The 56,887-nt window shown below is 67.2% G+C and carries 50 protein-coding genes and 1 pseudogene; 17 read left to right on the top strand and 34 right to left on the bottom strand.

Annotation, left to right across the window (positions count from 1 at the left end; genetic code table 11):
* Positions 1-184: 184 nt before the first annotated feature.
* Both V3B46_RS07465 and V3B46_RS07460 read left to right on the top strand, forming a co-directional pair.
* On the top strand, positions 185-1,309 hold the full coding sequence (locus V3B46_RS07465; RefSeq protein WP_329891549.1) for a slipin family protein: 1,125 nt from the start codon (positions 185-187) through the stop codon (positions 1,307-1,309).
* Positions 1,310-1,365: 56 nt separating this feature from the next.
* Positions 1,366-2,586, top strand: a complete 1,221-nt coding sequence (locus tag V3B46_RS07460; RefSeq protein ID WP_329891548.1) for an RtcB family protein — start codon at positions 1,366-1,368, stop codon at positions 2,584-2,586.
* A gap of 151 nt (positions 2,587-2,737) precedes the next feature.
* Here the strand turns inward: V3B46_RS07460 and V3B46_RS07455 are convergent, their stop codons facing one another.
* Positions 2,738-3,643, bottom strand: coding sequence for an NAD(P)/FAD-dependent oxidoreductase (locus V3B46_RS07455; RefSeq protein ID WP_329891547.1), 906 nt, complete (start codon positions 3,641-3,643; stop codon positions 2,738-2,740).
* Entirely contained in the window at positions 3,633-4,088 is a 456-nt protein-coding gene (locus tag V3B46_RS07450; protein WP_329891546.1) for an Rrf2 family transcriptional regulator, read from the bottom strand. The genes V3B46_RS07455 and V3B46_RS07450 overlap by 11 nt, the downstream gene beginning before the upstream one ends.
* 183 nt (positions 4,089-4,271) lie before the next feature.
* On the opposite strand from V3B46_RS07450, the gene V3B46_RS07445 reads away from it, so the two are divergent.
* Entirely contained in the window at positions 4,272-6,392 is a 2,121-nt protein-coding gene (locus tag V3B46_RS07445) for a methyl-accepting chemotaxis protein (RefSeq protein WP_329891545.1), read from the top strand.
* A gap of 134 nt (positions 6,393-6,526) precedes the next feature.
* Here the strand turns inward: V3B46_RS07445 and V3B46_RS07440 are convergent, their stop codons facing one another.
* On the bottom strand, positions 6,527-7,429 hold the full coding sequence (locus tag V3B46_RS07440) for a LysR substrate-binding domain-containing protein (protein WP_329891544.1): 903 nt from the start codon (positions 7,427-7,429) through the stop codon (positions 6,527-6,529).
* A gap of 107 nt (positions 7,430-7,536) precedes the next feature.
* Between V3B46_RS07440 and V3B46_RS07435 the strand changes: the two genes are divergently transcribed.
* Positions 7,537-8,751 carry an MFS transporter gene (locus tag V3B46_RS07435; protein WP_154264784.1) on the top strand — a complete coding sequence of 405 codons (1,215 nt, stop codon included), beginning with the start codon at positions 7,537-7,539 and terminating at the stop codon, positions 8,749-8,751.
* Between the two features lie 87 nt (positions 8,752-8,838).
* Positions 8,839-9,648 carry a 2,5-didehydrogluconate reductase DkgB gene (dkgB, locus tag V3B46_RS07430; protein ID WP_154264785.1) on the top strand — a complete coding sequence of 270 codons (810 nt, stop codon included), beginning with the start codon at positions 8,839-8,841 and terminating at the stop codon, positions 9,646-9,648.
* A 120-nt stretch (positions 9,649-9,768) separates the two neighbouring features.
* Here the strand turns inward: dkgB and V3B46_RS07425 are convergent, their stop codons facing one another.
* Complete coding sequence (locus tag V3B46_RS07425; RefSeq protein WP_329891543.1) at positions 9,769-10,470, bottom strand: alpha/beta fold hydrolase; 702 nt, start codon at positions 10,468-10,470, stop codon at positions 9,769-9,771.
* 139 nt (positions 10,471-10,609) lie between these two features.
* Between V3B46_RS07425 and V3B46_RS07420 the strand changes: the two genes are divergently transcribed.
* Positions 10,610-10,990, top strand: coding sequence for a YbjQ family protein (locus V3B46_RS07420; protein WP_329891542.1), 381 nt, complete (start codon positions 10,610-10,612; stop codon positions 10,988-10,990).
* 63 nt (positions 10,991-11,053) lie between these two features.
* Here V3B46_RS07420 and V3B46_RS07415 read toward each other — a convergent pair whose 3' ends face one another.
* The gene (locus V3B46_RS07415; RefSeq protein WP_329891541.1) at positions 11,054-13,774 is read right to left on the bottom strand and encodes a bifunctional acetate--CoA ligase family protein/GNAT family N-acetyltransferase; all 2,721 of its coding nucleotides are present in this window, start codon (positions 13,772-13,774) and stop codon (positions 11,054-11,056) included.
* Positions 13,775-13,895: 121 nt separating this feature from the next.
* Positions 13,896-15,266 (bottom strand): magnesium transporter, encoded by a 1,371-nt coding sequence (mgtE, locus tag V3B46_RS07410; protein WP_126928145.1) that lies wholly within the window; start codon positions 15,264-15,266, stop codon positions 13,896-13,898.
* Between the two features lie 341 nt (positions 15,267-15,607).
* On the opposite strand from mgtE, the gene V3B46_RS07405 reads away from it, so the two are divergent.
* Complete coding sequence (locus tag V3B46_RS07405; RefSeq protein WP_154264790.1) at positions 15,608-17,386, top strand: monovalent cation:proton antiporter-2 (CPA2) family protein; 1,779 nt, start codon at positions 15,608-15,610, stop codon at positions 17,384-17,386.
* A gap of 196 nt (positions 17,387-17,582) precedes the next feature.
* On the opposite strand, the gene V3B46_RS07400 is transcribed toward V3B46_RS07405, so the two are convergent.
* From V3B46_RS07400 to V3B46_RS07285, 24 genes and pseudogenes are all read right to left on the bottom strand, one after another.
* Positions 17,583-20,921 carry an ankyrin repeat domain-containing protein gene (locus V3B46_RS07400; RefSeq protein WP_329891540.1) on the bottom strand — a complete coding sequence of 1,113 codons (3,339 nt, stop codon included), beginning with the start codon at positions 20,919-20,921 and terminating at the stop codon, positions 17,583-17,585.
* A complete protein-coding gene (locus tag V3B46_RS07395; protein ID WP_010482302.1) occupies positions 20,914-21,174 on the bottom strand; it encodes a YcgL domain-containing protein in 261 nt (86 codons plus the stop codon). The genes V3B46_RS07400 and V3B46_RS07395 overlap by 8 nt, the downstream gene beginning before the upstream one ends.
* 161 nt (positions 21,175-21,335) lie before the next feature.
* Positions 21,336-21,776, bottom strand: a complete 441-nt coding sequence (locus V3B46_RS07390) for a hypothetical protein (protein ID WP_010482305.1) — start codon at positions 21,774-21,776, stop codon at positions 21,336-21,338.
* Positions 21,777-21,838: 62 nt separating this feature from the next.
* Positions 21,839-23,077: a beta-ketoacyl-ACP synthase gene (locus tag V3B46_RS07385; protein ID WP_154264792.1), complete on the bottom strand. Its 1,239-nt coding sequence runs from the start codon at positions 23,075-23,077 to the stop codon at positions 21,839-21,841.
* Complete coding sequence (locus V3B46_RS07380; RefSeq protein WP_329891539.1) at positions 23,077-23,808, bottom strand: 3-ketoacyl-ACP reductase FabG2; 732 nt, start codon at positions 23,806-23,808, stop codon at positions 23,077-23,079. Before V3B46_RS07380 ends, V3B46_RS07385 begins: the two co-directional genes overlap by 1 nt.
* A complete protein-coding gene (locus V3B46_RS07375; protein ID WP_032129169.1) occupies positions 23,805-24,260 on the bottom strand; it encodes a hotdog family protein in 456 nt (151 codons plus the stop codon). Before V3B46_RS07375 ends, V3B46_RS07380 begins: the two co-directional genes overlap by 4 nt.
* The gene (locus tag V3B46_RS07370; protein WP_329891538.1) at positions 24,257-25,441 is read right to left on the bottom strand and encodes a beta-ketoacyl-[acyl-carrier-protein] synthase family protein; all 1,185 of its coding nucleotides are present in this window, start codon (positions 25,439-25,441) and stop codon (positions 24,257-24,259) included. Before V3B46_RS07370 ends, V3B46_RS07375 begins: the two co-directional genes overlap by 4 nt.
* Positions 25,438-25,995, bottom strand: a complete 558-nt coding sequence (locus V3B46_RS07365) for a DUF3261 domain-containing protein (protein ID WP_329891537.1) — start codon at positions 25,993-25,995, stop codon at positions 25,438-25,440. The genes V3B46_RS07370 and V3B46_RS07365 overlap by 4 nt, the downstream gene beginning before the upstream one ends.
* Positions 25,983-27,233 (bottom strand): NAD(P)/FAD-dependent oxidoreductase, encoded by a 1,251-nt coding sequence (locus V3B46_RS07360; protein ID WP_154264796.1) that lies wholly within the window; start codon positions 27,231-27,233, stop codon positions 25,983-25,985. Before V3B46_RS07360 ends, V3B46_RS07365 begins: the two co-directional genes overlap by 13 nt.
* Before the next feature lie 53 nt (positions 27,234-27,286).
* Complete coding sequence (locus V3B46_RS07355; RefSeq protein WP_329891536.1) at positions 27,287-29,662, bottom strand: MMPL family transporter; 2,376 nt, start codon at positions 29,660-29,662, stop codon at positions 27,287-27,289.
* On the bottom strand, positions 29,634-30,263 hold the full coding sequence (locus V3B46_RS07350) for an outer membrane lipoprotein carrier protein LolA (protein WP_329891535.1): 630 nt from the start codon (positions 30,261-30,263) through the stop codon (positions 29,634-29,636). Before V3B46_RS07350 ends, V3B46_RS07355 begins: the two co-directional genes overlap by 29 nt.
* A complete protein-coding gene (locus V3B46_RS07345) occupies positions 30,260-30,691 on the bottom strand; it encodes an acyl-CoA thioesterase (protein ID WP_154264799.1) in 432 nt (143 codons plus the stop codon). Before V3B46_RS07345 ends, V3B46_RS07350 begins: the two co-directional genes overlap by 4 nt.
* Positions 30,678-32,228, bottom strand: a complete 1,551-nt coding sequence (locus V3B46_RS07340) for an HAL/PAL/TAL family ammonia-lyase (RefSeq protein ID WP_154264800.1) — start codon at positions 32,226-32,228, stop codon at positions 30,678-30,680. The genes V3B46_RS07345 and V3B46_RS07340 overlap by 14 nt, the downstream gene beginning before the upstream one ends.
* Complete coding sequence (locus V3B46_RS07335) at positions 32,218-33,159, bottom strand: lysophospholipid acyltransferase family protein (protein ID WP_154264801.1); 942 nt, start codon at positions 33,157-33,159, stop codon at positions 32,218-32,220. Before V3B46_RS07335 ends, V3B46_RS07340 begins: the two co-directional genes overlap by 11 nt.
* Position 33,160: 1 nt before the next feature.
* On the bottom strand, positions 33,161-33,931 hold the full coding sequence (locus tag V3B46_RS07330) for a glycosyltransferase family 2 protein (protein WP_154264802.1): 771 nt from the start codon (positions 33,929-33,931) through the stop codon (positions 33,161-33,163).
* A complete protein-coding gene (locus V3B46_RS07325; RefSeq protein ID WP_329891534.1) occupies positions 33,921-35,606 on the bottom strand; it encodes an ApeI family dehydratase in 1,686 nt (561 codons plus the stop codon). Before V3B46_RS07325 ends, V3B46_RS07330 begins: the two co-directional genes overlap by 11 nt.
* Positions 35,599-36,150 carry a COG4648 family protein gene (locus V3B46_RS07320; protein ID WP_012512473.1) on the bottom strand — a complete coding sequence of 184 codons (552 nt, stop codon included), beginning with the start codon at positions 36,148-36,150 and terminating at the stop codon, positions 35,599-35,601. The genes V3B46_RS07325 and V3B46_RS07320 overlap by 8 nt, the downstream gene beginning before the upstream one ends.
* Before the next feature lie 22 nt (positions 36,151-36,172).
* Positions 36,173-36,430: an acyl carrier protein gene (locus V3B46_RS07315; RefSeq protein ID WP_006402206.1), complete on the bottom strand. Its 258-nt coding sequence runs from the start codon at positions 36,428-36,430 to the stop codon at positions 36,173-36,175.
* A 17-nt stretch (positions 36,431-36,447) separates the two neighbouring features.
* A complete protein-coding gene (locus V3B46_RS07310) occupies positions 36,448-36,705 on the bottom strand; it encodes a phosphopantetheine-binding protein (RefSeq protein WP_005411610.1) in 258 nt (85 codons plus the stop codon).
* Positions 36,692-37,489: a lysophospholipid acyltransferase family protein gene (locus V3B46_RS07305; RefSeq protein ID WP_329891533.1), complete on the bottom strand. Its 798-nt coding sequence runs from the start codon at positions 37,487-37,489 to the stop codon at positions 36,692-36,694. Before V3B46_RS07305 ends, V3B46_RS07310 begins: the two co-directional genes overlap by 14 nt.
* Entirely contained in the window at positions 37,482-38,225 is a 744-nt protein-coding gene (locus V3B46_RS07300) for a beta-ketoacyl synthase chain length factor (protein ID WP_329891532.1), read from the bottom strand. Before V3B46_RS07300 ends, V3B46_RS07305 begins: the two co-directional genes overlap by 8 nt.
* A 217-nt stretch (positions 38,226-38,442) precedes the next feature.
* The gene (gene cydB, locus V3B46_RS07295) at positions 38,443-39,456 is read right to left on the bottom strand and encodes a cytochrome d ubiquinol oxidase subunit II (protein WP_154264805.1); all 1,014 of its coding nucleotides are present in this window, start codon (positions 39,454-39,456) and stop codon (positions 38,443-38,445) included.
* 1 nt (position 39,457) lies between these two features.
* Positions 39,458-40,855: a cytochrome ubiquinol oxidase subunit I gene (locus tag V3B46_RS07290; RefSeq protein WP_329891531.1), complete on the bottom strand. Its 1,398-nt coding sequence runs from the start codon at positions 40,853-40,855 to the stop codon at positions 39,458-39,460.
* A gap of 847 nt (positions 40,856-41,702) precedes the next feature.
* Positions 41,703-41,966 (bottom strand): annotated as a pseudogene (locus V3B46_RS07285) (transposase); the annotation flags it as partial.
* A 441-nt stretch (positions 41,967-42,407) separates the two neighbouring features.
* Between V3B46_RS07285 and V3B46_RS07280 the strand changes: the two are divergent.
* Both V3B46_RS07280 and V3B46_RS07275 read left to right on the top strand, forming a co-directional pair.
* Positions 42,408-43,319 (top strand): type IV toxin-antitoxin system AbiEi family antitoxin domain-containing protein, encoded by a 912-nt coding sequence (locus V3B46_RS07280; protein ID WP_329891530.1) that lies wholly within the window; start codon positions 42,408-42,410, stop codon positions 43,317-43,319.
* Positions 43,312-44,223, top strand: a complete 912-nt coding sequence (locus tag V3B46_RS07275; RefSeq protein ID WP_329891529.1) for a nucleotidyl transferase AbiEii/AbiGii toxin family protein — start codon at positions 43,312-43,314, stop codon at positions 44,221-44,223. The genes V3B46_RS07280 and V3B46_RS07275 overlap by 8 nt, the downstream gene beginning before the upstream one ends.
* Positions 44,224-44,331: 108 nt before the next feature.
* On the opposite strand, the gene V3B46_RS07270 is transcribed toward V3B46_RS07275, so the two are convergent.
* Positions 44,332-44,475 (bottom strand): hypothetical protein, encoded by a 144-nt coding sequence (locus V3B46_RS07270; protein WP_329891528.1) that lies wholly within the window; start codon positions 44,473-44,475, stop codon positions 44,332-44,334.
* Between the two features lie 195 nt (positions 44,476-44,670).
* Here V3B46_RS07270 and V3B46_RS07265 point away from each other — a divergent pair, with 195 nt between their 5' ends.
* The 6 genes from V3B46_RS07265 to hemF are packed head-to-tail and all read left to right on the top strand — an operon-like array spanning position 44,671 to position 51,806.
* Positions 44,671-47,040, top strand: coding sequence for a S9 family peptidase (locus V3B46_RS07265; protein ID WP_329891527.1), 2,370 nt, complete (start codon positions 44,671-44,673; stop codon positions 47,038-47,040).
* Positions 47,037-47,456 carry an NUDIX hydrolase gene (locus V3B46_RS07260; protein WP_154264812.1) on the top strand — a complete coding sequence of 140 codons (420 nt, stop codon included), beginning with the start codon at positions 47,037-47,039 and terminating at the stop codon, positions 47,454-47,456. The genes V3B46_RS07265 and V3B46_RS07260 overlap by 4 nt, the downstream gene beginning before the upstream one ends.
* Positions 47,457-47,486: 30 nt before the next feature.
* The gene (locus V3B46_RS07255) at positions 47,487-48,047 is read left to right on the top strand and encodes a hypothetical protein (protein ID WP_154264813.1); all 561 of its coding nucleotides are present in this window, start codon (positions 47,487-47,489) and stop codon (positions 48,045-48,047) included.
* Between the two features lie 35 nt (positions 48,048-48,082).
* On the top strand, positions 48,083-49,201 hold the full coding sequence (locus V3B46_RS07250; RefSeq protein ID WP_329891526.1) for a hypothetical protein: 1,119 nt from the start codon (positions 48,083-48,085) through the stop codon (positions 49,199-49,201).
* A gap of 37 nt (positions 49,202-49,238) precedes the next feature.
* Positions 49,239-50,855, top strand: a complete 1,617-nt coding sequence (locus tag V3B46_RS07245) for a hypothetical protein (RefSeq protein WP_329891525.1) — start codon at positions 49,239-49,241, stop codon at positions 50,853-50,855.
* A gap of 54 nt (positions 50,856-50,909) precedes the next feature.
* The gene (gene hemF, locus V3B46_RS07240; RefSeq protein WP_094002267.1) at positions 50,910-51,806 is read left to right on the top strand and encodes an oxygen-dependent coproporphyrinogen oxidase; all 897 of its coding nucleotides are present in this window, start codon (positions 50,910-50,912) and stop codon (positions 51,804-51,806) included.
* A gap of 83 nt (positions 51,807-51,889) precedes the next feature.
* On the opposite strand, the gene V3B46_RS07235 is transcribed toward hemF, so the two are convergent.
* Together V3B46_RS07235 and polA are read right to left on the bottom strand one after the other, a co-directional pair.
* Positions 51,890-52,369, bottom strand: a complete 480-nt coding sequence (locus V3B46_RS07235) for a DUF421 domain-containing protein (protein WP_100474748.1) — start codon at positions 52,367-52,369, stop codon at positions 51,890-51,892.
* Positions 52,370-52,739: 370 nt separating this feature from the next.
* Positions 52,740-55,514, bottom strand: a complete 2,775-nt coding sequence (gene polA / locus V3B46_RS07230) for a DNA polymerase I (protein WP_329891524.1) — start codon at positions 55,512-55,514, stop codon at positions 52,740-52,742.
* Between the two features lie 98 nt (positions 55,515-55,612).
* On the opposite strand from polA, the gene V3B46_RS07225 reads away from it, so the two are divergent.
* The gene (locus V3B46_RS07225) at positions 55,613-55,897 is read left to right on the top strand and encodes a DUF2782 domain-containing protein (RefSeq protein WP_005411628.1); all 285 of its coding nucleotides are present in this window, start codon (positions 55,613-55,615) and stop codon (positions 55,895-55,897) included.
* A gap of 137 nt (positions 55,898-56,034) precedes the next feature.
* Here the strand turns inward: V3B46_RS07225 and V3B46_RS07220 are convergent, their stop codons facing one another.
* Entirely contained in the window at positions 56,035-56,481 is a 447-nt protein-coding gene (locus V3B46_RS07220; protein WP_005411629.1) for a universal stress protein, read from the bottom strand.
* A 183-nt stretch (positions 56,482-56,664) separates the two neighbouring features.
* Between V3B46_RS07220 and V3B46_RS07215 the strand changes: the two genes are divergently transcribed.
* Positions 56,665-56,811 (top strand): hypothetical protein, encoded by a 147-nt coding sequence (locus tag V3B46_RS07215; protein ID WP_195763231.1) that lies wholly within the window; start codon positions 56,665-56,667, stop codon positions 56,809-56,811.
* Positions 56,812-56,887: the final 76 nt, after the last annotated feature.

Here is a 56,887-nt window from a genome sequence, read left to right as displayed (position 1 = left end):
GAACGACGATGGCAGCAGTGCCGGTGCACCGAAGGCTCCGCGCGCGGACCGTCCGCCGATGGCCGCCCTCTTCCGCTGCCTGCACGTGGTGTGCAGGCGGCCTCGCCACGACCTGATCGACCCGGGTCATGGCGATTCATCCGCAACGGGTCGAACCACCAGAGCCATACAAGGAGAGACTCCCATGTTCTGGACCATCAAGGTCGTGATCGGCGACGGCGAGCGCGGCCTGGTGTATCGCAACCGTCGTTTCCAGCAGATCCTGCTGCCGGGCGTGCACCGACTGTCGCCGTTCGGCGGCCGCCCGCATGTGGACATCCACGCCGCATCGAAGGGCGCGGCGTATACCGGCAGCGACCAGGACAGCCTGATCGAAGCGCTGGGCGCGACGCTGGACACGCACTTCGTGCTGGCCAACGTCGGCGCCAGCGAGGTCGGCCTGTTGCTGCGCAACAGCCGCATCGATGAGGTACTGCCGCCGGGCAGCCGCCGTCTGTACTGGCGCGGTTCGGTCGATACCCAGGTGCAAGTAATGGCGCTGGGTGACGAGCCGCGCATTCCGGCGGACGTGCAGCAGCGCCTGGGCCAGTTGGGGGTGCTGCCGCGTGTGGCGGTGATCAGCACCGTGCCGAGCGAGTCGGTCGGCCTGCTGTTCATCGATGGCACGCTGCGGCAGACGCTGGACGCCGGCCTGCACGCGTTCTGGAACTTCAACGGCAACGTGTCGGTGGAGCGTGTGGAGCTGCGTGCACGTTCGCTGGACGTGTCCGGCCAGGAACTGCTCAGCCGCGACAAGGTGACCCTGCGGGTGAACCTGGCCGCGACCGTGCAGGTCGTCGACCCGGTGCGTGCACACCGTACGCTCAACAATGCCGATGAGTTCGTCTACCGGCAGCTGCAGTTCGGCCTGCGCCAGGCGATTGCCGCGCGCAGCCTGGACGAGCTGCTGGGCGACAAGGCGGCACTGGACGGCGAGATCGCCGCCCATGTGCAGGCGGCGATCGAGGGCCACGGCGTGCGGTTGCTCGGCGTGGGCATCAAGGACGTGATCCTGCCGGGCGAGATGAAGGAGATCCTCAACGGCGTGGTGCTGGCCGAGAAGCAGGCCCAGGCCAGCGTGATCCGTCGTCGCGAGGAGGCCAACGCCACGCGTTCGCAGCTCAACACCGCAAAGCTGATCGAGGACAACCCGGTGCTGATGCGCTTGAAGGAGCTGGAGGCACTGGAGAAGGTCACCGAGAAGATCGACAAGCTCACCGTGTTCGGCGGCCTGGATGGCGTGCTGAAGCAGCTGGTGACGATCAGGTAGGGGGTCGCGGCGGCGCAGGGACGCGCCGCCGGCCCATCAAGGACAAACACGAAGACATGGACACTCAACACAACTATCAGTGGCTGCACGCCGAGGGCACCACGCCGATCAAGGGCTGGGTCCGCGGTGTGCCGCTGGAGGCGCAGGCGCATGAGCAGCTGCGCAACATCGCCGCGATCCCGTTCGTCGGGCCGTGGGTGGCCGTGATGCCGGACGTGCACCTGGGCAAGGGCGCGACCGTGGGCTCGGTGATCCCGACCCGCGGTGCGATCATCCCGGCCGCGGTCGGCGTCGACATCGGCTGCGGCATGGCCGCGGTGCGTACCACGCTGCGCGCCAACGACCTGCCCGATGACCTGCGGCAGCTGCGCAACAGCATCGAGCGCAGCATCCCGGTCGGCAATGGCCGTGGCGGCGAGCACCACCGCATGCCCGACAGCATCCACACCCGGCTGGTGCAATCCGGGCTGGCCGCCGGCCTGGAGAAGATCAAGGACAGGCACCGCAGGATCCGCACCGACAAGCTCGACCGCCAGCTGGGTACGCTGGGCGGCGGCAACCACTTCATCGAACTGTGCCTGGACGAGACGGACACGGTGTGGGTGATGCTGCACAGCGGTTCTCGCGGCACCGGCAACCTGATCGGCACCTACTTCATCGAGAGGGCGCGCGAGGAACTGGCCCGGCGCGTACTCGGCTTCCACCTGCCGGACAAGGACCTGGCGTTCTTCATGGAAGGCGAGCCGCTGTTCGACGACTACGTTGAAGCGGTGTCGTGGGCGCAGGACTACGCCCGGCAGAACCGCGAGGCGATGATGTCGCGGGTGCTGGCCGAGATGCGCCACCGGTTGCCGAAGTTCCAGCTGGCAGCGATGGCGGTGAACTGCCACCACAACTACGTGCAGAAGGAAACGCATCACGGCCAGGAGTTGCTGGTGACGCGCAAGGGCGCGGTCAGCGCGCGCGAGGGTGAGCTGGGCATCATTCCCGGCAGCATGGGCACGCGCAGCTACATCGTGCGTGGCAAGGGCAACGCGGACAGCTTCCACAGCTGCAGCCACGGTGCCGGCCGGGCGATGAGCCGTGGAACCGCGCGCCAGCAGATCACGCTGGCCCAGCACCGCGAAGCGACCGCGCATGTGGAATGCCGCAAGGACAGCGGCGTGCTGGACGAGTCACCGGCCGCATACAAGTCGATCGACGACGTGATGGCCGCGCAGCTCGACCTGGTGGACGTGGTGCACACCCTGCGCCAGGTGCTGTGCGTCAAGGGATGATGGACGGGTGCCGGCCAGGGCCGGCACCTGCTCGACGGGCACGGGCGAATGGATGCCCGGGATCCGTAGAGTCGAGCTTGCTCGACTGCTCTTCCACGCCATGCGTGGATGGAACGGCGCCGACCAAGGTCGGCGGCTACCTGTGCAGCGATCAGCGCGGCACGCTGTCCTCGGCCACCAGCGCATGATGCACGCCGATCCCCGCACGCACGCCCTCGGCGGTGGCCAAGGTGATGTTGCCTACCGTGGTCGCATCGCCCGCGGCATACACGTTCGGCACCGAGGTCTGCTTCATTGCATCGACCTCGATCAGCACGCCCAGCGGGCTCTCGACCAATGTGCATCCCAGCTGCTGCACCAGCGGCGTGGCCATCGTCTGGGTGGCCGGCACGAACAGCGCACGCTGTGCGATGCGGCGGCCGTCGGCCAGCTCCACTTCCAGCCAGGTCAGCTGGTCGCCCTGCACGCCCAGCACGGGTGACGTCTCGATGTGCACGCCACGCTGCTGCATGGCGGCGCGTTCCTCATCGGTGATCTCCAGGCCCATGCTGAAGAACGTGACATTGCCCCAGTCGGCGAACAACGGCGCCTTGCTGGCGGACATCGGATGGCCACCGAGCAGGCCGATGGCACCACCACCGACTTCATAGCCGTGGCAGTAGGGGCAGTGCAGCACGGTGCTGCCCCAGCGCTCGGCCAGTCCGGGCAGTTCCGGCAGCTGGTCGGCGATGCCGCTGGCCAGCAGCAGCTTGCGCGCGGCCAGCACCTGGCCATCGGCGGTACGCACTTCCACGCCTTCGGCGGTGGTGCGGGCGTGCTCCACTTCGGCATGCACCCAACGCACCGTGGGGTAGTCCAGCAATTGCTGGCGCGCGGTTTTCAGCAGCTCGGCGCCGCTGATGCCATCCAGCCCCAGCACCCCGTGCGAATGACTGGCGAAACGATTGCGCGGTGAACCGGCGTCGATGATGGTGACCGGGCGACGGGCACGGGCCAGGATCAAGCCGGCGGCAATGCCGGCATAGCTGCCGCCGACGATGAGCACATCAGGATTCATGGTGACCTTCCAGGGAACGGTGATGGGCAAGATGGCGGGCGAAGTCGGCGCCGAGCTGGTCCAGCGTGGTCGCCTGCAGGCGCTGCTCAAGCAGCCGCTGCGCCTCGCGCGCGCCTTCGAGCAGGGCGCTGTTGACCAGCTGCTGGATCGGGCAGCCACCGCCGGAATCGCGGGCGCCGACCTGCACCAGCGGTGGTGCGCCCACGGCCAGATAGATGTCATGCAGGGTGATCGTTGCGGCATCGCGGGCCAGCTGGCTGCCGCCCCCATGACCGCGGGTGCTGCGCACCAGGCCGGCCTTGTGCAGCTGCGCCAGCAGGCGTCGGATCACCACCGGGTGGGTGGGCAGGCACGATGCCAGTTGCTCGGAGGTGCGCGGCGCGGCATGGCCGACGAGGTGCGTCATCACATGCAGGGCATCGGAAAGCGGGTTTGCGGATTTCATGTAACAACAATAGTTACATTTAAATCGCCTGTCGAGGGTCCACATTCGTTCCATATGGACACATTTGTCCTATGAAATGAATTCTTCACATCGCTAAACGAAACGCGAATGTGATGTGCATCCCACTTCAGCACGTGCGTGGCGGGTCGATACCGCATTGCCCCTTCCCGAGAGTTCTTTCCCATGAATGCGTCTGTCCGTGCTCCGCGCCTGCAGTCCAAGCTGCTCGGCGCGGTTTCTGTTGGTCTGGCCGTGGTCCTGCTGTGCGCTCTGGCGGGCCTGGCCTCCGCCTGGTTGAAGTTGTCCACCGAGGTTCCGCCCGAAGTCGCGCACAGCCGCGATGCCGAACGCCTGCAGCGTGAATTCCGCGGCCAGGTGCAGGAATGGAAGAACGTGCTGCTGCGCGGCCACGACGACGCGTTGCGTCAGCGCCACCTGGAGGCCTTCGACAGCGAAGGCCGCCTGGTCGAGCAGCTGGCCAAGGACCTGGTCAGCAGCCCGGATGCGCGCACGCGTGAACTGGCGCAGGCATTCATCGGCCTGCACGCGCAGCTGCAGCGCGATTACCACGCCGCGCTGCAGGCCTTTGCCGAAGCCAGCTACGCGCCGGCCGCCGGCGACGATCTCGTGCGCGGCAAGGATCGCCCGGTGGCGAGTGCGCTGGACGCGTTGAGCACGCACGCCACGCAGGTGGCTGAAGCGGCGGTGGCGGCGCGCTCGCAGCAGGCGCGGCAGACCCTGCTGCTCTGCGCGGCGCTGACCGTGCTGGCCGCGGCGCTGCTGCTGATGGGACTGGCCTGGTGGTTGCGACGCGCCGTGGTGCAGCCGGTGCTGGCGGTGGAAGCGGCCGCCCGCGCGGTGGCCGCCGGCGACCTGAAGCACGTGGTGCAGGTGCGCAGCCGCGACGAGATCGGTCGCCTCGCACAAGCCATGCAGGCGGTGCAGTCCACGCTACGCGGCGTGCTCGATGCGCAGACCGCGATGGCGCAGGCGCACGAAGCCGGCACCATCAGCCATCGCATGGACGCCGGTGCCTTCCCCGGCGCGTTCGGCACCATGGTGGCCGACTGCAACACGCTGGTCGACGCGCATATCCAAGTCAAGATGCGCGCGATCTCGATCATGGGCCGTTACGCCATCGGTGACCTCAGCCAGGACATGGAGCGCCTGCCCGGCGAGAAGGCGGTAATCACCGAAGCGCTGGATGCGGTCAAGCACAACCTGGGCGCGATCAACGGCGAGATCCGCCGCTTGGCCGAAGCGGCGGCCGCCGGTGACTTCAGCCAGCGCGGCGACAGTGCCCGCTTCGAGCATGATTTCCGCGCAATGGTCGAAGGCCTGAACCGCCTGATGCAGACCACCGAACTGAACCTCGGCGAGGTCTCCAGCATGCTGCGTGCGATTGCCGATGGCCGCCTCGGCGCGCGCATGCATGGCGATTTCCAGGGCGTGTTCGCGCGTATCGCCGGCGATGCCAACACCACCGCCGCGCAGCTGGCGACCATCGTCACCGACATCAAGCACGCCTCCGGCAACATCCACACTGCGGCAGCGGAAATCGCCGCCGGCAACAATGATCTTTCGCGCCGTACCGAGCAGCAGGCGGCCAATCTGGAAGAAACCGCCGCGTCGATGGAAGAACTGACCTCCACGGTGCGCCAGAACGCCGAGCACGCACGCCAGGCCAATCAGCTGGCGATCGGCGCGCATACCGTTGCCTCTCACGGCGGCAGCGTGGTCGGCCAGGTGGTAGCGACGATGGGCGCGATCGAAACCTCGTCGCGGCAGATCGCCGAGATCATCAGCGTGATCGATGGCATCGCGTTCCAGACCAACATCCTGGCGTTGAACGCTGCGGTGGAAGCCGCGCGTGCCGGCGAGCAGGGCCGCGGCTTTGCGGTGGTCGCCAGTGAAGTACGCACGCTGGCGCAGCGTTCGGCCGCTGCGGCGAAGGAGATCAAGGCGTTGATCGAAGCGTCGGTGGAACAGGTCGGGCACGGTGCACAGCGCGTGCGCGAGGCCGGTGACACCATGGCCGAGATCGTGGCGTCGGTGCAGCGGGTGACCGACATCATGGCCGAGATTTCGGCGGCCTCGCAGGAACAGAGCGCGGGTATCGAGCAGGTCAGCCAGACCGTGATCCAGATGGATGGCACCACCCAGCAGAACGCCGCACTGGTGGAGGAAGCCAGTGCCGCCGCACGCAGCCTGGAACAACAGGCGAACCGGTTGATCGACGCGGTGGATGTGTTCGATCTGTCGACCACAACAGCGGCGAAGAACGCGTTGGCGCGTGCGGCCTGAGTGATCCGGTTGCCGGCCAGCGGCCGGCGCGACCCGGGGGGGGGGGGGGGGTGGGGGGCCGGGGGGGGGGCCCCGCGCCGCGCCCGCCCCCTCCCGGGCGGTGGCGGGTCCGGCCCGCCCGCGGCCCGGCAACCTCAGCGCACGTAGTCGCTCTGCGCCATCGCGTCGGCCAGGTAATCCACGAACGAGCTGATCCGCGACGATACGGCGGTGTTGCGGTAGTACACCGCATGGATCGGTTGGTACACATCCAGCGTCTGCGCCGCCAGCACCTGCACCAGAGTGCCGGCGCTGCGGTCGCGATCGGTGACGAAGTCGGACAGGCAGGTGATGCCCACACCTTCCACCGCCAGCCGGCGCAGCGTCTCGCCACTGGACACGGCGATATCCGGCCGCACCAGCAGCAGCCCATCCGATTCTCCGGGCAGCGGCCAACGGTTGAGTGATTCCGGCTCGTTGAAGCTGAGCAGCGTGTGCTGGCCCAGCGCGGCGACGCCGGCCGGTTCACCGTGCCTGGCCAGGTAGTCCGGGCTGGCCACCAGCCGCAGCTGGCAGCGGCCCAGCAGCCGCGCATGCAGGGTGGAGTCGGCCAGCGGGCCGATCCGGATCGCCAGATCGGTGCGCCGTTCGAGCAGGTCGATGTAACGGTCGGAACTGTTCAACTCCAGCTGCACTTCCGGGTAACGCGCGCGATAGCCGGCCACCAGCGGCGCGATCACGTGCAGCACGAACGGCATCGCCGCATCCACGCGCAGGCGCCCCGCCGGGCGCTCGCGGCGCGCCGCCATCTGTTCCTCGGCCGATTCCACCGCATCGATGATCGCGCGCGCATGGCGCAGGAACGCCTCGCCCTCGGCGGTCAGGTGCAGGCGGCGTGTGGTACGGGTCAGCAGGGTGATCCCCAACTTGTCCTCCAGCCGGCCCAGGGCGCGGCTCACGCCCGAGGGCGTCTGCCCCAGCTGCTCGGCGGCGGCACTGATCGAGCCGCTGTCGATCACCGAAAGGAACGCCTGCATTTCATCGAGAGTGATCTTCATGCCTCTATTATTGACTGCACGGCAATAGTGATTGGCGTGAAGACCGGTTTTTCGGCAAAGGTCGGCGGCGCAGACTGCGCAGCCTCTTCTTCCTGCTGGACCCTGTCATGACCCGTGGCATTCCCCTCGCCCTGCTGGCGTTGACCCTCGGTGCCTTTGCCATCGGCACCACCGAATTCGTCATCGTCGGCCTGATCCCGACCATCGCCGGCGACCTGCAGGTCAGCCTGCCCTCGGCCGGCCTGCTGGTCTCGCTGTACGCGCTGGGCGTGGCCGTCGGTGCGCCGGTGCTGACCGCCTTGACCGGACGCGTACCGCGCAAGCAACTGCTGGTGGCGCTGATGGTGTTGTTCACGCTCGGCAATGTCGTCGCCTGGATGGCACCCGGGTATACCTCGCTGATCATCGCCCGCATCCTCACCGGCCTGGCGCACGGCGTGTTCTTCTCGATCGGCGCGATCATCGCCACCGCCGTGGTGCCGAAGGAGAAGGCGGCCAGCGCGATCGCCATCATGTTCACTGGCCTGACCGTGGCGCTGGTGACCGGCGTGCCGCTGGGCACCTTCATCGGCCAGCATCTGGGCTGGCGGGCGACCTTCCTGGCGGTGGCCGGCCTCGGCGTGGTCGCCCTGATCGGCGCGCTGCTGTTCGTACCGCGCAACCTGCCGCAGAGTGCGCCGGCCAGCCTCCGCCAGCAGCTGGCCGTGCTCGCCCAGCCACGCCTGCTGCTGGTCTATGCGATGACCGCGCTGGGCTATGGCGGCACCTTCCTGGCCTTCACCTATCTGGCGCCGATCCTGCAGGACGTCACCGGCCTTCCGGCCAACGCCGTGAGCCTGGTGTTGCTGGTGTACGGCGTGTCGGTGGCGATCGGCAACCTGTGGGGCGGGCGCTTGGCCGACCGCTTGGGTCCGGTGCCCGCGCTGAAGCGCATCTTCGGACTGCTGGCACTGGTGCTGTTCGTGCTCACGTTCACTGCCTACAACACCTGGTTGATGCTGCTGACGGTGCTGGCGCTGGGCGCGGTGGCATTCGGCAACGTGCCGGCGCTGCAGGTGTATGTAGTCAAGCAGGCGCAGCGCTACGCGCCGCAGGCGGCCGACGTGGCCTCGGGCCTGAACATCGCCGCGTTCAACGTCGGCATCGCCATGGGCGCCTCGCTGGGCGGCCTGGTGGTGGAGCACATCGGCCTGATGCATACGCCCTGGCTGGGCGCGCTGGTGGTCGTACTGGCCTATGCGCTGACCGTGCTCAGTGGCCGCCTCGACCGCCGCGATGGCGTCGACCACCGCGCCGACGGCATTGCCGCCACCGCGCATTGATCCATGCAATGCACCGTTGCCGGCATGCATACGGTGCCTGTCCTACCCTCTTGCCTCTGCTACTCCCTTCCCCCGTTGGAGCTTCCCATGACTGTCCCCGCTTTCGGTCTCGGCACCTTCCGCCTCAAAGACCAGACCGTGATCGACTCGGTGCGCAATGCGCTGGAGGTCGGTTACCGCGCCATTGATACCGCGCAGATCTACGGCAACGAAGCCGAGGTCGGCCAGGCCATCGCCGAGTCCGGCGTGTCGCGTGATGATCTGTACCTGACCACCAAGGTGTGGATCACCGAGTTCAAGCGCGATGCGCTGCTGGCCAGCCTGCGCACCAGCCTCGAGAAGCTGCGCACCGACCGCGTCGACCTGGCGCTGATCCACTGGCCGTCACCGAATGACAAGGTCGATGTGCCGATGGAGGAATATCTGCCGGCACTGGCCGAAGCCAAGGCGCAGGGGCTGACCCGCGAGATCGGCATCTCCAATTTCACCATCGCGCAGACCCGCAAGGCGATCGAGATCCTCGGTGCCGAAGCCATCGCCACCAACCAGATCGAGATCCACCCGTACCTGCAAAACCGCCTGCTGGTGAAGTTCCTGCAGGACAACGGCATCCACATCACCGCCTACATGAGCCTGGCCTATGGCGAAGTGCTGAAGGACCCGGTGATCCAGGCCATTGCCGGCCGTCACCAGGCTACGCCGGCGCAGGTTGCACTGGCGTGGGCGCTGCAGCAGGGCTTCTCGGTGATCCCGTCGTCGACCAAGCGCGAGAACCTGGCGGCCAACCTGGAAGCGGCGGCCGTGCGCCTGACCGACGAAGACATGGCACAGATCGCCAAGCTGGATCGCGGCCATCGCCTGGCGAATCCGGAAGGGATTGCCCCGGCCTGGGATTGATCCCACAACCGCGGTTACGGATCGGAATCGTAGGTGCCGACCTTGGTCGGCACTGACCTCTGATCGATCATTGAAACACCGTGCGGACCAAGGTCCGCACCCACCAGAAGCGGCTTTGGCCTACTTCTGCAGCAACCACCCACGCATCGCCGCACTCACTTCGTCCGGTTTCTCCATTGGTGCCAGGTGCCCGCAATCAGGCACCACCACCAGCTGCGAGTGCGGCACCAGGGCGTGCATCTCCTCGCTCACCGCCAGCGGCGTGATGCGGTCGTTTGCGCCGCAGACGATCAGCAGCGGATCGCGGTACCCAGCCAGCACATCGTGGCCATCGCGGCGCTCCAGCGCGCTCTGGCGCAGGAACACTTCGGCGCCCAACCGCGCGGTCATGTCGCGCACACGCTGCACCAGCACGTAGTCGTCCAGCCGCGAGGCATCGATGTAGCTGCGCAGCAGCACGTCACCGAAGCCGAGGAATTTTCCCGGAAGGCGCACGCTGGCACGTTGGCTGCGGCGCTGCTCGGCACGTTCCGGCGAATCGGCATGGATCGAGGTATCGATCAGCGCCAGCTGCAGCACGCGCTCCGGCGCGATGCGCAGGATCTGCTGGGCGACGAAGCCGCCCAGCGAGAAACCTGCCAGCGCAAAGCGCTCCGGCGCCTGCGCCAGCACGTCCTCGGCCACGCCCTGCAGGGTTTCACCGCGGGTCTGGTCGCCCACCGTGCAATTGGCGATGTCGGCCAGGTCAGCCAACTGTGAGCGCCACAGCTCGGCGTCGTTGAGCAGGCCGGGCAGCAGCAACAGGGGAATACGGTCGGTCATGGGGCTATTGTCGCGCCATCACGGTGACGGAGCCATGCCGCAACGGGCGATTGCGTTGTAGAGTCGAGCCAAGCTCGACTGCTCCACAGCCAGTCGAGCCAAGCTCCACTCTACAGAAGGCAACGACACGGACGCGACCATGGCAGACCCCTACAACAGCGGCTCCCCTTCCCCGCCCGCGCTGCGCTTCGACGATGCGCTGGTCACCACCGCCTTCGAGCTGCCCGGCCATCGCGTCGTGCGCAACCTGGGCGTGGTCCGCGGCATCACCGTGCGCTCGCGCTCGATCGTCGGCAACTTCCTGGGCGGCATCCAGACGATCTTCGGCGGCAACATCACCATCTACACCGAACTGTGCGAGCAGGCCCGCGAGGAAACCTACCGCGACATGGTCAGGCATGCACGGCAGCTGGGCGCCAACGCCATCATCGGCATGCGCTACGACGCCACCGACGTGATGACCGGGCTGACCGAGGTGCTGTGCTTGGGCCCGGCGGTGTTGGTGGCGCCCCGCCGCTAACCTGTCGTTTGAGTCGAGCTTGCTCGACTGCTTCCCGATGGCGACAGTCGAGCAAGCTCGACTCTACAAGTCCGGTGCCGGCACCTCTACCTGCTGTACCGGCAGGGTCACCATCATCACCGTCGGATCGTCTGGATCCAGCCTGGTCTTGAAGCCCAGGCTCTGGCACATCGCCAGCATGGTGCTGTTCTCGCGCAGCACCTGGCCTTCGACCACGTCCAGGCCCAGCCACTTGGCGTACTCGATCATGATCGCCATCAGCCGCCAGCCGATGCCGTGGCCCTTCAGGTCCGAACGGATCAGGATGCCGTACTCGCCACGGTGGTAATCGGCATCGGCGTGCAGGCGCACCGCGCCCAGCATTTCGCCACTGCGTGGCTCGATCGCCACCAGTGCGATCGAACGCGCATAGTCGAGCTGGGTCAGGCGGGCGATGAACTCGTGGCTGAAGTGCTTCACCGACTGGAAGAAACGCAGGCGCAGGTCTTCGTCGCTGACCCGTGCGAAGAACGCGCGGAACAGCGCGTCGTCCTCCGGCCGCACCGGCCGCACGAAGGCACGGCCGCCGTCGGACAGTTCGATGGTGCGTTCCCATTCCTTCGGATACGGAAACACCGAGAAGCGTGGATGGCCACGTCCCTTGTGCAGGATGCGCGATGGCGCCACCGCTACGCGGGCGTCGAGGGCGAGGATGCCCTTGCCGTCGACCAGCAGCGGGTTGATGTCCAGCGTGCGCACTTCGGGAATGTCGGCGGCCAGCTGTGCCAGCTTGACGAGCGCCAGTGCCAGTGCACGCTCGTCAGCGGCGGGCACATCACCGTAGGCCTTGAGGATGCGCGAGGCTCGGGTCTGGCCGATCAGCTCGTGGGCCAGGCGCAGGTCCAGCGGCGGCAGCGCCAGTGCCTTGTCGTTGATCACTTCGACGGCAGTGCCGCCGCGACCGACCACGATCACCGGACCAAACGTCGCGTCATCGGCAATGCCGACGATCAGTTCGCGCGCCTTCGGGCGGACGATGGTCGGCTGTACCAGCAGACCATCGATGCGTGCATCCGGCCGCAGCTGGCGTGCGCGCGACAGGATCGCGTTGGCCGCGCTCTGCACCGCCGGCAGCGTGGACAGGTTCAGGCGCACGCCATCCACTTCCGACTTGTGCGGGATGTCCGGTGACAGGATCTTCAGTGCCACGGTGGCACCACGTTCCAGCAGCGGCTGCGCCAGGTCCATCGCCTCGTGCGCATCGCGCGCATGCATCACCGGCGCGGAAGGAATGCCGTAGGCCTTGAGCAGTTCGTGGGTGGCCAGCGGGTCCAGCCACTGCTGGCCGTTGGCCAGCGCCGCATCGACCAGCGCGCGTGCGGCCGCCGTGTCGACACTGAAGTCCTGCGGCAGGCTGGGCGGCGTTTCCATCAGCGCGTTCTGCGCTTCGCGGTAACGCACCAGATGCTGGAAGCCGCGCACCGCCTCGGCCTCGGTCGGATAGGTCGGCACCCGCGCCGCGTTGAGCGTGGCGGTGGCCTGGTCATCATTGCCCAGCCACACCGCGAATACCGGCTTGTCGCGGTGATGGCGCGGGCGCAGTCCGAGCGTACGGGTAAGTGCCTGTGCGGCGTCTGCAGATGAAGTGAATGCGGTCGGCACGTTGACCACCATCACCGCGTCATTCTCGTTGTCGGCCAGCAGTGCTTCGATGGCCGCAGCATAGCGGTCGCCATCGGCGTCGACCACGATGTCGACCGGATTGCTGCGCGACCAGCCCTGCGGCAGCACCGCGTCGAGTTTCTCGATGGTGCTGTCGGACAGGTTGGCCAGCGTGCCACGCAACGCGATCAACTGGTCGACCGCAAGGCGACCCACGCCACCACCGTTGCTGAGGATGGCCAGGCGCCGCCCGGGGAACGTCCCCAACCGACCCAGCGATTCGGCGGCAGTGAACAGTTCGTCCAGCGCCCCCACGCGCAGCAGGCCAGCGCGGTTGAAGGCAGCACCGTACACATCGTCGGCGCGGGCCAGGGCCTGCACATGGGTATCGCGGCTGCCCGGCTGCACGCGCTCGGCACGGCCGGACTTCACCACCACCACCGGCTTGGCACGCGCGGCGGCACGCGCGGCCGACATGAACTTGCGCGCATCCTTGATCTGCTCGACATAGAGCAGGATGGCGCGGGTGCGGTAGTCGGTGGCGAAATAGTCGAGCAGGTCGCCGAAGTCGACGTCCATCGTATCGCCCAGCGAGACCACGGCGGAGAAGCCGACCGAGCGCGCCACGCCCCACTCCACCAGCGCGGCGGCAATGGCCGAGGATTCGGAGATCAGCGCGAGGTCACCGGCCTGCGGGAAGTGCGCGGCGATGCTGGCATTGAGCCGCGCATGCGGTGCGATCACGCCCAGGCAGTGCGGGCCAAGGATGCGCAGGCCGAGCTTGCGCGCCACCGTTTCCACCTGTTCCGACAACGAGCCCGGGCCTTCGCCCAGATGCGCGGTGAGGATGATCGCGGCCTGCACGCCGCGTTCGGCGGCGGTGCGCACCACCTGCGGCACGATCGCCGCCGGTGCGGTGATGACGACCAGGTCCGGTACCCAGTCCAGATCCTTCAACCGCTTGATCGTGCGGATGCCATCGATCTCGGCATGCCGCGGGTTGATCCAGGCCACCTTGCCGGGGAAGCCAGTGCCACGCAGGTTGCGCATCACCGCGCGGCCGGCCGAACGCTCACGCGGACTGCCGCCGATCACCGCGACCGACTGCGGGCGAAACACGGACTGCAGGTGGTAGGTACTCATGCGCCTACGGTACCCAAAAAAGGGGACGGAGGGCATCAAGTCGTTTGTGCCACAAACGACTTGATGCCCTCCGTCCCCTTTTTTTGCGGTAGATCCACGCCATGCGTGGATGACGGCCCGGTTACAGCAGCGTGCCGTGCAGGATCATCGCGGCGATGCTGAAATAGATCACCAGGCCGGTCACATCCACCAGGGTGGCCACGAACGGGGCCGAGGCACTTGCGGGATCGAAGCCGAGCCGCTTGAGGATGAAGGGCAGCATGGAGCCGGACAGCGAACCGAATGTGACGATGCCGACCAGCGCGGCGCCGATGGTGATCGCCAGCAGGATCCAGTGCTCGCCGTAGTCGTGCAGGCCGCCCAACTGCCAGATCACGATGCGCACGATGGCCAGGCAGCCGAGAATCGCGCCCAGCACCATGCCGGTGGGCACTTCGCGCAGGGCCACTTTCCACCAGTCGCGCAGGCGCAGTTCACGCAGCGCCAGGCTGCGGATCAGCAGCGAGGTGGCCTGCGAGCCGGAGTTGCCGCCCGAACTCATGATCAGCGGAATGAACAGGGTCAGCACCACGGCGCGCGCCAGTTCATCCTCGTAGTGCTGCATCGCGCTCGCGGTCAGCATCTCACCCAGGAACAGCACGCTCAGCCAGCCGGCGCGCTTGCGCAGCATCTCGAAGAAGCCGATCTGCATGTACGGCTTGTCCAGCGCTTCCATGCCGCCGAACTTGTGCGCGTCTTCGGTGGACTCCTCGATCAGCGCATCGAGCACGTCGTCCACGGTGACGATGCCAAGCATCTGCTGCTGGTCGTCGACCACCGGAATCGCCAGCAGGTCGTGGCGGCGGATCAGCCGCGCCACTTCCTCCTGGTCCATCAGCGCATCCACGGTCACCGGCGGATTGACCTGGGCCACATCCAGGATCGATTCCTCGGGCAGGCCGGTGATCAGCCGACGCATGGTCACTACCTGCTGCAGCTGCTGGCTGGCCGGCTCCAGCACGTAGATCGCGTACACCGTCTCGCGGGTGCGCTCGACCTGGCGGATGTGCTGCAGGGTCTGCGCCACCGTCCAGCTGGCAGGCACCGCCACATACTCGGTGGTCATCAGTGCGCCGGCAGTATTCGGCGGATAGCTGAGCAGCTTCTGGATGGCCTGGCGGGCATCGGTGCCCAGGAGCGGGATCAGCCGCGCGCGTTCCTCTTCGTCCAGCTCGTGGACGATGTCGGTGGCACGGTCGTCGGCCATCAGGCCCAGCAGAGCCGCAGCCCGCGCCGGCGGCAGCGCGGCCACCAGCTCACCGCTGCGATGCAGCTCCGGTGCTTCCAGCATCTTCACCGCACGCGGCAACGGCAGCGCCGCCAGCGTTTCCGCGGCGCGCGTCAGTTCCAGCGTATTGAGGAATTCCACCGCGTCGGCGGTGTTGTAGTTCGCCAGCGGTGCGGCCAGTGCGGCGGCATCGGCCACCGGGCGCAACAATTGCTTCTGGTTCATCGGTTTTGCCTTGTGGGGGTGCGACCTCGCGCAACGCCGACGCAGGCAAACCGTCCCGATGTCAGGCGGTGGCCATCACTGGCGTCGAACGAGGTCGACTTCTACTGTCGCTGGACATGGGTTGGGGACTCCGGGATGCGTGTGCCGGCGGACGCGCCGCCAGCGGCGGGCAGTCTGGACCCGTGGGCCATGCAGGTCAACCCGGCAGCCCTGCGGCGCGACCCGGCCGGTTGTTCTCGTGCATACACAGGCCGGCGCGCATAATGACGCGGTGGCACTCACCACCCCTTCCCCCACCCGAATGGACGCACAGCGGGCTCCGCCGATGACCAGGTATTCCCATGCATAGCGGTGGTCTGGAACTGGCCCTGGTGCTGCTGCTGGCGGCGGTCATCGCCGTGCCGGTGTTCAAGAAGTTCGGCTTCGGCGCGGTGCTGGGCTACCTGGCGGCCGGTGTGGTGCTGGGCCCGGACGGGCTGGGCTTCGTGCAGGATGCCGACCGCATCCTCGGTGCCGCCGAGATCGGTGTGGTAATGCTGCTGTTCGTGATCGGGCTGGAGCTGTCACCGGCACGCCTGAAGGTCATGCGGCGCTCGGTGTTCGGCGCCGGTGCGGCGCAGGTGGCGCTGTCCGGGCTGGTGCTGGGCGGCCTGCTGCTGCTCGACCACTTCCAATGGAAAAGCGCGCTGGTGGTGGGCGTGGCGCTGGCGCTGTCATCCACTGCGGTGGGCCTGCAGCTGCTGTCCGAACACAAGGCGATCAACAGCGACCATGGCCGACTCGGGTTCGCCATCCTGCTGTTCCAGGACCTGATCGCGATTCCGCTGCTGGCGGCCATCCCGCTGCTGGGTGGGGTAAAGAACGAGACCCTGCGCTGGGAAGACGCCGCCGTGGCGCTCGGCGCGCTGGCGGTGGTGATCCTGTGCGGGCGACCGGTGCTGCGCAAGGTGTTCAGCATCATCGCGCGTACCCGCAGCCCGGAAGTATTCACCGCCACCGCACTGCTGGTGGTGCTGGGCACCGCTTGGTTCATGCAGGAGGCCGGCCTCAGCCCCAGCCTGGGCGCGTTCCTGGCCGGCGTGCTGCTGTCCGATTCGGAGTTCCGGCACGAACTGGAAGCGCAGATCGAGCCGTTCAAGGGGCTGCTGCTGGGCCTGTTCTTCATTGCGGTGGGCATGGGCATCGACCTCGACCGCATCGTTGCCGAGCCGTGGCTCATCGCGGCCGGGGTGACGATCCTGCTGGTGGTGAAGTTCAGCCTGCTGTACGTGATCGGTCGCATCGCAAAGCTCAGTTCGCGACAGTCGCTGCTGCTGGGCAGCGTGCTGTGGCTGGGCGGCGAGTTCGCCTTCGTGGTGTTCAACGAAGCGCAGCGCGCGCACCTGCTGGGCAACGCCAACCATGACCGTCTGGTGGCGATCGTCGGCCTGTCGATGGCGATCACGCCGCTGCTGATGATCGCGCTGCTCAAGCTGCTCGGCCAGGAGAAGGCGACGCCGCGCGAGGCAGCCGAGGCCGACAAGGTGGCGCCAGACAACCGGCCGAAGGTGCTGATTGCCGGCATGGGCCGCTTCGGCCAGGTCATCGCGCGCCTGCTGACCGCGCAGAAGGTGCCGTTCGTGGCACTGGAAGCGAACCCCGATACCGTGGCCGACCTGCGCCGCTTCGGCAACCAGCTGTACTACGGCGACCCGACCCGGCCGGAGATGCTGCGCGCAGCCGGCGGCGAGCACATCGATGTGTTCGTGATCACCGTGGACGACCCGGAGACCAACCTGCGCGCGGTGCGCATGGTGCGCCGGCTGTACCCGGACGCAAAGGTGCTGGCGCGTGCACGCAACCGCCAGCACGCGTGGCGCCTGATGGACATGTCGGCCGAGCCGTTCCGCGAAGTGTTCGGCACCAGCCTGGAAATGAGCGGGCGCGTGCTGACTGCATTGGGTGTTGAACCTGAAGTGGCCGAACGCCACGTGCAGCGCTTCCGTGAGCACGACGAGCAGCTGCTGCGCGACCAGTACCTGGTCTACGACGACGAGGCGGCGGTGATCCAGACCTCGCGCGATGCACGCAACGACCTGATGCACCTGTTCGAAGCCGACGCGGAAAGCGACGGCAAGTAGGCGTGCCGACCAACGGTCGGCACCCACCACAGATTGCGGTAGTGCCGGCCGCTGGCCGGCAGCCTCGGGATCCCGGAGGTCTCATGAGGTTGCCGGCCAGCGGCCGGGGCGCGCGGCGCGGCGGCCCCCCCCCCCCCCCCCCCGGCGCGGGGGGGGGGGGCCCCCCCCCCCCCCCGCCACTACCCATTTCCAGGGATCAGCCGTTGTCGCGCAGGAACCGCGCCATCGACGAAACGCCCGGCACGCGCGGCTCGAACTCGCCGGCCACGTCGATGAAGCCACGCATCACCGCGATCTCGCGCGGGCTGCGGTTGAGGCTGTCGCGTACTTCCGGATCGGCACCGGCGCGCAGCAGGCGCTGCACCAGCAGCGGCAGACCATGCAGCGCGGCCAGGTGCAGCGGGCCGAAACCGCGCGGATCACGCACGTCCAGGCTCACGTCCTCGTCCAGCAGGCGCTCTACCGCCGCCATCACCACCTGCTCGTCGCAGGCGGTACCCGGCTCGGCACGCGCACCCAGCAGCAGCAGCAGCGGCGTGACCGAACCGGCCGCGGCCTGGTCCGGTTCGGCACCGGCCAGCAGCAGGGTGTCGAGCAGGGCCAGCAGGCGCGAGCGGTCGCGGGCACTGAAGCCATACAGTGCGGCGCAATGCAGCGGGCCCAGCTGCTGCGCGTCACCGGCATGCACGTCGGCACCGGCAGTGAGCAGGCGCGCAACGATGTCCGGCAGGCCCAGCGCCGAGGCCAGCATCAGCACGGTCACGCCGCCCGGCAGGCGGTGTTCCAGCTTGGCGCCGGCGTCGAGCAGGGCCGAGACGATATCCACCTGGCGCATGCTGACCGCAGCCGACAGCGGCGTCGCGCCACTGGCAGCGGCGTGCTGCGGATCGGCACCGCGTGCCAGCAGCAGGTCGGTTACTGCCAGATGGCCACCACCGGCCGCACGCAGCAGCGCGGTGCAGCCCTGTGCGTCGACCGCGTCGACGGCAAATCCCAGATCGATCAGGCGGCGCACCGCATCGACGTCACCGGCCATCGCGGCGGCCGGCAGATCGGCCTCGCGCAGGGTGCGGCGCGGCAACGGCCACACCCGCCAGTCCAGCCAGTCGGCCAGATCACGGCGACCGATCGACAGTGCCACGCCCAATGGCGTCTGGCCGTCGGCCGCACGTGCTTCCGGCGAGGCACCGTGCTGCACCAGCAGCTTCAGCGCGCCTTCGCGGGCCAATGCGGTGGCCAGGTGCAATGCGGTCATGCCATGGCTGTCGCGCGCTTCGCGATCGACACCGGCCTTGAGCAGGGCCTGCTGCAGGCGCAGCCAGCCCAGGCGCACCGCCAGCGACAACGGCGGATCACCGGCCGGCGATGCGGCAAACGGATCGGCGCCACGTTCCAGCAGTTCCAGCGCCAGCTGTTCCAGACCACGGGCGGCCTGGTCGTGCTGCGCGCACGCGGCGAGGAAGCGCGCCAGGCCACCGCGACCGGCCGGCGACAAGCCACGCTGCAGCATCACCTGCAATGCAGGCACCGCGTCGATGCCTCGCGACAACAGCGCGAACATCGGCGTGTCGGAACAGGCGTCACGCACGTAGGGATCGGCGCCGTGGCCCAGCAGCCAGTCGACCGCACGCGGCTCCAGCGCCAGTTCCGGATCGAGCAGCAGGCCACCCAGCTCTTCCGGCTGGCACAGCTTGGCCAGCGCGGCCATGCCATCGGTGTTGCCAAAGCCCAGCGCTTCGCGCAGCAGGGTCAGTGGCGGCCGGTCCGGCAGCAGGCCACTGGCGCTGGCGGCGTCGCCGCGCTCGGCCAGGCCATCACTGACGGCGGCCGGCAACGGATAGGACGGGTCCAGCAGGGCCACTATCGCCCAGCGGCCGGCTTCGGCGGCGTAGTCCACCGCGCGGCGACCGACCGGGTCAGTGGCATCGGCGGCGATGCCCAGTTCGACCAGGCGCTTGATCAGCAACGGCGAGACATCCTCGGCCATCGCCGCCAGCTGCACCGCATTGCGGCCTTCGCCGTCCACTGCGACCAGGTCCGGCTTGTGCGGCAGCAGGTGTTCGATCACGGCGGCGCGACCGGCACGGGCCGCTTCCAGCCACGGCGTACGGCCCAGCGCATCGCGCGCTTCCAGATTGGCACCGGCACCCAGCAGCACGCCGACGATCTCCACGTGGCCGGCCAGCGCCGCCTCATGCAGCGCGCTGCGGCGCTGGCGATCGCGGGCGTCGGCGCGGGCCTTGTGCTTGAGCAGCAGCTGCACCCCGGCCGGATCGTCGTCTTCGGTGGCAGCGGCGGCGAGCAGCACCGGCGTGCCCTCGGCCGGTTCGCTGCGCGCACCGCGTTCGAGCAGGAAGCGGGCCAGGCGCCAGTTACCGACCTGGCAGGCTACCGCCAGCGGCGACCAGCCGTCGCTGTTCAGTGCATCCACTTCGGCAGCGGCATCGCGCAACAGCGCCGCCACGCCCGGGTCGGAACTGCGCGCGGCATGATGCAGCGGGGTATTGCCATCGCTGTCGGTGGCACGTGAATCGGCACCGTTGGCGAGCAGAGTCATCACCGCTTCGGGACGGCCGTGCCAGCTGTCGCGGGTGGCGGCCAGCAGCGGGGTCATGCCCCGGTGCGGCGCATTCACATCGACGCCGCGGGCGATCAGTTCGCGCAGCAGGCGCAGGTCCGGCAGCACTGCAGCCAGCACCGCCAGGCTGCGCTGGTCGCGCCAGTTCGGGTCCGGCAGCGCATACGGATCGGCACCGGCCTGCAGCAGCTGCAGGCTCCGGTCGATGCGGCCATGGCGGGCGGCTTCATACAGGGCCGGGGTCAGCTCCTGCGGCGCCATCGCCTCCAGCGGCGCGGTTTCGGCCGCAGCGGCGAACATCGGTTCGTGCTCGTTGCCGGCGCTGGCCAACGGGCTCGCGCGCAGCGACACCAAGGGTGCCGGCGCGACCCGCTGCAGCAGCAGGTGCAGCACGGGAGACAGCAGCACCACCGCCAGCGCGGCGGGCCAGCGCGCGCCTTCCGGCAACAGGCCCGGCCAGGCCGGCAGCACCACCAACGCGGCCAGCGCGATCACCAGCGCGGCAACACCGAGACCGCGCCAGGCGGTCAGGTCGCGTCCGGCCAGCGCGTGCCAATGCTGGGCGAGATTGCCATCCAGGCGTTCGACATCGTTCCACAGCGGCCAGGTGCGCCAGGCCGCCAGCAGGCCGGCACTGACCAGCACGCTCAGGCCCAGCACCGCGGCCAGGCTGCCGCTGTCACGCAGCGCCGCCAGCGGCCAGGCCAGCAGCAGCGCCAGCAACAGCGGCGCTGCCGTCCACAACGCCAGCAGCGCCGGCAGGTCCTGGCGCGCGACAACCTTCAGCGGCAGCAGCGCGCGGCTGCGACGCCACCACGACACACCCAGCGCGAACGCGGGCTGCGCCAGTGCAGCAAGGATGGCGCCTGGAACGCCACCCGCTGCAGCGCCCAGCGCCAGTGCGGCGCCCACGGCGAAGGCGATCGACAGGGCGCGCGGACGGGACGTGTCAGTCATAGTGGCGCGGCATCAGGCTGGCCACCGATGGCGGCACCTGCAGGTAGAACCCGCGCTCGCTCATTTCGCTGCGGACCTTTTCCGGATCGGCCTGGGCCAGGCGGCGCTGGGCATCCAGGGCCACGTCCAGGACGAAGGCGAGCGTCCCCAGCGAGGTGAGCAGCGGCGCAGGCAGCGCGCTGAAATCATCGCGTCGGGGAACGTAGACGTAGGTGTCCGGCTTGAGTTGGCTTTTATAGACGTAGGCGTGCATGTCCGCGGGACGATAACCCGGGAAGAGCCATGATTGTGTCGGAAAGCCGACACCGGGGAAAGCCGTCAGCCGACGATGGCGGCGTGATCGGCGGCGTTTCCCCTGCGGGGTTCAGCAATGTGGCGGCGGCGTTCAGCCACACGCCGCCGCCACACGGGCGCTTACTTGACCTTGGCGTAGGTGCCCTTCAGCGCGACACCGGCGAGGATCGCACCGGCATAGCATTCGTAGTTGGTGCTGCTCTTGAACTCGTTCTTCTTGTAGTAGCTGACGATGTCGACCACGGCGTTGGCGCCGCGCGACTTGGCACCGTCCTGCAGCGCGCGCAGCGCCGACAGCGCGACCCAGCGGCAGGCCTCGGCATCGCTCTTGTTGGCGGCGTTGGTCTTCTTGTTGGTCACGTCTTCGCCCAGGCGCTGCTGCACGCTGACCGGCTGGCCGGCCAGGTAGAAGCGGACGCTGCCGTCGATGCCGGCGTCCTTGGCAGCCTGCGAACTGACCAGTTCCTGCAGGGACTGCTCCACGCGGGTATCGCGGGCAGAAGCGGTGGAGGCCAGGGCCAGCAGTGCGGTGGCCGTGGCGATCATCAGGGTGCGGCGCATCGGAACATCTCCTTGTCGAGGGTGCGGGTAGGTTGCGGGAACAGCAGCGGTGGGGCGGTGGATCACTCGCGCCAGCGGCGGAACACCAGCGAGGTGTTGATGCCACCGAAGGCGAAGTTGTTGCTCATCACGTACTCGGCCTGCAGCTCACGGCCCTGCCCGGTGATGAAGTCGAGCTGGCCGCAGCGTGGATCGACCTCGGCCAGGTTCAGGGTGGGCGCGAACCAGCCGGCGCGCATCATCTCGATGCTCATCCAGGCCTCGAACGCACCACAGGCGCCCAGCATGTGGCCGACGTAGCTCTTCAGCGAGCTGATCGGCATGCGGCTGCCGAACACCTGCGCGGTGGCCTGGGTCTCGGCGATGTCACCGTGGTCGGTGGCGGTGCCGTGGGCGTTGACGTAGTCGATCTGCGCCGCGTCCAGCCCGGCATCCTCCAGCGCCAGGCGCATGGCCTGGGCCATGGTGTCGGTACTGGGCTGGGTGACGTGCTGGCCATCGCTGTTGGTGCCGTAGCCCACCACCTCGGCAAGGATGGTGGCGCCGCGCGCCTGCGCGTGCTCCAGGTCTTCCAGGATCAGCGTGCAGGCACCCTCGCCCAGCACCAGGCCATCGCGGCCGGCATCGAACGGGCGCGGCGTGGTCTGCGGCGCATCATTGCGCACGCTGGTGGCAAACAGGGTATCGAACACCGCAGCAGCGGTGGCATCGAGCTGCTCGGCACCGCCGGCCACCATCACCGTCTGCTTGCCGCTGCGGATGGCCTCATAGGCCGCGCCCACGCCCTGGCTGCCCGAGGTGCAGGCGCTGGAGGTGGTGTAGACGCGCCCGGACAAACCAAAGAACACACCGATGTTGACCGGCGCGGTGTGGCTCATCATCTTCAGGTAGGTGGTGGCACTGATGCCGTCGGTGGTGAACTCGTTGAGCATGCGGCCGAATTCACCAGTGGCCTCGTGGCTGCCCGAGGACGAACCGTAGGCCACGCCGGTACGGCCACTGCGCAGCACCGGGTGCTCGTGCAGGCCAGCCTCGCGCAGTGCCACCTCGGTGGCGCGCACCGACATGATCGCGACCTTGCCCATCGAGCGGGTGGTCTTGCGGTTGTAGTTCGGCGGCAGCTCGAAGTCCTGCGCCGGCGCGGCCAGCTTGGTGTTCAGGCCGGCATAGACATCCCATTCGGGCATCGTGCGCACGGCATTGCGGCAGCTGCGCAGGTGCGCTTCGATGGTGGGCCAGTCATGCCCGAGCGGACTGATGGCAGCGGCACCGGTGACCACCACGCGACGATCGGCAGCCATCAGAGCATGCCTCCGTTCACCGAGATCACCTGGCGGGTGATGTAGCCGGCCGGTTCGGACAGCAGGAACGCCACCGCGGCCGCCACTTCGTCGGGACGACCGACGCGGCCGGCGGGAATCAGCTTCAGCGCGTGTTCGATCACTTCATCGTTGAGCATTTCGGTCTCGATCAGGCCCGGGGCCACGCAGTTGACGGTGATCTGGCGGCTGGCCAGTTCCAGCGCCAGCGCCTTGGTGGCACCGATGATGCCGGCCTTGGCGGCACTGTAGTTGACCTGGCCGCGGTTGCCGGCCAGCCCCGACACCGACGACAAGGTGACGATGCGGCCCGGCTTGCGCCGCCGCACCATCGGCATGATCAGCGGATGCAGCACGTTGTAGAAGCCATCCAGGTTGGTGTGGATGACCTGGTCCCAATCCTCCGCCGACAGCGCCGGGAAGGCGCCATCACGGGCGATGCCGGCATTGCAGACCACGCCGTAGTACGCGCCGTGCGCTTCAACATCAGCCTCCAGCGCGGCGCGTGCGGCCTCGCGGTCGGCTACGTCGAACGCCAGCACGCGGGCCTGCTGGCCCAAGCCCTGGATCTCGGCCACCACGGCTTGTGCTTCTTCCAGGCGGCTGCGGCAATGCACCACCACGTCGAAGCCATCGCGCGCGATGCGCAGCGCGATGGCCCGGCCGATGCCCCGGCTGGCGCCGGTCACCAGCACGCTTCGATTCCCTGTCATGCCTGTCCACTCTCCAGATAGGCCATCGCGTCGGCCGGTTCGAACACCGACACATTGGCTGTCGCCCATTCGTCCTCACCTGCCAGGATGCGGCAGGCGAACATCCCCAATCCATTGTCACCCAACAGCTCGCAGCGCGCCTGTACGCGCAGCCGCGAACCGCTGGGAAAGCTGCTGCGCGCGCTGCTGTAGCGGCGGCTGCCGAGCAGGAAGCCCAGCTGCGGCGGCTTGCCGGCCGCTCGCGCGCGGCAGCCGGCCCAGGCCGCGATGGCCTGCGCCATGTATTCGATGCCGACCCACGCCGGCACTTCGCCGTTCTCCACGAACAGGCCGGATTCGGGCACCACCAGTTCGGCCTCGAGGGTGTCCTGGTCCCACTGCGTGATGCGCTCCAGCAGGCACATGTCCTGGCGGTGCGGCACCACGTCCTCGATCGCGTACAGCGTGTTCATCGACGCTCCAGTGCCAGCACAGCATTGCTGCCGCCGAAGGCGAACGAATTGCTCAGCACCCGCCGCGGCGCCTGCGCCAGGCGGGAGCCCGGCGCGACCAGCGGCAGCACCGGCAGTGCGGGGTCGGCCACGCCGTCCCACCAGTGCGGTGGCAATTGCTGCTGCGGGTTCTCGGCCAGCAGGATCCAGCACAGCGCCGCCTCGATCGCGCCCGAGGCACCCAGCGTATGGCCGGTCAGCGGCTTGGTCGAACTGGCCGGCACGCCATTGCCCAGCACCTGCGAGACCGCCAGGCTTTCCATCGCGTCGTTGTGCCCGGTGGCGGTGCCATGCAGGTTCACGTAATCCACTTGGTCGGCGCCCCAGCCGGCGCGCAGCAGCGCCTGCTGCAGGGCGTCAATGGCCCCCATCCCCTGTGGATCGGGGGCGGACATGTGATGCGCATCGGCCGATTCGCCCCACCCGGCCAGGCACACCGGACCCGGCTCGCGGGTAAGCAGGAACAGCGCGGCGCCCTCGCCGATGTTGATGCCGGAGCGGTGCTGTGAGAACGGATTGCAGCGCAGGGCCGACACCGATTCCAACGCGCTGAAGCCGGCCACGGTGAAGCGGCACAGCGAATCGGCACCACCGGCAATCACCGCATCGACGATGCCGGCGCGCAGCATCCGGGCGGCCGACATCAGCGCCTTGGCGCTGGACGAGCAGGCGGTGGACAGGGTCCATGCCGGCCCCTGCGCACCACTGCGCTGGCGCACGAACTGCGCGGCGGTGCCCATTTCCTGCTGGGCGTAATCGAAGCCCGGCGGCCACTGGCCCTGTTCGGCGTGGGTGCGCAGGGCCTGCTCGGATTCACCGATGCCCGAGGTGCTGGTGCCCAGCACCACCGCCACGCGCTCGGCACCATGGCGGGCAATGGCCGCGGCCACCGCCGGTGCGATCTGCGCCAGTGCCACGTCCAGCAGGGCGTTGTTGCGCCCGCGCAGGGCCACCGGCAGGTCCTCCAGCGCCGGCAGCGGCGTGCGCACCTCTCCCAGCGCCAGGGTGCGCCCCGGCAGCAGGCTGTCGTTGTCGCTGAGCCCACCCGGCACATCGGCGAACATCGCCGACGCGACTGCGGCGCGGCCATCGCCGAGCGCACAGACCACGCCCAGGTCGTTCAGGTAGATCGGTGCGCTCATCGGTCCTGCCCGGCCATGTCGATCGATTCGATGCGCAGGGCGTAGCCTTCGGCGCGGTTGTCCAACTGTACGCTGCCATCGTCCAGGCGCTGCAGCTGCAGCCACACCGTGCCGTCGCGCGACAGGCTGCGCTGGCGGCCGTCATCGCTGACCTGCCAACCTGCCGGCAGCGCGGCGGCAATGGCCGCGGTCGGCCACAGCGCGAACTGCAGGTCATCCAGCACGCGCTCGGCACGCACCTGCGGCGGCAGCCACGGTGCGCGCTGCTGGGTCAGCTGCTGGCCGTCCCACTGCAGGCGCACGCCGGTCTGGCCCATCGCCTGCACCGCCAGCTGCACCTGCTGCGCATCGGCTTCCAGCAAGGCGTCGAGATCGCGCTCATGGCTGCCGAAACGGAAATGCAGCTGCTGCTGCAATGCAAGCGGCGCCGGCAGGCTGGCCGGTGACAGGCGCAGCGGCGGCAGCTCCACCAATCGCTTGGGCATACGGCCGGCACAGGCGGCCAGCAGCAGGCACAGCAGCACGGCCGCAGTACGGGCGATCAGGCGCTGCACAGCTGCTCCAGCACGCGCATGCGGCGGCCGCTTTCGTCGGCCACATACGGGTTGTTGGTGTCCCAGGCGTAGCCGGCCAGGATGGAACTGATCATGTCGCGCACTTCGGGCTGCTGCTGCGGGTGGTAAATAATCTTCTGGAAGCCGCCCTCGTACCAGCTTTCAACGAAGCGGCGGAAGGTCTTCACGCCGGCGCGCAGCGGGATCGAGAAGTCGGCTTCCCAGTCGACGGTTTCGCCGGCATAGCGGCGCGCCAGGCATTCACTGGCCAGCTGCGCGGACTTGAAGGCGATGGTGACGCCGGAGGAGAACACCGGGTCGAGGAATTCGCCGGCATTGCCCAGCAGGGCGTAGCCCGGGCCCCACAGCGAGCTGACATTGGCCGAGTAACCGGTGATGCGGCGCACCGGCAGCACCGCCCATTCGGCATTGGCCAGCAGCGAGGTCAGGTTCGGATCCTCGCCGACGATGGCCTGCAGCTTCTGCAGATCATCGCCTTCGTAGCGTTCGAAGAACGACGGCTCGGCGACCACGCCCAGCGAGCAGCAGCCGTTGGAGAACGGGATGGTCCAGTACCAGACGTCGATGTGCTCGGGATGGGTGGTGATCAGGATCTTGTTGCGATCGAAGTCCGCTTCGGCCGGAATGTTGTCGCGCACGTGGCAGAAGATCGCGCCGCGCACCGGGAAGTTGGACGGCGATTCCAGCTGCAGCAGGCGCGGCAGCAGGCGTGCGAAGCCGGAGGCATCGAGGATGAAATCGGCCTCGATGCGGTACTCGCTGCCGTCCGGACGACGCACGGTCACCGCCGGCTGCTCGCCCGGCTCGACCGCAAGCACTTCATCGCCGAAGCGCAGCGTGGTGCCCATGCGTTCGGCGCCGCGCGCCAGCACGTTGTCGAAGTCGGCGCGCTGCACCTGGTAGGTGGTGCCCCAACCTGGCGAGAACTTCTTCCTGAAGTCAAACGCGGTGCGCGCCTCGCCATGCACGAACGCGGCGCCGTTCTTGTGCTGGAAGCCCGCTTCGACCACGTCCTGCAGCAGGCCGGCAGCCTCGATGTACTCCATGCTCTGCGGCAGCAGGCTTTCACCGATCGAGAAGCGCGGGAACTGCTGGCGCTCCAGCATCAGCACCTGGCGGCCCTGCTGGCGCAGCATCGCCGCAGCCACCGAGCCGGCCGGGCCCGCACCGATGATCAGGATTTCAGTACGTTCGACAGCATCCACAGCAGTATTCATCGGTGCGTCCTTGTTGCTCGATCAGGTGGAAAGAAGGAAGTCGGAAGACAGGTTCAAGCTGGCGGCAGGTCATGTGGCGGCGGCCGGAACAGCGGCGAGATCAACCAGACCAGGCCGATGCCGAACAGCAGGGTCAGGCCGAACGCGCGCAGCGCCGGGGTCTGCGACAGGCCCAGCAGGCCGAACGACAGCCAGGTGCTGGCCGCGCCCACGCACACTGCCAGCCAGGCGCTGGCATCGCCACGGTGCTCGATCAGGAAGATGCCGTAGTCGATGCCCATGCCCAGCAGCAGCATCAAAGCCAGCACGTTGAACAGCTGCAGCGGCTGGCCGAACAGGCCCAGCAGGCCCAGGGTCAAGGCACCGGCGATCAGGGTCGGCGCAAACACACGCCAGGCCTGGCGGCGGTAGCGCAGCCACAGCGCGCCGAACACCAGCGCGATGCCGACCAGCAGCAGCCCGCCCATCAGCTTGCGGTAGTGGCCCAGCAGCGTGGAGAAGTCGGCGGTGCGGTCCACCCAGCGCACGCCCGGCAGGCCTTCGGCCGCACCTTGCAGGGTGGCCAGCGCATCGGCGCGCGACAGGTCATCAACCATCACCACGCTGATCATCTGCCCACCGACCTCACCCACCCACAGGTGACGGAACGGCTGCGAGGCCGGCGAGGCCAGGAAGGCTTCGGCGCTGAGTGGTGCGGCCGCGAACTGCGGGCGCTGCAGCGGTTCGCCCACGGCCTCGGACACGGCCGACAGCACACCCGGTTCCACCTTCGCGGTCAGCGCGGCATCGGCCTGCTGGCGCGACGGCGACGGCAGCCAATCGCTGATCGCACGATAGCCACCAATGCGCTTGTCGTTGGCCAATGCACGCAGGCGTTCGGTCAGCGCTTCTTCGCGCTGCAGCAGCTGCGCGGCATCGGCACCCTGCACCAGGTAGAACTGCGCCGGGCTGGGCATGCCCAGCAACTGGCTCAGGCGGATCTGCTGCGCCATCAATGCCGGCGGCGACGACTGCAGGCTACGCAGGTCGTCGTTGCTCTGCAGGCGCGCGATGCCGATGGCAGACAGTGCCAGCGTGATCACCACGAACATCGTCACCGCGCGGCGGCCATGCAGGCGCGGGAAACGCTCCAGCGTGTTGCCCAGCCACTGCGAGAAGCGGGTCTGGCGGATCTCGCCACCATCCAGCCACGGGAACCAGAAGATCACCGTCAAGAAGGCGGCAGCCAGGCCGACCACCGAGAACAGCGCCATCTGGCGCAGGCCGGGGAACGGGGCCAGGCCCAATGCCAGGTAGGCCAGCGCACTGGTCAGCAGGGCCAGCCACAGTCCGGGCAGCAGGTGCCGCAGCAGCTTCCAGCGACGATCGGCCGGCTCGGCCTGGCGCGAGGCAAACCAGTGGATGCCGTAATCCTCGGCCACGCCCACCAGCGATGCACCGAACACCAGGGTCAGCACGTGCACCTTGCCGAACACCAGCACGGTCACCGCCAGCGCCACGCCACAGCCGATCAGCAGCGAGGCGGCCACCAGCAGGATCGGCCGCAGCGAACGGAATGCCAGCCATACCAGCAGCAGCACTGCCGCCAGCGACCCCCAACCGATGGTGTTGATCTCCTGGTTGGCCTGCACCGCGGCCGCTTCGGCGTGCAGCGGCACGCCGGCATGCAGGATTTCCAGCTCGGGCACCGCCGCCCTGGCGGCCTGCCCGGCGCGTTCCAGCAGGCCATCGAGATGGCGCTCGCCATCCAGCTGGAACGCCGAACCCGGCGTATCGAACTGCAGCACGGCCCAGTGCCTGCCCTCGGCTTCAAGCAGGCCGTCATCGCCCAACCGCAGCCCCGACCCCTGCGCCTGCTGCTGCCACCACTGCGGCCACAGCGACAACGGGTCCTGTCGCCAGTCGGTCAGGCGCGGCGCGCCCATCGGGCCGTACAGGGCAGCCAACGCTTGTTCGGCCAGCGCGCCCGGCTCGCTGCCCTGCAGCTGCTCGCGCTGGGCCGGGGTCAACAGGCGATCGCGATACGGCGCGTAGAACGCACGCGCTTCATCGAACCAGCCTTCGATCGAGCCGCTGGGCACCAGCAAGGCGCGATCTGCGTCCTTGGCCATGGCCACAGCAAAGGCCGTCTGCGCACGCTTGGCGGCGGCGCTGTCCTTGCTGCCGAGCAGCACCACCACCTGCCGCGAACTGCCATCGGCGATGCGCCGGGTGACATCACTCAACAGGCGGTCGTGTGCATCCTGCGGCAGCAGGGCGAGGATGTCGGTGTCGATCCGCGACTCCTGGCTCCACAGGCGCCACTGCTGCGCGCCCATTACCAGCAGCACCAGCAGCCAGGCGATGCCCAGCCAGTGCCACCAGCGCCGCAACCGGTCCGGTGCGTTCGATGCCGCGGCCTCACTCAAAGCGGCGGGCCTCGTCGGCATTGAGCGTGGCCGGCGTCTCGCTCAACGCGCTGAACTGGATCTGCGTGCGGTCCTTGTTGGCCTCCACGATCTCGACCTGGCGCACGTAGCGGTCACCCTGCAGAATCAGCGATTCGAAAGCCTTGGCCAGCATCGCCGACTTCGGCGTCAGGCGCAGCCGCCAGCCCTGTCCTTCACGGCTGGCCGCCACGTTGAACTGGCTGGACAGCGCCTGCACGTCGCCACTCATCAGCGCGAACATGATCGCGTTCACCGAACGCATCGCCGGCTGCTGCCGTGCATCGAGTTCGACGCGGGTGCTGCCATCGCGCTGGCGGCTGAGGATGCGGTCGGCGGTGACCACCACCTCGGAGGGGAACGGCTTGAGCGTGGACCAGATCACGCCGTGCTGGCGCGCGACCACGAACCGGCCCTGAGAACGCAGCGGGTTCTTGAAGCCGCTGACCTGCTTTTCCTGGCTGAACTGGCCACGCAGCACATCCGGCCGCGCCACCGCCTGGGTGATCGCATCGATGGCGGGGTCGGCCGCCTGCACCAGCGGTGCGGCCACCAGCAGCAGCGCGCACAGCAGCGCACGGGCGAAACAGTTCGCTCGGTTCATGGCGCAGGCACTCCCAGGCGTTCCCACAGTACCGGCGGGCACTGGTACAGCATTTCCTTGCTGGCGGCGTCCACCGCAACCTGGATGGTCATCGCACGGGTCAGCACCTGGCCGCTCTGCGCATCGAGAATCTCGTACTCGATCTTCAGCCGGTTCTCCCATTCCACGATGCGCGCGACCACGCGCAGTGCCTGGTTGAACAGCAACGGACGCACATACTTCACCCGCGCATCGACCACCGGCCACAGGTAGCCCGATTCGAGCATCTGCGGGTAGTCGTAGTCGTAGCGCCCTAGCAGCGCGCAGCGCGCGATCTCGAAGTACTTGAAGTAGTTGCCATGCCAGACCACGTTCATCGGATCGCAGTCATGGAAGGCCGGGGTCAGCGAAATCTCGCCGGCCAGTTCGATTGCTTCATTCACCGGCATACAGCTCCCAACGTTGCGCGCGGATCTCCACCAGCAGCTCCCGCAACTCGCTATCCAGCGCGCGGTCTTCTTCAACCAGGGCAATGCGCAGCCCCAGGTCGGCGTACATGTCGGCCAGACTGCCATGCAGCTGCGCGTTCATGCCAACCCGTTCGCGCAGGGCCAGGCCCTGGCGGGCAGCGATCAGCATCGCGGCCACCACCTGTTCAGTCAGTTCGATCACGCGCAGGCAGTCGCGCGCAGCAATGGTGCCCATGCTGACCTTGTCCTGGTTGTGGCATTCGGTGGAACGCGAGAACACGCTGGCCGGCATGGTCTGCTTCAGCGCTTCGGCGGTCCATGCCGAAACGCTGATCTGCAGCGCCTTCAGGCCATGGTTGATGGCCGCGCGCGGGCCGGTGGCCGCCGACAGGTTGGCCGGCAGGCCGTGGTTGTAGCGGGCATCGACCACCAGTGCCAGCTGCCGGTCGAGCAGGTCGGCAACGTTGGCCACGGTGTTCTTCAAGGTGTCCATCGCCAACGCGATGTGGCCGCCGTAGAAATGGCCGCCGTGCAGGATGCGCTCGCCATCGGCGTCGATCAGCGGATTGTCGTTGGCGCTGTTCAGCTCGGTTTCGATCAGCTGGCGCAGGAACGGCAGGCTGTCTTCCAGCACGCCGATCACGTGCGGTGCGCAGCGCAGCGAATAGCGGTCCTGCAGGCGCTGTTCATTGCGCGGCGGGCGTTCACTGTGCAGGTCGCTGCGCAGGCGCGCGGCGATGCGGCCCTGGCCCGGGTGCGGTTTGGCGGCGAACAGGGTCTCGTCGAAGTGGTGCGCGTTGCCGTCGCTGGCCAGCACGTTGAACGCAGTCAGCCGCGTGGCCATGCGCGCCAGGTAATCAGCGCGCTGCCAGGCCAGGCAAGCCAGGCCGGTCATAACCGCGGTACCGTTCATGATCGCCAGGCCTTCCTTCGGCCGCAGCTTCAGCGGGGTCATGCCGATCTTCGCCAGCACCTCGGCCGCCGGCTGCACGCGACCGTCGTGCAGCACCTCGCGCTCGCCGCACAGCACCGCCGCCACGTACGACAGCGGCGTCAGGTCGCCACTGGCACCGACCGAACCTTCGGCCGGAATCATCGGCAGCACGTCGTGCTGCAGCAGCGTGGCCAAGCCTTCCAGCAGCGGCACACTGACGCCGGACATGCCACGCACCAGCGACGCCAGGCGCGCCGCCAGCACCGCGCGGGTCTCGACCGGGTCCAGGTAACGGCCCAGGCCACAGCCGTGGTACGTGTACAGGTGGTGCGGCAGCTCAGCCACCAGCGCCGGCGGGATGTTCACCGTGCACGAGTCGCCATAGCCGGTGGTCACGCCGTAGATCACGCCGTCCTCGCGCAGCAGGCGGTCGAGGAAGTCGGCACCGCGCTGGATGTGCGCGCGGAACGCCGGCGCCTCGCTCAGTGCGGCCTCGCACTGGCGCTGGGCCAGGGCAACCACGTCTTCAATGGTCAACGGTGCATCGCCAAAGCGGCACACGGGTACGGCGTCAGTCGTCATGCGGAGCCTGATCCCAGAAGGGGAAGAAGTTGAACCAGTCCAACGGGGACTGGATGACCTGGAGTTCCAGCCAGCGCGCGAAGCGCTGTGCCTGTTCGGCCAGTGCGGTATCGCGCGAGCCACGCGGCAGCACGATGCGTTCGGCGAACTGTTCAAACGCCACGCGATAACCCTCGCCCTGGTGCAGGCAGGCCATCGTGTAGACCGGGCAGCCCAGCGCGGCGGCGAGCACGTAGGCACCGATCGGGAACGGCGCGCGGTGGCCAAGGAAATCGGCGGTGACGCTGCGGCCGCCCTGCACCGGCGTGCGGTCGCCGACGATGGCGACGAAGCCACCGGCCGCCACGCGCTCGGCCAGCATCACCGCCGTGGCCGGGCCCATTTCGGTTACCTGCACCAGCTCCACCGCCGCCAGCGGGTCCAGCCGCTGCAGCAGGCGGTTGAAGCGCTGCGCGTGCGCGGTGTGTACCAGCACGGTGATGCGGAACCCCGGTACCTGTTCGGCCAGCACCTGGCACAGTTCCAGGCAGCCGATGTGCGCGGTGAGGATCAGCCCGCCTTCGCGGCGCGCGATCTTCTCCAGCACCAGGTCGCGATGCAGGTGGATGCGTTCGGCCGGATAGCGCCCGCCCAGGCCGAGGATCTTGTCCATCATCGTGTCGGCGAAGGCGAAGAAGTGGCGCAGGCTGTCGCGCCGGGTCGGCGCACGGCCAAGCACGCCGCTGTGCGCCTGCAGCCGCTGCAGGTACTGCATCGAGGCCTGGCGACCAACACGGTTGCCCAGCCAATGGCAGGCCACCACCGGCCACACGCACAGGCGGAACGGCCAGCGCCCGAACCAGCGGTGCACCCAGCACAGGAACAGCACGCCGGCCACCGAGGTGGATTCGCCGATGTCGGCCCAGTGCGGGGCACCCTGCGCGGCCGCCATCTCAGCGCTGCCCCCGCAGGCGGCACCACAGCAGGCGCGGTGCGCGCCAGAGCATGCCGAAGAACAGGCGGGTGTGCATGCGGCTGATGCGCACGTTGTCGCGCCACACATCGAAGTGCGACACGCCATCGGCTGGATAGGTCACGCGCGTGGCCAGGTGCTCGACCGGCAGCTGCCGCCAGTACAGGCGCACCATCACCTCGGTATCGAAATCCATGCGTCGGCCGATGGTCTCTTCGCCGATCAGGCGCAGCACCGGCGGCAGCGGATACACGCGGAAGCCGCACATCGTGTCGCGCAGGTGTAGCGACAGCGTGTTGATCCAGACCCAGATGTGGGTCGCGTAGCGGCCATACAGGCGCGCCTTGGGAACGCTGGCGTCGTAGGCCGGAATGCCACAGATCACCGCCTCGGGATGGGCGCGCGCCACTTCGATGAAGCGTGGCAGGTCAGCGGTATCGTGCTGGCCGTCGGCATCGATCTGCAGCACGTGACTGTAGCCACGCGCGTCGGCTTCGGCGAAGCCGGCCAGCATCGCCCCGCCCTTGCCCTGGTTGATGTCCAGGCGCAGCAGGTCGACGCCATGGCGCTGTGCCAGCGAACGCAGTGCTGCCGCGCACGCCTCATGCGAGCCATCGTCGACCAGCAGGCACGGCAGGCCGGCGGCCTGCACGCCGTCGACCACCGCCGCGATGGCATGCTCGTGGTCGTAGACGGGAATCACCACCAGTGGCGCGAACGCGGCACCGGCAACGGCCGGATCAGTCCGCATCGGCGAAGACCACCTTGCCGCTGGCATGCACACAGTGGCTGGAGGTGTAACGGAAGGCCAGCACGCTGCGTGTGGCATCCCAATCCAGCTGCAGGGTCAGCTCATCACCCGGGCGGGCCACGTGCTGGAACTTCACCGCATCCATGCGCAGGAACGCTGCCGGTATGGCGAACACCTGGCGGCCAAAACGCACCGCCCAGTCCAGCTGCGCCACGCCGGGCAGGATCGCCGCCTGCGGGAAGTGGCCCTGGAACGGCCGCAGCGCCGGGTCCAGGGTCATCCGCAGCGTGGCGCTGGCCGCATCGCGGTGATCCCAGACCGGCACCGGCATCAGCGGCTGGAACAGCGCTGCCAGTGCCGCCTGGGTGATCTTGCCCTGTGCATTGATCGGCAGCGCCGGCACCAGCCGCCAGCGACGCGGCCGGGTGACCGCGTCATGAGCCTGTGCCAGGCGTGTGCCAAGGCGCTGGCCCAGCGCGCGGCGCGCGGCCTCACCGCCTTCCAGCAGCGTCGGGTCGGCCGGCACCACCACCGCGGCCAGCTGCTCGCGCTGCCCGGGCAGCACCAATACGCGCACATCGTCCACTTCGGCGTCTTCGCGCAGCGCACGTTCCAGTGCATCCAGCGAGACGCGGCGCTCTTCGATCTTGACGATGCGGTCGGCGCGGCCCAGCAGGCGAAAGCGGCCATCGGCCAATGCTTCAACGCGGTCCTGGGTACGCCACCAATCCGGGGTTTCCAGATGTGCGGAGGCCACCGCCAGGCAGCCCTCCTCGATGCGCCACTGCACGCCGGGCAGCGGCTGCCACGGCGGCAGGTCGGTGTCCCAGCGGCGCCAGGCGATGCCGCCGGTCTCGCTGCTGCCATAGACCTCGGTCGGTGCCACGCCGAGCCACTGCCGCACCTGGCGTGCAGCTTCTTCCGGCAGCGGGCCACCGGAGGAGAATACCGCGCGCAGGCGGCCATGCAGGCTGGCCCAGTCGAGCTGCCCGGGCAGGCGCTTGAGGTGGGCCGGGGTCGCGACCAGCACCGTATCGGTACCGGCCAGCGCACCCACCAGATCTTCGTGGAAGAACCGGCGTGGATGGATCAGGCGGCCGGCGGCCAGCGGCCAAAGCACTCGGAACAGCAGGCCATAGATGTGCTGGTGCGACACCGTGCCATGCACCTGCACGTCTTCCAGCTGCGTGCCGAACGCAGCCTGCAGTGCGTCCACCTCGCGCGTCAGCTGGTCCATGCGCTTGTTGATCGCACTGGGCTGTCCGGTGCTGCCGGAGGTGAACACGCACAGCTCGCAGGCGCGCTCGTCCAGCGCCTGAAGACCCTCGTCCGATGCGGCGTCCAGCGCCGCCAGCGGACGGTAATCGGCGGACACGTCGCCTGCGAAACCACTCACCTGCGGCTGCAGCGCCTGCAGCGTGGCCGGCAGGTTGTCGGCAGCCAGGAACACCCGCTTGCCGGCATGCCAGGCACCGAACAACGCAGCGGCAAAGGCCACCGCATCATCGAAATACAGGGCCCAGTCACGGCCTTCGGTCGCCGCAAACGCGGCGCGCCAGGCCAGTACGCGCTGGCGGAAGCGGGCGTGGTCGATCACCTCGCCATCGCAGACGCCAACGCTTCGATGCGGCCGCGCCTCCAGCAGCAGACGGTCCAGGGCAATCCACTCAGCCATGCGCGTGCGCCGCCTTCACCCGCCGCCGCACCAGCCACTCACCTGCGAACAACACGCCCATCATCACGTACGCCAACAATCCGTTGTAAAGCATCCAGACCCGGTCCGACGCGTACAGCGCGGTCAGCAGGGCCAGGCTGCCGTTGAGAACGAAGAAGCCGCACCACACCTGGGTGACGCGGCGGGTATAGGCCACCGCGAACGGGGGCAGGTCCGGTTCCTGCAGCCGTGCCAGGCGTTCCACCAGCGGCGGGCCGAAACGCAGGCTGGTGCCGAACACCGCCAGCATCACTGCGTTGACCAGTGCCGGGTACAGCTTCAGCGGCAGGGCCTGGTTGAGCACGGTGGCCAGCACCGCCAGCAGGCCGGTGCCGGCGGCCGCGGCCCACCACAGCGGCTGGCGCGTACTCAGCGCGCGCAGCAGGGCCAGGGTGAACAGCAGCAGCGACAACCAGCGTGGCTCGAAGCGGCCCATCGCCAGGTACACCAGTACCGGGTAGGCCAGCGAGATCGCAGCCACCACGACCGTGCGTGCGCGTGCCATGGTGGAGCCGCCGGCGCTGCGGTCAGGCGGCTGCCTGGTCCGGCAGCAGCCTGTGCACCACATCGACGATGTCCTGCACGGTACGCACGGCCTTGAACGCTTCCGGCTGCAGGTTGCGGCCGAGCAGCGGCTTGAGCTGCACGATCAGGTCCACCGCATCGATGCTGTCGATGTCCAGGTCGTCGTACAGGCGGGCCTCCGGGGTGATCCGGGCGGTTTCGATCTCGAAGCTGTCGGTCAGGATGCTGACGATGCGTTCGAACAGTTCATTCTTGGTCATGGCAGGTCCTGGCACCGTTACGACTGGCGGGCGGCGACGAACTCGCCGAGCGCGCGCACGCTGGAGAAATGGCGACGGGTTTCTTCCGAATCGGCCGAGAGGCTCACACCGTACTTCTTCTGCAGCGCCAGGCCCAGCTCCAGCGCGTCGATCGAATCCAGGCCAAGGCCCTCGACGAACAGTGGGGCGGTCGGATCGATGTCCTCCGGCGTGATGTCCTCCAGCGAAAGGGAGGAAATGATCAATTCCTTGATCTCGTGCTCAAGTGCTTGCACGGTTCGGATCTCCAGACAGGTCGAAATAACGAGAAAGGTGCTCGGTGACGCGACGGGCTGCCAAGGCATCCCCCCTTGGCGAGTCGTCTTCGGCCAGAAATGGCGCGATCGGGATATCTTCGCCGATCTGCAGCCGAACGTGAAAGCGACGTGAGGGGACACGATACCACTTCTGCCCCTTGGTCAGCGTTGGCGGGCTGCAGGTGATCCGCACCGGGGTGACGTCCAGGCGGCCCCGTACGGCGATGTTGGCGGCCCCGCGCTGCAGCCGTGGTTGCTGCCCGGGCACGCTGCGGGTGCCCTCCGGGAAGATCACCAGGGTGCCGCCGGCATGCACCGCGGCCACGCAGTCATCGACCAGGCCGGCGCCGTCGTCATTGGAGATGTAGCCGGCGGCCCGTACCGGACCGCGCATGAACGGGTTGCAGGCCACGGCCCGCTTGACCACGCAGTCGGCGTTGGGCAGCAGCGAAATCAGGCAGACCACGTCGATCAGGGTCGGGTGGTTGGCCAGCACCAGCAGGCCGTCGCGCTGCAGGCGTTCACCGCCCTCGATCTCGTAGGTCATCACCCCCAGCCCGCGCATCAGCCGCAGATGGCTGGCGAAGGCAGCCTGGACCACGCGGCGGGCCCGGCGGCGGCGAACCACCGGGTCGCGCATCAGCAGCAGCACCGGCATCACCAGCACGCCCAGCAGCAGGCCGCCCAGGCCAAATGCGACAAAGCTCAGGCCGGTGCCAAACACCCGCCAGGCGTGGTCGAGGCGGCGCAGCAGCTCAGCCACGGCGGCTCCAGCGCCAGCGCTGGCCGTGGGCCACGTGTTCCAGCGCCGGCGCGCCGGACAACATGAACCGGTGCAGGTCCAGCGCATGCGGCAGCAGGCCGGGCGCAGTGCCGGCCTGGGCGTCAGCCGGCTGCCACTGCAACGACAGCGTCGGCCGGCCCTCTGCCGGGGCGGTCAGGCGCCAGCACCAGGCAAAGAACGGGTCGGGTTCGTCGGCGAACGTCGCGTAAATTTCCGGAAGTGGCGACTCATAGACCACCATCCGCACCTCGCGGGCACCGTCGGCCAGCAGGCCGACGGCCTCCAGACAAGCCGTCTCCACCGTGGCCTGGCCCGCCGCCAGCGCCAGGTAGTTGCCGCGGTGGCCGCGGGCGATGGAATACAGCGCGGCGATCGCGTTGTGCACGGACAGGCCGAATCCGGTCGGCGACAACGGCTGGTCGCCGGCCAGCGCGCCCAGCAGGTCCATCGAACGGGCCACGTCGCCGTGGCGGCTGGCGAACACCAGCGGCACGTCACTGTCGGCGCCCTGCCCGTCCTCGCACCAGCACGCGGCCTGGATCGCCATCCGGCCCAGCCGCTCGATGCGGCGGCGCTGCATCGCCGGCACTTCGGCCAGCGCCGGCGTGTCGGCGCCGTGCGGCAGGTACGGCGCATCGGCCCAGCCCAGCCACTGGCTACGCTCACTCAGGCCGGGCGCCCAGGCGGCCCAGTCGACGATGGAGAATTCGATCATTTAGCGATGGTGCTTCAACGGGAGAACGATAGGCACGAGCCATTACGGCGACGCGCGGCGGCCCCCCGTTCCTGCAGCCGTGCGTCCGTCCAGGACGTCGCCGGCTGCCCCCCTGGCCGCCGGAAAGGAGCGCACGCTAGCACGTCCCGCACAGGGTGTGCAGGTTTCACATTCCCCAACACGGGGCCCGGCACCGGCAGGCCCCGTGTTCAATCGATCAGTGGTAACCGGTGTCGGCGTGCACCTTGCCGCGGAATACCCGGTAGGACCACGCCGTATAGCCGAGGATGACCGGCAGCAATATGACCAGCCCGACCAGCGTGAAGCCCAGCGACGACGCCGGCGCGGCGGCCTGCCACAGAGTCATCGACGGTGGCAGCAGATAAGGCCACATGCCAAGCACCAGGCCGAGGAAGCCGAGCACGAACAGGGCCAGGCTGAGCAGGAACGGCGGCAGGTCACGGCGCGGGTGCGTGGCACTGCGCCACAGCGCGGCGGCCACCGCCAGGGTCAGCAGCGGCACCGGCGACAGCCACCAGAAGTTGCCGTCGCTGAACCAGCGATCCATCAACCGCGAATCGAGGAACGGTAGCCAGCTGCTCACAAGGCCCATCGCCGCGATCACCGCCACCACCAGTGGCCGGGTCATCTGCCGCGCCAGCGCCTGCACGCGCCCCTCGGTCTTCAGGATCAGCCAGGTGCTGCCCAGCAGCGCATAGCCGGCCACCAGCGCGGCACCGGTCAGCATCGCGAACGGGCTGAACCAGGCAGACGCACCGCCCTGGTAGACACCGTCCACCAGCGGAATGCCCTGCACCAGGGTGCCGAGGATCACGCCCTGGGCAAACGTGGCCAGCAGCGAACCGAGGCCGAACGCCACGCTCCACAGCCGACGAGATCGATGCGCCTTGAAGCGGAACTCGAAGGCTACGCCGCGGAACACCAACGCCACCACCAGCAGCAACACCGGCAGGTACAGCGCCGACAGCAGCACCGCATACGCCTTCGGGAAGGCCGCCAGCAGGCCGGCGCCACCGAGCACCAGCCAGGTCTCGTTGCCGTCCCAGATCGGCGCGGCGGTGTTCATCATCAGGTCCAGCTGTTCCTCGTCCTCGGCGAACGGGGCAAGGATGCCGATGCCGAGCACGAAGCCGTCCAGCACCACGTACATCAGCACGCCGAAGCCGATCACCGCGAACCACGCCACCGGCAGCCAGGTCATCAGGTCCATGTCAGCGCTCCTCCAGCGGTTCATCGGCGGCCGACAACGGACGCGCCGGGGTATGGCTGCCATGGTCCAGCGACGGCCCCTCGTCATACGGCTGCGGTCCATGGCGCAGGATCTTCACCAGGTACCAGATGCCCCAGCCGAACACGAAGGCATAGCCAACCACATAGACGCCCAGCGACAACGCCGTCATCCACGCACTCTGCGGTCCGAGCGCATCAGCGGTGCGCAGCACGCCATATACCACCCACGGCTGGCGCCCCATCTCGGTGACGAACCAACCCGACAGCAGTGCGATGAAACCGCTGGGCAGCATCCAGTTCCAGCCGCGCAGCAGCCACGGCGAATCCAGCAGCTTCTTTCGCCAAAGCTGGAAGGCCGAGACCCAGGCCAACAACAGCATCAACGTACCCAGCCCGACCATGATGCGGAAGGCGAAGAAAACCGGCGTCACCGGCGGCCGCTCGCTGGCCGGCACCGAGGTGAGCGGATCGAAGGTGCCGTCCAGGCTGTGGGTGAGGATTACGCTGCCCAGCTTCGGAATCGCCACTTCGAAGTCGTTGCGCTCTTCCTTCTCGTTCGGCAGCGCGAACACCACCAGCGGCACGCCCTCGCCTCCCTGGGTTTCATGCCAGTGCGCTTCCATCGCCGCGATCTTCATCGGCTGATGCTTGAGCGTGTTCAGGCCATGCATGTCGCCGACGAAGATCTGTACCGGCACCGTCAGCGCCGCGAACGCCACCGCCGCGATCAGCATGCGCCGTCCGGCCTCGACGTGCGTGCCCTTGCGCAGGTACCACGCGCCCACGCCACCGATCACGAAACAGGTGGTGATGAACGAGCCCAGCGCCATGTGCGCCAGGCGATAGGGGAACGAGGGGTTGAACACCACCTGCCACCAGTCCACCGGATGCACGATGCCGTTGACCATCTCGTAGCCGGCCGGGGTATGCAGCCAGCTGTTGGACGACAGGATCCAGAACGTGGAGAACAGCGTGCCCAGCGCCACCATGCAGGTAGACAGGAAATGCAGGCGCGGCGAGACCCGGCCCCAGCCGAACATCATCACGCCAAGGAAGCTGGCTTCCAGGAAGAACGCGGTCAGCACTTCATAGGTCAGCAGCGGCCCGATGACCGTGCCGGCCACCTCGCTCAGCCGCGGCCAGTTGGTGCCGAACTGGAATGCCATGACGATGCCGCTGACCACGCCCATGCCGAACGACACGGCGAAGATCTTCTGCCAGAAGAAATACAGCTCGCGCCACACGGGCAACTTCGTGCGTAGCCACCGCCATTCGATGAAGGCCAGCCAGCTGGCCGTACCGATGGTGAAGGCGGGGAACAGTACGTGGAAACTGATGACGAATCCGAACTGGATCCGGGACAACAACAACGCGTCCAAGGGACGCCTCCTGCCTGTGACCGGTGGGATACCGGACCACTTTAGGAGGAATTGGTTAAGGCGGGATGCGACCAGGTGACGCGCTGCTTCACTTTGTCGCAGGGTGGCGTGAAGGCCGCAGGGCATCCCCCGGCGCTACCGATTGACCGCTCTGGTAGCCGCCAATCTTGGTTGGCACACACCCGGGCGCCGACCAGGGTCGGCACCTACCCATAGCGATTGGAGCGGCCCATCACCCGGCGGGTGCCTCAGTGCCAGAAATACCAGGCCGCTGCAGCTAGCAGCGCGCCAAACAACAGCACCTGCACCACGACGTACAGCACGCCACCCTCGCGCGTTTCCGCGCTCAGTCACCGCTGCAGTGCGTCGCTCACATCCGGCACCGGCGCCTACTGGTCCTACTCAAGATGCGCCGGCACCAAAATATGGGAAGTGCATTACAATGAACGTCCTAAGGACGTTCATTGTAATGCACTGTTCAATTGCAACGCAAGAATTCGACCGGAAGACCGTAAGTGTCTGTTTTATTAACGTTAAAAACCTCAGCCCGTGCGCATGCTCGCTGGGTTGACGTACAATTTACACATACGATACAATCTACGTCCTTAGGACGTAGATTGTATCGTATGATCTAATTTATCGAGGCATCGGGAGATGTCCGCGACCAAGGTCGCGTCCAAACGAGCTCGCTTACACTTGGACTGCCAGGTGGCCAAGCGCGCTGAACCCGCCTTGCACTCAGTCCAGTAGCAACAGTGTGGCCGGAGGGCCCCAGGCCCTTCTGACAGTCGCGCACGGTAATGTCGATCGTTGGCCGGCAGCCACTGATGGCGTCCGAGTGCGCCCGTTAAGCGTGGATCGGTCCGCTTTCAGTGTCGTGTACGCGAGCATTAAGGATCGCCAAGACCTCCCGCATCACTGCCACGGCAGCCACTTCACTCTCTTTGCCGCGGACCATCAGTGACTGATAGAAGCCCTCCCCCAACGGGACTGATGCCCCATGACTGACGTCGCCGCCATGTAAAGCACTTGACGGATCTCCGCTCTACCGCGCTGGATGCTTCACTCGCATCGCGCCGCTGTCGCGGGATATGGGGGCCACCCCGACTAGGCCACAGGACGATCGTCGAGATCCCGGCTCGCACGACCGCCCACGCCAACTCTCGACGTCTACCCCCGCCAGATTCCGATCAGATAAGACCTTGGCGCAAGGCCCAGGTACGCCTGACTTGACTGACGCTGCGGTCGAGCGGTACCGGGAATGCTGAGGGCTCACTTCGCATCGCGACAACACCATCAAGAAGCGCTCAACTCAAAAAATAGAAAGTGTATTACACTTAGCGTCCTTAGGACGCTAAGTGTAATACACTATTCAACTCAATACAAGATTTCAACCAGAGGGCATAAGTGTTTGTTTTATTAATGTTAAAAATCTCAGCCGATGCGCTTGTTCGCCGGGTTGCTCTAAATTTCTCACATGCGCTACAATCTACGTCCTAAGGACGTAGATTGTAGCGCATGATCGTATTTGTCGACGCGTGAGGAGGTGCCCGTGACTAAGGTCGTGTCTAAACGAATTCGCTGGCGAGATGCCTTGGTTGCCCAGGTGCTGAGTGAACGCCAGCCACCCGTTGTCAGCAGCTATTGGCTGGCTCTCAAGGTTTTTCAACTAACTCAGTTGTCCCACTTCGATGGGCGTCCGCTTCAGATGCCGGAGCGAGGGCCTGATCAGCGCATGTTTACAGAGGCCCGAAATGCACTGATCAGCCGAGGGGTGCTCCACCAAAGCAAGGGGCTGCATCCCTCTCTTTACAGGACATCCAATGAGCCCCAGGACGCCGCTGAGCTCATGTGCGCAATCGATCCGTTCGGCTATGTCGCTTACCTAAGCGCCATGGCTTATCACGGATTAACCAACCGCCTACCTAAGGTACTGTACTTCGTAAGCCCCAATCCACACCTCTGGAAGGATCTTGCTCAAGAGCGCATGCGTAAAGACCTAGGCTCGCTCTATGGGGATTTCGTGTTCACGCGCCTACCAAGGTTGCGGCACTTCAACATTGAGAAGATCGATGGCGTGGTGATAGAGGAAATCAGAACCAAGGAGCGTCGAGGTTGGCGATCGGCCAATGACGGCGCATTGCGCGTTACCGGAATAGGCAACACATTCCTCGATATGCTGCAGCGTGCTGATATTTGTGGCGGGATGAGGCATGTGATCGACGTGTTCGAAGAGCATGCCAGATTGCACCTTTCTTCCATTGTCACGGCCGTAAACACGCATGGGTCTGTCATTGACAAGATGCGTGCTGGTTACATCTTGGAGACCCATTGCGGCATCGATAGCCCTGAGGTTGATGCGTGGGCCGCTCTTGCGAGCCGTGGCGGGTCACGAAAGCTTGATCCTCAGGGTGAGTACTCGTCTGAATTTTCATCAAAATGGTGCATATCCATAAATGTCTAGCCTTCTAGAGAACATCCCTACCTGGGTTGCGAACGCGCCGGCTGCCGAAAGAAACTTCCGAAAAGCAGTACACGTTGTTCTGCACGCCATCGCTACCGATAGGCGACTTAGCCAGCTTCTGTGTCTGAAGGGTGGAATTCTGATGGCGCTTCACTACCGAAGTGAGCGCTATACGACAGACATCGACTTCTCAACCAAAGATCCGTTCTCGGTTAGTGCGGAAGAAGAGACCAAAGCGTTGTTGGAAACACGATTGGCGTCTGCGTCCGAAGACTTGGGGTATGACATTGATTGCCGGCTGCAACGCTGGGACGTTCAGCCCGGCAGAGACAAGACATACGTCTCGATCTTCATGAAGGTTGGATACGCGGTGCGAGGTTCACGTGCGCATCCCAGGCTGATACGAGGTGAATCGGCAGAGACCGTTAGCATTGACTACAACTACTTGGAGTCCATACCCCAGATTGAGGAAGTAAGCATCGGCTCGGATGGGGTGCTTAGAGTCTACGCACTTCCCACGCTGGTGGCCGAGAAGATCAGATCTCTGATTCAGCAGCCCATTCGAAAGCGGAACAGGCGACAAGATGTCTATGATCTTCGCCACCTCCTATTGGAACGCCCAGAGCTATACGGCGATGAATGTAGGCGAATTGTCGTCGAAGACATCATCATTAAATGTGCTGACCGGGATGTTCCTGTAGGCCCAACATCGCTTAATCAAAAGGATGTGCATGATATGGCCCTCAAGGAATACAACTTTCTTCAGGATGAAATTTCAGGGGAGCTTCCTGAATTCGAAGAGGCCTATGAGCTCGTCAGGTCGTACTTCAGCAGTCTTCCTTGGCCTTTGCCGTCTGACAATGCGAATGCGGATTCCGGGATCCCAGCCGATCTCTCTATCTAGCCGCCTTGAAATTAGGCCTGCAGGCTCTGGTAAAGGGCCCGCACACGTTTGACCTGGCTGGCACTGCATCCGGCCAGTCGTACATGCTTTCTGCCGGCACGCATGTTCTTACTGGTCACCATTCTTGTCATCTCCGGAAAGCGCGGACAACGGCGGCAGCCCCATCGACGCCAGGAACATGGAAGTCCCTTTGATCGTGATGTTCTGGATGGTCATGTTGTGGGTGTAGCGAAACTCGGACAGGCGCTTCAAGTCGTCATCGGTCAGATGCCGAACGGCTGGCGCCCAACATGGGCACCGCCCTGACCAGTCCCTTGCGCACCCATCATGCGCCACGCGATGCCCTGCCGGGCCTTTGCCCATGCGGATTGCATGACCTGTGGCCCCTGCCCCGGGTCCTTGCGGCTGCTACCCTTGCCCGGTTTCCTCTTCTGGTGCCGTCCGCCCATGTCCCGAGTGCTGCCCCTGTCCCTCCTGCTGTCGGCCGTGCTGGCCGCACCGGCCGCGCATGCCGCGCCGACGCCGCTCACCATCGAACAGGCCATGGCCGACCCGGACTGGATCGGCCCGCCGGTCGAGAAGGCCTGGTGGTCGTGGAACAGCCAGCAGGTGGAGTACCAGCTCAAGCGCAACGGCAGCCCGGTGCGCGATACCTTCCGCCAGCCGGTGGCCGGTGGCGTGGCCGCGCAGGTGGCCGATGACCAGCGCGGCACCCTGGACGTGGCCGAGCCGGTCTACGACCACAGCCGCAGCCGCAGCGCCTTCGTGCGCAATGGCGACGTGTTCGTGCGCGACCTGCGCAGCGGCGCGCTGACCCAGCTGACCCGCAGCAACGAGCGCGCGGGCAACGTGAACTTCGCCGCCGACAATGGCGTGATCTGGCGCGTCGGCCAGAACTGGTTCCACTGGACCGCTGCCAGCGGTGTGCAGCAGGTGGCCGGCCTGAAGGCCGAGAAGGATCCGCGCACGCCGCCCAAGGCCGACGTGCTGCGCGACCAGCAGCTGCGCACGCTGGAAACCCTGCGCCGCGACCGCGACCAGCGCGAAGCATTGAAGGACCAGGACCAGCGCTGGCGCCAGGCCGACCCGACCCGCGCGCCGGGCCCGGTGTACCTGGGCACCGACGTAGAGATCGCCGACAGCGTGCTGTCGCCGGACCTGACCCACCTGATCGTGGTGACCAAGCCGAAGGACTTCGATGACGGCCGCGGCGGCAAGATGCCGCTGTACGTGACCGAGTCGGGCTACGAGGAAACCGAAGACACCCGCACCCGCGTCGGCCGTAACGGCTTCGAGCCGCACACCCTGTGGTACGTGGACGTGCGCACCGGCAAGGCCGAGAAGGTCTCGCTGTCCAGCCTGCCCGGCATCGCCACCGACCCGCTGGCCGAGCTGCGCCGCAAGGCCGGCAAGGACGCGCTGAAGGGCGAGCGCAGCGTGCAGGTGATGAGCGACTTCATGGGCGGTGGCATCCGCTGGAGCCCCGATGGCCAGCAGGCCGCGGTGATGCTGCGTGCCAACGACAACAAGGACCGCTGGATCATCAGCGTCAACGCTGCCGATGGCCGCGTGCAGAACCGTCATCGCTTGACCGACAACGGCTGGATCAACTGGGGCTTCAACGATTTCGGCTGGATGGCCGATGGCCGCACGCTGTGGCTGCTGTCGGAGGAATCGGGCTTCTCGCACCTGTACACCCAGGCCGGCACCGCCAAGCCGCAGGCGCTGACCAGCGGCAAGTGGGAAACCTCGGCGCCGGTGCCGTCGGCCGATGGCAAGGGCTTCTACTTCCTGTGCAACCAGCAGGCGCCGCATGACTACGAAGTCTGCGCGGTTGACAGCGGCAGCCGTCAGGTGCGCGAGCTGACCAGCCTCAATGGCGTGGAAGACTTCTCGCTGTCGCCGGACGGCCAGCAGCTGCTGGTGCGCTATTCCGGTGCCTACCTGCCGCCGCAGCTGGCCGTGCTGCCGAGCACTGGTGGCCAGGCACGCGTGCTGACCGACACCCGCACCGCCGACTACAAGGCGCGCCAGTGGATCCAGCCGAAGCTGGTGGCAGTGCCGTCCAAGCATGGCGCCGGCGTGGTCTGGGCCAAGTACTACGAACCGGAAAACAAGGAACCGGGGAAGAAGTACCCGATCGTGATGTTCGTGCACGGCGCCGGCTACCTGCAGAACGTGCACCAGCGCTACCCGGCCTACTTCCGCGAGCAGATGTTCCACAACCTGCTGGTGCAGAAGGGCTACATCGTGCTGGACATGGATTACCGCGGCAGCGAAGGCTACGGCCGCGACTGGCGTACGGCGATCTACCGCAACATGGGCCATCCGGAACTGGAAGACTACAAGGACGGCCTGGACTGGCTGGTCGACACCCAGCAGGGTGACCGCGACCACGCCGGCATCTACGGCGGTTCCTACGGCGGCTTCATGACCTTCATGGCGCTGTTCCGCTCGCCGGGCACGTTCAAGGCCGGCGCCGCGCTGCGCCCGGTGGTCGACTGGCACCAGTACAACCACGGCTATACCAGCAACATCCTCAACACCCCGGACATCGATCCGGAGGCGTACCGCGTGTCCTCGCCGATCGAGTACGCGCAGAACCTGCAGGACAACCTGCTGATCGCCCACGGCATGATGGATGACAACGTGTTCTTCCAGGACTCGGTGAACCTGACCCAGCGCCTGATCGAACTGCACAAGGACAACTGGTCGATCGCACCGTACCCGCTGGAGCGCCACGGCTACGTCCGCGCCGATTCCTGGCTGGACCAGTACAAGCGCATCCTCAAGCTGTTCGAGCAGAACCTGAAGTGAGCAACGCCGCGGCCACGATCCATATCGTGGCCGCGGTCATCCTGGATGACCGCGGCCGGGCGCTGGTGGTGCGCAAACACGGCGCCAGCCGCTTCATCCAGCCGGGCGGAAAGCCTGAACCCGGCGAAGCACCGCTGCAGGCGCTGGCGCGTGAACTGAATGAGGAACTCGGCGTGCAGCTGTGCGCCGAGACCGCCGTCGCGCTGGGCACCTTTGAAGACTGGGCGGTGAACGAACCCGGCCACCGCGTGCAGGCCCCGGCCTGGTGGGTGCAGGTGGACGGCATGCCACAGGCACGCGCGGAGATCGCCGAACTGGCCTGGGTGCCGCTGCAGCCGCCGCACGGCCTGCCCTTGGCACCGTTGAGCGAACACCATATCCTGCCGGCCGTCGCCACCCGGGTGACGGCCCGCTGATCGCGCGGGCATCGATTGCAAGGACACCGGATGTCAATGTCGATCCCGCCGATTCCTTCGCTGGTCCAACCGACCTATCACGCCTGGGTGCGCCCGATCGCACACGCCTCGTTCTGGCTGTCACTGCTGCTCACGGTCTACTTCGTGATGCAGGGACTGCTGCTGTGGCCGCTGCACAACCTTCCGATCTGGCACCTGGTTGAGAGGGAAGTACAACTCCAGCACCTGCACAGCCTGATCTGGCTTCTGGCGCATCCGGTGGCCGCGTCGATGATCGTCGCACTGCTGTGCCTTGCCTCGACACTGGCCAGCTGGGGACTGCTGCGCGAGCGCAGTTGGGGCCTGTGGAGCTTTGTGGCGATCCTGCTGATGAGTGCATTGACCAACTTTGCGCTCGCCGGGTGGCTGGACGTGTTCATGCGCGACGTCATCCCGTTTCTCTCCGACGACGCCGTCCTGCAGCAGGAACTCCATCTGAAACGCTGGTTGATCACGCTGACCATGGTGGCTATGTCGTTCGTACTCCTCGGCCTGCAGGGCTGGCTGGCCTGGCGCCTGCTGCGACCAGACATCCGCTCGCACTTCCACTGAGCCACACCCCTTTCCCGCACGACAAGGACCGTCGCATGCGCTTGCTGACCCTTCTCCCCGCGCTGCTGCTGTTCGCCGCGCTGCCTGCCGCCGCCGATGCGCTGCGCTGTGGCGAATACCGCAGCACCGACGGTGGCATGACGCTGATATTCACATCACTCAGCGCCGGCTACCGCCGCGACGACGGCAGCGAGCCGGAGCCGCTGTGGGTCGATCGCAGTGCGGCGCAGGCCCGACTGGTCATGCTCGACGATGGCGTGGCACTGCCGGTCCGGATCAGTGCCGATGGGCAGCGCATCGAAGACGACGTGGTGGTCTACACGCTGCGCCATTCCCGGGACTGCGCCAGCGAGCCCAGCGCGATTGCCGGCAACTGCCGCGCCGCCGGCAGCCACTGCGTTGCGCAGCTGCCCACGGCTTCGCCCGGCCAAGCCCAGCGCGCATGCGACGAAGGCGTTGGCGCAGGCTGCTCGGCGCTGCTGCGACAACTGCGGGATGGCAGCCCAGCAAAGGCCACCGACGACGTCGGTGCCACGGGCTTTGATCGCCCGCCTGCCTGCCGCGAACACACGCCCGGGCATGACCCGCAGGCCTGCGAGGCGCTGACCGCTGATGCATTGGCTGCTGCCATGCAGCGGGTGAATCAACGCCTGCTGCAGGAAGACGAAGACACGCTGGATTCGCCGCTTCCGGCCGCTGCACGCGATCAGCTGCAGCAGCGGTGCCTGCACCACCGCAGTGGTCGCTTCTGCGTGGACGTGGCCGCGCAGCAATTGAACGCGCTGGAACCTGCGTTGGCAGTGCAGGCCCTGCAGGTGGTCTGCGATGCGGGGCGCGTCAGCGCCTGCGGACGTACCGCGCCGCTGCGTGAACTCGGCGCCGACCTGCGCCTGGTGCCGTTGCAGCGGGTGCCGTGCGGCCGCTACCAGGCCGATGGTGGCGTGATCGACATGCTCGACTTCGGTGATGGCGCACATGCCCGCCTGCATGAAGGCGCCGTCCAGCTGCAGCAGAACGGCGAAACCCTTGTGCTGCGCCAGCTCGGCAACGGCGACCTGCTCGGCATGGACAACCAGACGGCCTACCAGCGTTACCAGCCCGTGCCCGGCACGGCACAATGCACGCCCCCGCGCGAGGGCAGTGGTTCGCCGTAGCGCCAGGAGCTATCCGTTCGATCGTCAAGGAGACGACATGCATTCACCCGCACCGCGCCGCCGCTGGCTGGCCTGGGCCTTGCTGCTGGCCGCGCCGACGGCCTTCGCACAGTCACCGCAATGCGGCCTGTTCAAGGCCGACGAAGGCAGCGCTACGCTGCGCATCAGTTCACCGAATCGCGGCGAACAGAAGCACTTCGGCAGTGCGCCGTCTCCGGTCGCGTTCCAGCAGATCGACGGAAAGCTGCAGCTGGTGAACCTGGAGTACGGCCTGCCCAGCACGCTGCAGGTGCGCGATCGTGGCCGCACGGTCGAGGTGGATGGCACGGTCTACCTCCTGCAGGCCCCCGCACAGTGCGCCGCAGCCGCCACGCCGGCTGATGGCAGCTGCCTGGCCGATGCGGCCGCGTGCCTGGACAACCGTCGCGAAGCGACCCCGACCGCGCTGGAAGCAGGGTGCCTGGAAGGCGTGCCCGGCATGTGCCTGCAACTGGCCGATCGTTGGCACGATGAGGCCAAACCCACGGTCGAGGCCGATCCCGCCCTGGCAAAGGCAGCGCTCGACGCCGCCCTGTCCGGCATCAAACTCCCCGCCGCCTGCAACAACGGCGGCTTCGAACAGGGAACCCCGGCGTGTGCCGCCGCGCTCGAGGCCGACCCGGCAGTGCAGGAGCAGCTGGTCAAGGCCGCGATGACGGCCGCCATGACCGAAGCCATGGTGACGATGACGGCGCCGACCGTGCCGGTGATCATTCCAGCTGAGCGGCGGCAACAGTTGTTGCGATTGTGCCGCGAGGTACCGCACGGCGGCTTCTGCACCCGCGTGGCTGAGCTGTCCTGGGACGCGGGAGATCCCCAGCAGGCGGTGCAGGCCCTGGCTGCAGCCTGCACACCGGGCAATGACACCGCCACCTGTGAGCGCCTGCCGGCGTTGCAGGCGGTGGGCGCATCGTTGCAACCGCAGGCGGCTACGGTCCTGCCCTGCGGCAACTACCGGTCCGACGGCGGCCTGATGGACACGCTTGATTTCGGTGACGCCGGCCTGGTCGGCGTCGGCTGGGGCAGCCATCTTCGCGCGCGTGTCGAAGCGGGCGACATCCGCATCCACCACGACCGGGGCGGCGACTTCGTGCTGCGCCCGCTGCCGGGCGGCCAGCTGCTGGGCCTGGATACCTGGACCCGGTTCCAGGTGTTCAGTCCCACCGGGGAGGGCCCGGCCCGGTGCAGTGCGCCGAAGCAGTTCAACGTGCTGCCACTGCCACAGGATTGCCCGCTGGCGCTGGCCAACGAGGACGGCGCCGAAGCCTGCTGCACGCAGGGCAAGCTGCAGGGCTGCAACATTCTCGGCAACCGCCTTGCGCTGTCCGGGAACTGGCTGCAGGCCGCCGAGCACTACACCACGGTCTGCCGCGCCGGCGTGCGCGAAGGGTGCGATAACCTGGTGACCGCGCAGGGCAACGGCGCGGAGCTGGACGCACGGGCAACCCTGGAGCAGCTGTGCAAGGCCGACCGTAGTGGCCTGCATGTGGCCTGCGACGTGCTCGGCACCCAGAACTGGGAGCTGATCACGCTGGGCGGTGCTCTGCAGAAGGCGGTTGACGAGGCAGCCGTGGACGACGCTCCGGCGCCGCGCAACTCCAACCGCAAGCGCTGAGCCGGCCAGGGCCTGTCCGCAGCTTCGGGCGGGCCCTGCGGTAAAGTACGCGCCATGAACGAATTCGAGCGCGTGCGCGCCTATCTCACCGACCTGCAGGACCGCATCTGTGCGGCGATCGAGGCCGTCGATGGCCAGGCCCGCTTCCAGGAAGACCTGTGGCAGCGTGCCGAGGGCGGCGGCGGGCGTACCCGCGTGCTGCGCGACGGTGCGGTGTTCGAGCAGGCCGGCATCGGCTTCTCCGACGTGGCCGGCAGCCGCCTGCCGCCATCGGCCTCGGCCAACCGTCCGGAACTGGCTGGCGCCTCCTGGCGTGCCACCGGCGTGTCGCTGGTGTTCCACCCGCTCAACCCCTACGTGCCGACCACCCATGCCAACGTGCGCTTCTTCCAGGCGCAGCGCGACGGCGAAGTGGTGGCCAGCTGGTTCGGCGGCGGCTTCGACCTGACCCCGTTCTATCCGTTCGACGAGGACGTGCAGCACTGGCACCGGGTCGCGCGCGACCTGTGCGCACCGTTCGGCGATGAGCGCTATGCCGCGCACAAGCGCTGGTGCGACGAATACTTCTTCCTGCGCCACCGCAATGAAACGCGCGGCGTCGGCGGCCTGTTCTTCGACGACCTGCACGGCGACTTCGAGCGCGATTTCGACTATCTGCGTGCGGTCGGCGATGGCTTCCTGGATGCCTACCTGCCGATCGTGCAGCAGCGCAAGGACACCGCCTACGGCGAGCGCGAACGCGAGTTCCAGCTGTACCGTCGCGGCCGCTACGTGGAATTCAACCTGGTCTACGACCGCGGCACGCTGTTTGGCCTGCAGAGCGGTGGCCGCAGCGAAAGCATCCTGATGAGCCTGCCGCCGCGGGTGCGTTGGGAGTACGGCTTCAGTCCGGAAGCGGGCAGCGCCGAGGCACGCCTGGCCGATTACCTGGTGCCGCGCGACTGGCTCTGATGGATGTCGTCGCGCTGGGCAAGGGCCTGGTGGGCACGCATAGGCGGTGAAGGGCGGCCGAGCCTGGGCCCGGCGCCACAAGATCAGGTGTGCTTCCGCGCGATGATCGTGATGTGCCCGGTCGTCTCCAGCAGCGCGACCTGCACGTCTTCGATCCGCAGCCCGCCCTGCTGGCGCAGCGCGGCGTCGAAATCGGCCGGGCTGATCAGTTCGCGGCGGAGAACACCGTCCAGCAGCCGGCCATCACGCGCGATCACGGTGGGCTCTCCTTCGATCATCCGCTCCATGCGGCGATTCCGGGTGGTCAGCCAGCCCACCCCGTAATTCAGCACGATCAGGGTGGCCGCCAGCAGCAGGCCTCCGCCCAGCGAGGTGTCCGTGCCCAGCAGCGCGTTCTGTACCGCGTTGCCCAGCAACACGATCAGCAGCACGTCGAAGGGCGTGATCTGTCCCAGAGCCCGCTTGCCACCGAGCCGGACCATGCCGAGCACCACGACATACACCACCACCGCGCGCAGGATGAACTCCCACCACGGCATGGCCAGTGCGAACAGGTCGGGCATTGTCTTCCCCTGCTGGACAGTGGCCCAGCCTAGCACTTGGGGTCAGATCCCTTTGCCCGGTGGGCAAAGGGATCTGACCCCATCGGAGATATTCCGGCGGCACAAATAAAAAGCCCCGCTGACCAGGGGGAGGTCAACGGGGCCGGGGAACGGGCACTTGGGGAGGAGTCCCCGTTCCGAGATCTGCTCCAGGGGATGGGAGAGATCCACAACAGGCATTGCGCCTGTCGAGAGTTATAGAAGCACTCCGAACACTAACGGTTCGTGAAGGGGCCCAATTTAATGAACCTCCATCAGGGCAACATTCATGATCGAGTCAGAAACCTCTGACGGATGAACGAATTCACGTCGTTTCCGGCCTGAAACACCCTCAGTGCGCTTCGTCCCAGTTGTTGCCGATGCCGGTATCGACCACCAGCGGCACCCGCAGTTTGGCCGCTTGCGACATGCGCTCGACTACCTGCAAACGTAACTCCTCGACGAAACTGCTTTCGGTTTCGAACACCAGTTCATCGTGCACCTGCAGGATCATGCGTGCCGGTGCGCCGCTGTCACGCAGCCACTGGTCCACATCCACCATCGCGCGCTTGATGATGTCGGCGGCGGTGCCCTGCATCGGCGCGTTGATCGCGGCGCGCTCGGCACCTGCGCGCAGGCCCTGGTTACGTGCATGAATGTCGTTCAGGTACAGGCGGCGGCCGAACAGGGTTTCCACGTAACCCTGGTCGCGGGCCTGCTGGCGCATCCGCTCCATGAAATCGCGCACGCCCGGGTACCGGCTGAAGTAAAGCGCCACGTAGTCCTGCGCCTGGCCACGGTCGATGCCCAGGTTTCGCGCCAGGCCGAAGGCGCTCATGCCGTACATCAGGCCGAAATTGATCGCCTTGGCCGCGCGGCGTTCGTTCGGGGTCACTTCCTCCAGCGTACGCCCGAACACCTCGGCGGCGGTGGCACGGTGCACGTCGGCGCCCTTCTCGAAGGCGCCCACCAAGCCCGGATCTTCCGACAGATGGGCCATGATCCGCAGCTCGATCTGCGAATAGTCGGCCGCCAGCAGCCGGAAGCCATCCGGCGCGATGAATGCGCGGCGGATACGGCGGCCATCCTCGGTGCGGATCGGGATGTTCTGCAGGTTCGGGTCCGACGAGGACAGGCGGCCGGTCGCAGCGCCGGACTGGTGGTAGCTGGTATGCACGCGGCCGGTGTCCGGGTTGACCATCTCCGGCAGCTTGTCGGTGTAGGTGCTGCGCAGCTTGGCCAGGCCCCGGTAATCCAGGATCACCCGCGGCAGCTCGTGCTGGTCGGCAATCGCCTCCAGTGCCTCTTCATTGGTGCTGGGCTGGCCCTTCGGGGTCTTCACCACCGCCGGCAGCTTCAGCTCGTCGAACAGCACCGCCTGCAGCTGCTTGGGCGAATCCAGGTTGAAGCTGCGCCCGGCCAGTTCGGTGGCCTTCTGCTGTGCGGCCAGCATGCGCGAGGACAGGTCCTGGCTCTGCCGGCGCAGCTCGTCGGTGTCGATCCGCACGCCGTTGGCTTCGATCGTGGTCAGCACCGGTACCAGTGGCATCTCGATGTCGCGATACACGCTGTCCAGTGCCGGCTCGGCCAGCAGCTGCGGCTGCAGCGCGTGGTGCAGGCGCAGGGTGATGTCGGCGTCCTCGGCCGCATAGCGGCTGGCTTCGTCGATGCCCACCTGCGAGAACGGAATCTGCTTGGCGCCCTTGCCGGCCACGTCCTCGAACTTGATGGTGTTGTAGCCCAGGTAACGCAGGGCCAGCGAATCCATGTCGTGGCGGGTGGCGGTGGAATTGAGCACGAAGCTCTCGAGCATGGTGTCGTCGTGGTAGCCCTGCACCTCCACACCGTGGCGGCGCAGCACGTGCAGGTCGTACTTGCTATGCTGGCCCAGCTTCTTCTTCGCCGGGTCCTGCAGCACCGGGCGCAGTGCATCCAGCACCTGCTGCATCGGCAGCTGGGCCGGCGCACCCGGGTAATCGTGGCCGACCGGAATGTAGGCGGCCTTGCCCGGCTCGACCGCCAGGCTGATGCCCACCAGGCGCGCACGCATCGCGTCCAGCGCATCGGTTTCGGTATCGAAACTGATCAGGTCCGCCTGCTGCAGGCGCTCGACCCAGGCCTGCAGCTGCTCGGCGGTCAACACGGTCTCGTATTCACCCGGCGCGGCCAGCGCCGGATCCAGCGTGCCGGCGGTCGGTGCCTCGGCGCTACCACGGGCGAACCCGGCGGCGGTGCCACGCAGGCTCGGCGTTGCTTCGCTGGCGGCCGTGGGCGCCGGCAGCGGTGCACCCAGCTCCTTCAGCGCTTGGGTGAAGCCGTAGCGCGCATACAGCTCGGTCAGCTCCGGCACGTCCTGCTCGCGCAGGGCCAGCGTGGTCGGGCTGGCGTCCAGCTCCACGTCGGTGCGGATGGTCACCAGCTCGCGGTTCAGCGGCAGGCGCTCCAGCGCGGCGCGCAGGTTCTCGCCGATCTTGCCCTTCATGGTCGGCGCGGCCGCCATCACCCCGTCCAGGTGCTGGTACTCGGCCAGCCACTTGGCGGCGGTCTTCGGGCCGCACTTCTCCACGCCGGGCACGTTGTCCACGGTGTCGCCCATCAGCGCCAGCAGGTCGATGATCTGGTCGGCGCGCACGCCGAACTTGTCCATCACCGCAGCATCGGAATCCATGCGGCTGCCGGTCATCGTGTTGACCAGTTCGATGCCCGGACGCACCAGCTGGGCGAAGTCCTTGTCACCAGTGGAAATGGTCACCTTCAGATCCTGCGCCAGGCCCTGCAGGGCCAGGGTGCCGATCACATCGTCGGCTTCCACGCCGGGGATGCGCAGGATGCTGATGCCCAGCGCTTCGACGATGCGGCACATCGGCTCGACCTGGCTGCGCAGTTCATCGGGCATGGGCGGGCGGTTGGCCTTGTACTGGTCGTACAGGTCGTCACGGAAGGTCTTGCCGGGCGCATCGACCACGAACGCGACGTAGGCCGGGCGTTCTTTCAGGGTCGAACGCAGCATGTTGACTACGCCGAACAGTGCGCCAGTGGGCTCACCCTGTGCATTGGACAGGGGCGGCAGCGCGTGGAACGCGCGGTACAGGTAACTGGACCCGTCGATCAGGACTAATCTGCTCATGGGCCGATTCTACGCGCCCGTGCCTGCACCGCGACGACACGGCACGCACCTGGCGATGGGGCATAATCAAGGCTCTTTCCAGGCAAAGGCCCCCGCCGATGAAGACCCTGATGCTGGCTTCCCTGCTCCTGCTCGCTGGCTGCGCCAGCATGGGTGGCGCGGGCGCTCCCCCGGTGGACGTCAAGGGCGCGGATGTGTCCAAGCGCACCATGGACAACGGCGATGTCATCGAGGAATACCGCGTGTCCGGCCAGCTGCGCATGGTCAAGGTGACCCCGTCGCGCGGTGCCCCGTTCTACATGTACGACAAGAACGGCGATGGCCGTTTCGACAACGACAAGGACGGCGTGTCGCCGGTGTACTGGAAGCTGTACAGCTGGTGATGTGGCCGGGGGGTTGGATCCCTGCGATCCAGTAAATCCACGCCATGCGTGGATGGGCCCCTGCCGGCCCCCACAGAAGATGACGCCGGCGCGCATCCTGCGGCCGGCGTCGGGTCCCCTCCCCGGGAACGCTTGTATCAGCGGATGACCAGCACCGGCAGCGTGCTGCGTGCCAGCACCTCGGCAGTCTGGCTGCCCAGCAGCACGCGGGTCACGCCACGGCGGCCATGCGAGGTCATCACGATCAGGTCGCTGTTGCGCTCGCCCGCCGTCTCGATGATGCCGTCGGCGGCGTAGCGGTCCAGCACGTGCACCGGGTTGGCGGTAATGCCCTGCTCGGCGGCCTTGGCCAGCGCCGGCTGCAACACCTTCTGCGCGCCTTCCTCGCGGTCGGCCTTGTATTCAGGGCTGTTCATGTAGCCCACGCTCCAGCCCATGGCGTCGTACATGCCGACGGCCCACGGCTCGGAAACGGTCACGATATCGACCTCGGCATTGAGGTCCTTGGCCAGCTCCAGGCCCTTGGCCAGGCCCTTGTCGGCCAGCTCGGATCCGTCGGTGGCAATCAGGATGCGCTTGTACATGGTGGGGCTCCGTGGCGGTCTGCCAGATGGGAACAACACCATTGCACACCGGATGTGCAGGGCGCGCCTTGAGCAGGATCAATCCGGCGCCGCGCAGCGGCGTGCGCGCACCGCCGGCTTGCGTACCCGGACACTGCAGCGCAAGCTGGGTGGGCGGCGGCACGCCGCCTCGGGAGAACCCGCATGCAGGACAGCAAGCCCACGCCACGAAGCACCCTCAGAATCATCCTGTGGAGCCTCATCGCCGCCTTCGTGCTGTTCTGCGGCGGCTATTACCTGGGCAAGGATCTGGCGCTGCGTGACAACGCCAGGCAGTCAGCCGGCCGATAACCTGCTGCCGTAGAGTCGAGCTTGCTCGACTGCCTTTTGTGAGCAGAAGCAGTCGAGCAAGCTCGACTCTACAGCG

The organism is Stenotrophomonas sp. SMYL11 (assembly GCF_036320005.1).
In the GTDB taxonomy this organism is placed as follows: Bacteria; Pseudomonadota; Gammaproteobacteria; order Xanthomonadales; family Xanthomonadaceae; genus Stenotrophomonas; species Stenotrophomonas maltophilia_A.
This window is presented reverse-complemented; position numbering and strand designations above follow the sequence as displayed.

Excerpts from the sequence above, each read along its gene's own strand:
- V3B46_RS07370 (WP_329891538.1), bottom strand. The coding sequence starts at position 25,441 with ATGAGCGCACCGATCTACCTGAACGACCTGGGCGTGGTCTGTGCGCTC.
- V3B46_RS07235 (WP_100474748.1), bottom strand. The coding sequence starts at position 52,369 with ATGCCCGACCTGTTCGCACTGGCCATGCCGTGGTGGGAGTTCATCCTG.
- V3B46_RS07360 (WP_154264796.1), bottom strand. The coding sequence starts at position 27,233 with ATGAATACTGCTGTGGATGCTGTCGAACGTACTGAAATCCTGATCATC.
- V3B46_RS07220 (WP_005411629.1), bottom strand. The coding sequence starts at position 56,481 with ATGTACAAGCGCATCCTGATTGCCACCGACGGATCCGAGCTGGCCGAC.
- V3B46_RS07265 (WP_329891527.1), top strand. The coding sequence starts at position 44,671 with ATGTCCCGAGTGCTGCCCCTGTCCCTCCTGCTGTCGGCCGTGCTGGCC.
- V3B46_RS07405 (WP_154264790.1), top strand. The coding sequence starts at position 15,608 with ATGCATAGCGGTGGTCTGGAACTGGCCCTGGTGCTGCTGCTGGCGGCG.
- V3B46_RS07375 (WP_032129169.1), bottom strand. The coding sequence starts at position 24,260 with ATGAACACGCTGTACGCGATCGAGGACGTGGTGCCGCACCGCCAGGAC.
- V3B46_RS07355 (WP_329891536.1), bottom strand. The coding sequence starts at position 29,662 with ATGCCGACGAGGCCCGCCGCTTTGAGTGAGGCCGCGGCATCGAACGCA.
- V3B46_RS07325 (WP_329891534.1), bottom strand. The coding sequence starts at position 35,606 with ATGGCTGAGTGGATTGCCCTGGACCGTCTGCTGCTGGAGGCGCGGCCG.
- V3B46_RS07350 (WP_329891535.1), bottom strand. The coding sequence starts at position 30,263 with ATGAACCGAGCGAACTGTTTCGCCCGTGCGCTGCTGTGCGCGCTGCTG.
- V3B46_RS07390 (WP_010482305.1), bottom strand. The coding sequence starts at position 21,776 with ATGCGCCGCACCCTGATGATCGCCACGGCCACCGCACTGCTGGCCCTG.
- V3B46_RS07345 (WP_154264799.1), bottom strand. The coding sequence starts at position 30,691 with ATGCCGGTGAATGAAGCAATCGAACTGGCCGGCGAGATTTCGCTGACC.
- cydB (WP_154264805.1), bottom strand. The coding sequence starts at position 39,456 with ATGGACCTGATGACCTGGCTGCCGGTGGCGTGGTTCGCGGTGATCGGC.
- V3B46_RS07330 (WP_154264802.1), bottom strand. The coding sequence starts at position 33,931 with ATGCGGACTGATCCGGCCGTTGCCGGTGCCGCGTTCGCGCCACTGGTG.
- V3B46_RS07450 (WP_329891546.1), bottom strand. The coding sequence starts at position 4,088 with ATGAAATCCGCAAACCCGCTTTCCGATGCCCTGCATGTGATGACGCAC.
- V3B46_RS07415 (WP_329891541.1), bottom strand. The coding sequence starts at position 13,774 with ATGAGTACCTACCACCTGCAGTCCGTGTTTCGCCCGCAGTCGGTCGCG.
- polA (WP_329891524.1), bottom strand. The coding sequence starts at position 55,514 with ATGAGCAGATTAGTCCTGATCGACGGGTCCAGTTACCTGTACCGCGCG.
- V3B46_RS07250 (WP_329891526.1), top strand. The coding sequence starts at position 48,083 with ATGCGCTTGCTGACCCTTCTCCCCGCGCTGCTGCTGTTCGCCGCGCTG.
- V3B46_RS07460 (WP_329891548.1), top strand. The coding sequence starts at position 1,366 with ATGGACACTCAACACAACTATCAGTGGCTGCACGCCGAGGGCACCACG.
- V3B46_RS07445 (WP_329891545.1), top strand. The coding sequence starts at position 4,272 with ATGAATGCGTCTGTCCGTGCTCCGCGCCTGCAGTCCAAGCTGCTCGGC.
- V3B46_RS07465 (WP_329891549.1), top strand. The coding sequence starts at position 185 with ATGTTCTGGACCATCAAGGTCGTGATCGGCGACGGCGAGCGCGGCCTG.
- V3B46_RS07425 (WP_329891543.1), bottom strand. The coding sequence starts at position 10,470 with ATGACCGACCGTATTCCCCTGTTGCTGCTGCCCGGCCTGCTCAACGAC.
- V3B46_RS07380 (WP_329891539.1), bottom strand. The coding sequence starts at position 23,808 with ATGACAGGGAATCGAAGCGTGCTGGTGACCGGCGCCAGCCGGGGCATC.
- V3B46_RS07320 (WP_012512473.1), bottom strand. The coding sequence starts at position 36,150 with ATGGCACGCGCACGCACGGTCGTGGTGGCTGCGATCTCGCTGGCCTAC.
- V3B46_RS07255 (WP_154264813.1), top strand. The coding sequence starts at position 47,487 with ATGTCAATGTCGATCCCGCCGATTCCTTCGCTGGTCCAACCGACCTAT.
- V3B46_RS07455 (WP_329891547.1), bottom strand. The coding sequence starts at position 3,643 with ATGAATCCTGATGTGCTCATCGTCGGCGGCAGCTATGCCGGCATTGCC.
- V3B46_RS07385 (WP_154264792.1), bottom strand. The coding sequence starts at position 23,077 with ATGGCTGCCGATCGTCGCGTGGTGGTCACCGGTGCCGCTGCCATCAGT.
- dkgB (WP_154264785.1), top strand. The coding sequence starts at position 8,839 with ATGACTGTCCCCGCTTTCGGTCTCGGCACCTTCCGCCTCAAAGACCAG.
- hemF (WP_094002267.1), top strand. The coding sequence starts at position 50,910 with ATGAACGAATTCGAGCGCGTGCGCGCCTATCTCACCGACCTGCAGGAC.
- V3B46_RS07225 (WP_005411628.1), top strand. The coding sequence starts at position 55,613 with ATGAAGACCCTGATGCTGGCTTCCCTGCTCCTGCTCGCTGGCTGCGCC.
- V3B46_RS07420 (WP_329891542.1), top strand. The coding sequence starts at position 10,610 with ATGGCAGACCCCTACAACAGCGGCTCCCCTTCCCCGCCCGCGCTGCGC.
- V3B46_RS07400 (WP_329891540.1), bottom strand. The coding sequence starts at position 20,921 with ATGACTGACACGTCCCGTCCGCGCGCCCTGTCGATCGCCTTCGCCGTG.
- V3B46_RS07215 (WP_195763231.1), top strand. The coding sequence starts at position 56,665 with ATGCAGGACAGCAAGCCCACGCCACGAAGCACCCTCAGAATCATCCTG.
- V3B46_RS07340 (WP_154264800.1), bottom strand. The coding sequence starts at position 32,228 with ATGACGACTGACGCCGTACCCGTGTGCCGCTTTGGCGATGCACCGTTG.
- V3B46_RS07440 (WP_329891544.1), bottom strand. The coding sequence starts at position 7,429 with ATGAAGATCACTCTCGATGAAATGCAGGCGTTCCTTTCGGTGATCGAC.
- V3B46_RS07395 (WP_010482302.1), bottom strand. The coding sequence starts at position 21,174 with ATGCACGCCTACGTCTATAAAAGCCAACTCAAGCCGGACACCTACGTC.
- V3B46_RS07335 (WP_154264801.1), bottom strand. The coding sequence starts at position 33,159 with ATGGCGGCCGCGCAGGGTGCCCCGCACTGGGCCGACATCGGCGAATCC.
- V3B46_RS07245 (WP_329891525.1), top strand. The coding sequence starts at position 49,239 with ATGCATTCACCCGCACCGCGCCGCCGCTGGCTGGCCTGGGCCTTGCTG.
- V3B46_RS07315 (WP_006402206.1), bottom strand. The coding sequence starts at position 36,430 with ATGACCAAGAATGAACTGTTCGAACGCATCGTCAGCATCCTGACCGAC.
- mgtE (WP_126928145.1), bottom strand. The coding sequence starts at position 15,266 with ATGAACCAGAAGCAATTGTTGCGCCCGGTGGCCGATGCCGCCGCACTG.
- V3B46_RS07300 (WP_329891532.1), bottom strand. The coding sequence starts at position 38,225 with ATGATCGAATTCTCCATCGTCGACTGGGCCGCCTGGGCGCCCGGCCTG.
- V3B46_RS07435 (WP_154264784.1), top strand. The coding sequence starts at position 7,537 with ATGACCCGTGGCATTCCCCTCGCCCTGCTGGCGTTGACCCTCGGTGCC.
- V3B46_RS07275 (WP_329891529.1), top strand. The coding sequence starts at position 43,312 with ATGTCTAGCCTTCTAGAGAACATCCCTACCTGGGTTGCGAACGCGCCG.